This window comes from Mycoplasmopsis alligatoris A21JP2, from assembly GCF_000178375.1.
In the GTDB taxonomy this organism is placed as follows: domain Bacteria; phylum Bacillota_I; class Bacilli_A; order Mycoplasmatales; family Metamycoplasmataceae; genus Mycoplasmopsis; species Mycoplasmopsis alligatoris.
Map to the genome: position 1 here is coordinate 173,015 of NZ_ADNC01000027.1, position 57,671 is coordinate 230,685.

45 protein-coding genes, 1 tRNA gene and 1 pseudogene (1 of these 47 cut by a window edge) are annotated in these 57,671 nt (G+C 26.2%); 29 read left to right on the forward strand and 18 right to left on the reverse strand.

Translation table 4 applies throughout. From position 1 onward, the window contains the following. The 4 genes in view from MALL_RS03350 to MALL_RS03365 are tightly spaced (at most 31 nt apart) and all read left to right on the forward strand, a layout consistent with a single transcriptional unit that may run on beyond the window. A protein-coding gene (locus MALL_RS03350; protein WP_005683922.1) for a glycosyl hydrolase family 65 protein crosses the window boundary here: on the forward strand, nucleotides 1-288 show its 3' end. It extends 2,088 nt beyond the left edge of the window; 288 of the gene's 2,376 nt are visible here — the last part of the coding sequence; the start codon falls outside the window, past its left edge; it ends in the stop codon at nucleotides 286-288. After that, nucleotides 281-949: a beta-phosphoglucomutase gene (gene pgmB, locus MALL_RS03355; protein ID WP_005683840.1), complete on the forward strand. Its 669-nt coding sequence runs from the start codon at nucleotides 281-283 to the stop codon at nucleotides 947-949. The genes MALL_RS03350 and pgmB overlap by 8 nt, the downstream gene beginning before the upstream one ends. Before the next feature lie 31 nt (nucleotides 950-980). Further along, a complete protein-coding gene (locus MALL_RS04300; RefSeq protein ID WP_005683746.1) occupies nucleotides 981-1,493 on the forward strand; it encodes an NfeD family protein in 513 nt (170 codons plus the stop codon). Further along, nucleotides 1,493-2,398: an SPFH domain-containing protein gene (locus MALL_RS03365; protein ID WP_005683951.1), complete on the forward strand. Its 906-nt coding sequence runs from the start codon at nucleotides 1,493-1,495 to the stop codon at nucleotides 2,396-2,398. The genes MALL_RS04300 and MALL_RS03365 overlap by 1 nt, the downstream gene beginning before the upstream one ends. 184 nt (nucleotides 2,399-2,582) lie before the next feature. Here the strand turns inward: MALL_RS03365 and MALL_RS03370 are convergent, their stop codons facing one another. From MALL_RS03370 to MALL_RS03385, 4 genes are all read right to left on the reverse strand, one after another. Then, the gene (locus MALL_RS03370; RefSeq protein ID WP_005683996.1) at nucleotides 2,583-4,202 is read right to left on the reverse strand and encodes an ABC-F family ATP-binding cassette domain-containing protein; all 1,620 of its coding nucleotides are present in this window, start codon (nucleotides 4,200-4,202) and stop codon (nucleotides 2,583-2,585) included. A 130-nt stretch (nucleotides 4,203-4,332) separates the two neighbouring features. Then, the gene (locus MALL_RS03375) at nucleotides 4,333-7,473 is read right to left on the reverse strand and encodes a family 20 glycosylhydrolase (protein WP_005683774.1); all 3,141 of its coding nucleotides are present in this window, start codon (nucleotides 7,471-7,473) and stop codon (nucleotides 4,333-4,335) included. A 257-nt stretch (nucleotides 7,474-7,730) separates the two neighbouring features. Beyond that, nucleotides 7,731-8,471, reverse strand: a complete 741-nt coding sequence (locus MALL_RS03380; protein ID WP_005683813.1) for a hypothetical protein — start codon at nucleotides 8,469-8,471, stop codon at nucleotides 7,731-7,733. A gap of 234 nt (nucleotides 8,472-8,705) precedes the next feature. Beyond that, nucleotides 8,706-9,068, reverse strand: a complete 363-nt coding sequence (locus MALL_RS03385) for a hypothetical protein (protein WP_005683873.1) — start codon at nucleotides 9,066-9,068, stop codon at nucleotides 8,706-8,708. Nucleotides 9,069-9,192: 124 nt separating this feature from the next. On the opposite strand from MALL_RS03385, the gene pip reads away from it, so the two are divergent. Continuing rightward, nucleotides 9,193-10,131, forward strand: a complete 939-nt coding sequence (gene pip, locus MALL_RS03390) for a prolyl aminopeptidase (protein ID WP_005684008.1) — start codon at nucleotides 9,193-9,195, stop codon at nucleotides 10,129-10,131. A 121-nt stretch (nucleotides 10,132-10,252) separates the two neighbouring features. Here pip and MALL_RS03395 read toward each other — a convergent pair whose 3' ends face one another. The 3 genes from MALL_RS03395 to MALL_RS03405 are packed head-to-tail and all read right to left on the reverse strand — an operon-like array spanning nucleotide 10,253 to nucleotide 11,321. Further along, nucleotides 10,253-10,756: a hypothetical protein gene (locus MALL_RS03395; RefSeq protein ID WP_005683869.1), complete on the reverse strand. Its 504-nt coding sequence runs from the start codon at nucleotides 10,754-10,756 to the stop codon at nucleotides 10,253-10,255. Continuing rightward, the gene (locus MALL_RS03400) at nucleotides 10,746-11,051 is read right to left on the reverse strand and encodes a hypothetical protein (protein WP_005683843.1); all 306 of its coding nucleotides are present in this window, start codon (nucleotides 11,049-11,051) and stop codon (nucleotides 10,746-10,748) included. The genes MALL_RS03395 and MALL_RS03400 overlap by 11 nt, the downstream gene beginning before the upstream one ends. Nucleotides 11,052-11,072: 21 nt before the next feature. Continuing rightward, nucleotides 11,073-11,321 (reverse strand): hypothetical protein, encoded by a 249-nt coding sequence (locus tag MALL_RS03405; RefSeq protein WP_040545621.1) that lies wholly within the window; start codon nucleotides 11,319-11,321, stop codon nucleotides 11,073-11,075. 207 nt (nucleotides 11,322-11,528) lie between these two features. On the opposite strand from MALL_RS03405, the gene MALL_RS03410 reads away from it, so the two are divergent. The 16 genes from MALL_RS03410 (at nucleotide 11,529) to MALL_RS03485 (ending at nucleotide 33,739) form a co-directional block, all read left to right on the forward strand. Then, a complete protein-coding gene (locus tag MALL_RS03410; RefSeq protein ID WP_040545622.1) occupies nucleotides 11,529-12,551 on the forward strand; it encodes a hypothetical protein in 1,023 nt (340 codons plus the stop codon). Further along, nucleotides 12,529-13,338 carry a hypothetical protein gene (locus MALL_RS03415; protein ID WP_005683743.1) on the forward strand — a complete coding sequence of 270 codons (810 nt, stop codon included), beginning with the start codon at nucleotides 12,529-12,531 and terminating at the stop codon, nucleotides 13,336-13,338. The genes MALL_RS03410 and MALL_RS03415 overlap by 23 nt, the downstream gene beginning before the upstream one ends. Before the next feature lie 11 nt (nucleotides 13,339-13,349). Then, a complete protein-coding gene (locus tag MALL_RS03420; protein WP_005683805.1) occupies nucleotides 13,350-14,132 on the forward strand; it encodes a hypothetical protein in 783 nt (260 codons plus the stop codon). Continuing rightward, entirely contained in the window at nucleotides 14,122-14,472 is a 351-nt protein-coding gene (locus MALL_RS04525; RefSeq protein WP_040545623.1) for a hypothetical protein, read from the forward strand. The genes MALL_RS03420 and MALL_RS04525 overlap by 11 nt, the downstream gene beginning before the upstream one ends. 140 nt (nucleotides 14,473-14,612) lie before the next feature. Beyond that, a complete protein-coding gene (locus MALL_RS03430; protein WP_005683861.1) occupies nucleotides 14,613-16,787 on the forward strand; it encodes a P68 family surface lipoprotein in 2,175 nt (724 codons plus the stop codon). Further along, on the forward strand, nucleotides 16,780-17,661 hold the full coding sequence (locus tag MALL_RS03435; protein WP_005683944.1) for a thermonuclease family protein: 882 nt from the start codon (nucleotides 16,780-16,782) through the stop codon (nucleotides 17,659-17,661). The genes MALL_RS03430 and MALL_RS03435 overlap by 8 nt, the downstream gene beginning before the upstream one ends. A gap of 12 nt (nucleotides 17,662-17,673) precedes the next feature. Beyond that, nucleotides 17,674-19,767, forward strand: a complete 2,094-nt coding sequence (locus MALL_RS03440; protein ID WP_005683850.1) for an ATP-binding cassette domain-containing protein — start codon at nucleotides 17,674-17,676, stop codon at nucleotides 19,765-19,767. Next, nucleotides 19,760-20,806 carry a carbohydrate ABC transporter permease gene (locus MALL_RS03445; protein ID WP_005683753.1) on the forward strand — a complete coding sequence of 349 codons (1,047 nt, stop codon included), beginning with the start codon at nucleotides 19,760-19,762 and terminating at the stop codon, nucleotides 20,804-20,806. The genes MALL_RS03440 and MALL_RS03445 overlap by 8 nt, the downstream gene beginning before the upstream one ends. Continuing rightward, nucleotides 20,766-21,731, forward strand: a complete 966-nt coding sequence (locus MALL_RS03450) for a carbohydrate ABC transporter permease (RefSeq protein ID WP_005683890.1) — start codon at nucleotides 20,766-20,768, stop codon at nucleotides 21,729-21,731. The genes MALL_RS03445 and MALL_RS03450 overlap by 41 nt, the downstream gene beginning before the upstream one ends. 231 nt (nucleotides 21,732-21,962) lie before the next feature. Continuing rightward, entirely contained in the window at nucleotides 21,963-22,901 is a 939-nt protein-coding gene (locus tag MALL_RS03455) for an RluA family pseudouridine synthase (protein ID WP_005683825.1), read from the forward strand. Nucleotides 22,902-22,926: 25 nt separating this feature from the next. Continuing rightward, the gene (locus tag MALL_RS03460; protein ID WP_005683990.1) at nucleotides 22,927-23,889 is read left to right on the forward strand and encodes a hypothetical protein; all 963 of its coding nucleotides are present in this window, start codon (nucleotides 22,927-22,929) and stop codon (nucleotides 23,887-23,889) included. A gap of 265 nt (nucleotides 23,890-24,154) precedes the next feature. Then, nucleotides 24,155-24,571: a 30S ribosomal protein S12 gene (rpsL, locus tag MALL_RS03465; protein WP_005683870.1), complete on the forward strand. Its 417-nt coding sequence runs from the start codon at nucleotides 24,155-24,157 to the stop codon at nucleotides 24,569-24,571. Nucleotides 24,572-24,608: 37 nt separating this feature from the next. Further along, nucleotides 24,609-25,079 carry a 30S ribosomal protein S7 gene (rpsG, locus tag MALL_RS03470; protein ID WP_005683792.1) on the forward strand — a complete coding sequence of 157 codons (471 nt, stop codon included), beginning with the start codon at nucleotides 24,609-24,611 and terminating at the stop codon, nucleotides 25,077-25,079. A gap of 11 nt (nucleotides 25,080-25,090) precedes the next feature. Then, complete coding sequence (fusA, locus tag MALL_RS03475) at nucleotides 25,091-27,181, forward strand: elongation factor G (RefSeq protein ID WP_005683724.1); 2,091 nt, start codon at nucleotides 25,091-25,093, stop codon at nucleotides 27,179-27,181. A 365-nt stretch (nucleotides 27,182-27,546) separates the two neighbouring features. Further along, nucleotides 27,547-33,105 (forward strand): beta-N-acetylglucosaminidase domain-containing protein, encoded by a 5,559-nt coding sequence (locus MALL_RS04305; RefSeq protein WP_005683819.1) that lies wholly within the window; start codon nucleotides 27,547-27,549, stop codon nucleotides 33,103-33,105. 34 nt (nucleotides 33,106-33,139) lie between these two features. Next, on the forward strand, nucleotides 33,140-33,739 hold the full coding sequence (locus tag MALL_RS03485; protein WP_005683887.1) for a ribonuclease HII: 600 nt from the start codon (nucleotides 33,140-33,142) through the stop codon (nucleotides 33,737-33,739). 107 nt (nucleotides 33,740-33,846) lie between these two features. Here MALL_RS03485 and MALL_RS03490 read toward each other — a convergent pair whose 3' ends face one another. Together MALL_RS03490 and MALL_RS03495 are read right to left on the reverse strand one after the other, a co-directional pair. Further along, the gene (locus MALL_RS03490; protein WP_005683977.1) at nucleotides 33,847-34,374 is read right to left on the reverse strand and encodes a hypothetical protein; all 528 of its coding nucleotides are present in this window, start codon (nucleotides 34,372-34,374) and stop codon (nucleotides 33,847-33,849) included. A gap of 6 nt (nucleotides 34,375-34,380) precedes the next feature. Further along, nucleotides 34,381-35,277, reverse strand: coding sequence for an alpha/beta fold hydrolase (locus tag MALL_RS03495; RefSeq protein ID WP_005683899.1), 897 nt, complete (start codon nucleotides 35,275-35,277; stop codon nucleotides 34,381-34,383). A gap of 107 nt (nucleotides 35,278-35,384) precedes the next feature. Here MALL_RS03495 and MALL_RS03500 point away from each other — a divergent pair, with 107 nt between their 5' ends. Genes MALL_RS03500 through MALL_RS03510 form a run of 3 tightly spaced genes read left to right on the forward strand, consistent with a single transcriptional unit; the run spans nucleotide 35,385 to nucleotide 37,991 of the window. After that, entirely contained in the window at nucleotides 35,385-36,182 is a 798-nt protein-coding gene (locus MALL_RS03500; RefSeq protein WP_005683839.1) for an energy-coupling factor transporter ATPase, read from the forward strand. Continuing rightward, complete coding sequence (locus tag MALL_RS03505) at nucleotides 36,173-37,084, forward strand: energy-coupling factor transporter ATPase (protein ID WP_005683800.1); 912 nt, start codon at nucleotides 36,173-36,175, stop codon at nucleotides 37,082-37,084. The genes MALL_RS03500 and MALL_RS03505 overlap by 10 nt, the downstream gene beginning before the upstream one ends. Nucleotide 37,085: 1 nt before the next feature. Continuing rightward, nucleotides 37,086-37,991: an energy-coupling factor transporter transmembrane component T family protein gene (locus tag MALL_RS03510; protein ID WP_005683924.1), complete on the forward strand. Its 906-nt coding sequence runs from the start codon at nucleotides 37,086-37,088 to the stop codon at nucleotides 37,989-37,991. A gap of 74 nt (nucleotides 37,992-38,065) precedes the next feature. Here the strand turns inward: MALL_RS03510 and tig are convergent, their stop codons facing one another. From tig to mip, 9 genes are all read right to left on the reverse strand, one after another. Then, complete coding sequence (gene tig / locus MALL_RS03515; RefSeq protein ID WP_005683827.1) at nucleotides 38,066-39,523, reverse strand: trigger factor; 1,458 nt, start codon at nucleotides 39,521-39,523, stop codon at nucleotides 38,066-38,068. A gap of 60 nt (nucleotides 39,524-39,583) precedes the next feature. After that, nucleotides 39,584-40,582: an NAD(P)H-dependent glycerol-3-phosphate dehydrogenase gene (locus MALL_RS03520; RefSeq protein ID WP_005683966.1), complete on the reverse strand. Its 999-nt coding sequence runs from the start codon at nucleotides 40,580-40,582 to the stop codon at nucleotides 39,584-39,586. A gap of 70 nt (nucleotides 40,583-40,652) precedes the next feature. Then, nucleotides 40,653-40,727: transfer RNA gene (locus MALL_RS03525), tRNA-Trp, on the reverse strand. Nucleotides 40,728-40,738: 11 nt separating this feature from the next. After that, the gene (locus MALL_RS03530; RefSeq protein ID WP_005683772.1) at nucleotides 40,739-40,966 is read right to left on the reverse strand and encodes a phosphopantetheine-binding protein; all 228 of its coding nucleotides are present in this window, start codon (nucleotides 40,964-40,966) and stop codon (nucleotides 40,739-40,741) included. Between the two features lie 8 nt (nucleotides 40,967-40,974). After that, on the reverse strand, nucleotides 40,975-41,391 hold the full coding sequence (locus MALL_RS03535) for an MHO_1590 family protein (RefSeq protein WP_005683914.1): 417 nt from the start codon (nucleotides 41,389-41,391) through the stop codon (nucleotides 40,975-40,977). Nucleotides 41,392-41,395: 4 nt separating this feature from the next. Continuing rightward, nucleotides 41,396-42,526 (reverse strand): hypothetical protein, encoded by a 1,131-nt coding sequence (locus MALL_RS03540; RefSeq protein WP_005683747.1) that lies wholly within the window; start codon nucleotides 42,524-42,526, stop codon nucleotides 41,396-41,398. Continuing rightward, on the reverse strand, nucleotides 42,498-42,899 hold the full coding sequence (locus MALL_RS03545; RefSeq protein ID WP_005683866.1) for an MG284/MPN403 family protein: 402 nt from the start codon (nucleotides 42,897-42,899) through the stop codon (nucleotides 42,498-42,500). The genes MALL_RS03540 and MALL_RS03545 overlap by 29 nt, the downstream gene beginning before the upstream one ends. Nucleotides 42,900-43,180: 281 nt before the next feature. Beyond that, nucleotides 43,181-45,484: an MIP family Ig-specific serine endopeptidase gene (locus tag MALL_RS03550; protein ID WP_005683952.1), complete on the reverse strand. Its 2,304-nt coding sequence runs from the start codon at nucleotides 45,482-45,484 to the stop codon at nucleotides 43,181-43,183. Between the two features lie 8 nt (nucleotides 45,485-45,492). Beyond that, nucleotides 45,493-47,556: an Ig-specific serine endopeptidase MIP gene (gene mip, locus MALL_RS03555; RefSeq protein ID WP_005683875.1), complete on the reverse strand. Its 2,064-nt coding sequence runs from the start codon at nucleotides 47,554-47,556 to the stop codon at nucleotides 45,493-45,495. A gap of 169 nt (nucleotides 47,557-47,725) precedes the next feature. Here mip and MALL_RS04615 point away from each other — a divergent pair, with 169 nt between their 5' ends. The 5 genes and pseudogenes from MALL_RS04615 to MALL_RS03580 all read left to right on the forward strand — a co-directional run bounded on the left by MALL_RS04615 (nucleotide 47,726) and on the right by MALL_RS03580 (nucleotide 57,310). Continuing rightward, entirely contained in the window at nucleotides 47,726-48,313 is a 588-nt protein-coding gene (locus MALL_RS04615) for a DUF31 family putative serine protease (RefSeq protein ID WP_005683931.1), read from the forward strand. Nucleotides 48,314-48,380: 67 nt separating this feature from the next. After that, a pseudogene (locus tag MALL_RS04610) lies at nucleotides 48,381-49,607 on the forward strand (MIP family Ig-specific serine endopeptidase); the annotation flags it as partial. A 107-nt stretch (nucleotides 49,608-49,714) separates the two neighbouring features. Continuing rightward, entirely contained in the window at nucleotides 49,715-51,550 is a 1,836-nt protein-coding gene (locus MALL_RS03570) for a hypothetical protein (protein WP_005684001.1), read from the forward strand. A 227-nt stretch (nucleotides 51,551-51,777) separates the two neighbouring features. After that, nucleotides 51,778-53,448 (forward strand): MGA_1079 family surface serine endopeptidase, encoded by a 1,671-nt coding sequence (locus tag MALL_RS03575; RefSeq protein WP_156785640.1) that lies wholly within the window; start codon nucleotides 51,778-51,780, stop codon nucleotides 53,446-53,448. Nucleotides 53,449-53,590: 142 nt separating this feature from the next. Then, nucleotides 53,591-57,310, forward strand: coding sequence for an MGA_1079 family surface serine endopeptidase (locus MALL_RS03580; protein WP_005683812.1), 3,720 nt, complete (start codon nucleotides 53,591-53,593; stop codon nucleotides 57,308-57,310). Nucleotides 57,311-57,671 lie beyond the last annotated feature (361 nt).

Genomic DNA, 57,671 nt, shown 5'->3' on the forward strand with positions numbered 1-57,671 from the left:
ATTCATGCAGGTTCTTTAGCGGCCATTTGACAAGTAATAATTTTTGGTTATGGTGGACTACAATGATTTAATGATAAGGTTAATATTGATCCTATACTTCCAAATTACTGAAGTTTATTAACCTATAAATTTATTTACCAAGGAGTTGAACTAGAAGTGATTGTTCAAAAAAATGAATTTAGTATTAAAACATTGCAAAAAGATCAATCAATTAAAATTAACGTTTTAGACCAAGAAGTTTTAATTGAGAATAATGAAAGAAAATTTAAAGTGAGAAAAAATGATTAAAGGGTTTGTATTTGACTTAGATGGTGTGATAACTGATACAGCTATATTACACTTTCGTGCTTGAAAAAGTATTGTAAAAACTATCGGAATTGACTATGACATAGTCACAAACGATAAACTTAGAGGATTACCTAGAGTTGAAACACTAAGAGCTATTTTAAAAATTTTTAATAAACAGATGTTATTAAGTGAAAAAGAAATAATTGATTTATCAAATAAAAAAAATGAACTTTATATTCAATATTTGGATTCAGAATTAGACAAATCATATACTTTACCAAATATTGAAAAATTTTTAAAAGAGTCTAAAGAAAATAATATAAAACTTTCTATTGCTTCTAGTTCATACAATGCAATAAAAATTTTAGATAAGTTGCAATTACTTAAATATTTTGATTTTATTGTTAATCCTGCGGATGTTAAAAATGGTAAACCTGCTCCTGATATTTTTATTCAAGCAGCTCAAGGAATAGGGCTTACACCCTGTCAATGCATAGGTTTTGAAGATGCTCTAGCAGGCCTTGAAGGTATTGTTCAAGCAAAAATGTATTCAGTAGTAATTAGTCACAATTCAAAGGAAGATTTTTCAAAAGCAGATTATATTGTAAATTCAACAAATGATTTAAATTTGGAAATTATTAGAAAAAAATTTAATTTCTAATAATTAATATGCTTTTTAATAAAATTAAAGTATGGAAAATACAGTTTTAAATATGCCTTTATCACAATTTATAATGATTGTGATTTGATCATCAATTATTTTAGTAACTATTGTTGTTGAAATTGTTGTATCAGGTTTTTATAGTTTGATTATAGGACTTTCAGCAATTCCTTCTTTAATAATTGCTTCATTAACCCGTAATTCAGGCTTACAAATAACTTTAGAAGTTTTAATTTTTGCCTTAATTGCAGCCTTATTAAACTTCTTATTTTTCTACTATGGTAAAAAATATGCAATTCGAAAAAAAGAATATCCAATTATAAGCTTAGTTGGAATGCAAGGAATACTTAATCAAAAATTTGATAAACCTGCTAATAATCAAGTTATAGGTATGTTAAGTGTTGAAGGTAAGTTATACCGTGCTAAATCAATTCAAGAAGATTTAGACTTTCACGAAGGTCAAAAAGTTTTAATTGTTGATATTGAAGGAAATATTTTAATCATAGATAAACTTAAAAATATAAATCATAAGGAGATTGAATAATGTGAGGATATATTATAGGTGGTACTGTTGGAGGTTTAGTTTTAATAACCATTATTATAATTTTAGCCTTTTCAATTAGAATTGTTCCACCAACAAATTTTTATATAGTTGAAAGACTAGGTTCTTATAAGAAAACTTGACAAAATGGTATTCATGTTAAATTACCTTTTGTTGATAAAATCAGTAATGTAAATAATTATATGGAGAAGGTTTTAGACTTTGAACCACAAGAAGTTATAACAAGAGATAATGTTTCAATTAAAGTTGATACAATAATCTTTTTCCAAATTACCGATGCTAAAAAATTCACCTATGGAGCAGAACAACCAATTTTTGCTCTTGAAAAATTAGCATCAACCACCCTTAGAAATTTACTTGGTGAATTAGAATTAGACGAAACTTTAACATCAAGAGAAACAGTTAATGCTAAATTAACAATAGCTTTAGATGATGCATCTGATTCATGAGGAATTAAAGTTCACCGTGTTGAATTAAAAAATATTACTCCCCCAGCAGCCGTACAAATTGCTATGGAAAAACAAATGCAAGCAGAACGTGAAAAAAGAGCTGCTATTTTAGAAGCTGAAGGACAAAGAGAAGCTGCAATTAAAGTTTCAGAAGGATTAAAAGCTTCATCTATTTTAGAAGCTGAAGGTAAAAAAGAATCTGTAATTCTAGCAGCAGAAGCACACAAAAGAAGCATCGACTTATTAAATGAAACAATTATTACAAATCAAGTTTTAACTTATAAAGCAATTGAAGGACTTGAAAAATTAGCAAACGGAAATGCTACAAAAATTATTATTCCACCAAATCTACAAGATATTGCTGGTATTATGGGAACAGCTTCTGAATTATTCAAAGCTGATCCAGTTAAAAAGTCAAGTACTAAAAAAACTGAATAAAATACAATGTATGCCACAAAAGGCATACATTTTTTTAATTATCTATGAATAAGGCAAATAAGTAAAATTATGTTCTTTAAACTATAGATTTCATTTTTTTACTAAAATCTTTATAAACACGAATTATTTGTAAATTCAACATAGAGTATAAAAAAATACTTCTGTTTTAGCAAAAGTATTTTTTTTATTGATTTTCTATTGCTTCATCGTACTCTTCAAGAGTTCCTCTGAATAAATAGCTTGAATTATCTTCTTTTAATTCTAAAATAACATTAGCACATTGGTTAACAAAAGCACGGTTGTATGTTGTAAAGATTGCTCCACCTTTAAAACCATTCACTCCTTCAATAACTGAATCAATACTTTCTGTATCTAAGTGATCAAGAGGTTGATCAAGAATAATGAAGTTACTTTCTAAAAGCATCATTCTTGAAAACATCAATCTTGCTTTTTCTCCTCCACTTGTAACAGCAACTTTTTTAAACACTGAATCGTTTGAAAATAGCATTCTTCCTAAAAAACCACGCATTCTTGAATCGCTATTATCCTTAGTTTCTTCAGTTGTATTGTGTGAAGGTCATTTAGAAATTCACTCAATAATTGTTTCTTTCCCTTTAAAAAACGCTGAATTATCATTAGGAAAATAACTTGTTTTAATTGTTTGACCTCAAGTTACTTTTCCAGATGTAGGTTGTAAATTACCAGATAGAATATCCAACAATTTTGTTTTAGCAATATCATCTTCACCAATTATTACCATTTTTTCACCTGGGCTTAAAGTGAAAGATACGTTTTGAAATAAAGTGTGCCCTAGTTCATTAACATATGTTAAGTTTTCAACATTTAATATTTGTTTTCCATGATCTCTATTCATTTCTCAACGAATAAATGGATATTTACGATTTGAAGGTTTAATTTCATCAAGAGTAATTTTTTCTAACGATTTTTTACGTGAAGTAGCTTGTTTAGATTTAGAAGCATTGGCACTAAAACGAGCAATAAAATCTCTAAGTTTTTCCATTTGAGCTTCTTTTTTCAAGTTACTTTGTTTCATCATTTCTCTTGCTAATTCTGATGATTGTTTTCAAAATGAATAATTACCTGTGTACATTCTAGCTTCAGAAAAATCTATATCAACAGTATGTGTACAAATTGAGTCTAAAAAGTCTGAGTCGTGGCTAACAACAATAACAACATTTTGATAATCTATTAAAAAGTTTTCCAATCATTTAATGCTTTTAAGATCTAAGTGGTTAGTTGGCTCATCCATTATTAGAATATCTGGATTACCAAATAATGCCTTAGCTAAAAGAACTTTAATTTTTTGGTTAGCTGTTAAATCAGACATTTTTGATTCTCATTTGCTTTTAGGAATTGATAGATTACCTAATAATTCCTGAGCATCATTTTCTGCGGTTCATCCACCTAATTGTCCATACTTATCTTCTAGTTCACCAGCTAAAGTGTAATCATCCATAGTTGCATCAGGGTTCGCATAAATAGCATCTTTTTTTTCTTTTATTGCATATAAATCTGTATTTCCCATTATTACAACTTCGGTAACAGTAAAGTCATCATAGGCGTTATGATCCTGTGATAAAACAGAAATTCTTTTATTTTTTTCTACAATCACATTACCGTTTGTTGATTCCATTTGACCTGAAAGTATTTTTAGAAAAGTAGATTTTCCAGCTCCATTAGCACCTATTATTCCATATGTGTTTCCATCTAAAAATTTTAAATTTACATTTTCAAAAAGTTTTTTATCACTAAAGACTTTTGAAAGATTTTGTACTTCAATCATGACAACCTCCATTTTTACTTAAAATTATAAGACATTTATTAAAAAACAAAAATGAATATTTAATAAATATTTTCTAGATTTTATAATTAAAAAGATGGCTATTAACCATCTTTTTTGCCTTATTTATAGGCTATTTTGTTTTTTCTACATACTCTAATAACGAGATATAACCTTTAAATGCATTAGTTTTATTACCTATCATTTCTAAAGGCATAAATAAAGTACTTGAATTACTAAATGTGTGAAGTGAACCATCTAGTTTTTTTGAACCGTTTACACCAACTGGTTTCGAATCTTTTAGTTCTCCATTGACAAATAATTTTGTGACACCTACTAATTTATTTGTATCTAGTTCACTAACTAATTCGATAGTAACTCATTGATTTTCAGGTAATACATAATCAAATGTGTAGTCTTTTAATTCTCTACTAAACCCAAATTTTTCGCTATTCTTTTGTTTAGCTTTAATAGCAAAATCACCATACTCACTTTTTGCACTAAATAGAATTTCTTCAGGTTGATTAGTTTTTGTTCTTTTAACTTTAAATTTAATTTTGTTGTTAAATCCTAGAACACCAATTGGAAGTTTTGCACTAGAATTTCCGCCCTTTAGTTCTAAAGCTCCATTGTTATCAATGGTTTTTAATTCTGCATTATTTAGATTGGTAATTGATTTGTTTGAATTTACTTTATCATCTAATTTTGAGTTATTTTCACCGCTAAAATCATATTTAAATAATTGTTTTTTACCTTCTGGTAAACTAACTGTTTTGAAAATATTGTTACTTGGTGCAATTCCTAATTTATCAACTATTGCCTTGAATTTATCAAAATCTAAATCAAGACCATCGTTACCATCTCCTCAAACTCTTACTCCAAAGAATGGTAAAGCATGTTTAAATCTTTGTCAAAGATCTACTTCATTTACTCCAGTGTCTCGCACATCTAATAATCTATCTCCTCAAATTGCATACATTGCTCCTAACATTCTATCTGATCCTTCAGGTAATTTTGTTCCTCTAATATTGTTAGCTTCATAACTTTTATAAATATTATTAATGTCTAAAAAGTCTTTATAAACTCCTGTTTTTCCTTCTCCATCAGGTACCATGTATCCTGGTTGATCAATTGTGTTTATTAATTTAAATCCCATATCAAACATGTCTTTTGGTTTTGCTCAATCCGTACTTCAAATATTCATTTCTACGAATTTTACTAGGTCTTTAGGCAGTTTAACTTTAGCGCTTTTAATTCATGAAAAGCTTCCTCAAATTCTTACTTGAATACCTTTATCTTTAAAGTGTTGGAACATCACTTTTGAAAATTCTCAGAAAGCATCTGGATTATCTAAGAATTCATCAGCTCCAATGTGCACAGTAATTCCTTTGTCTGCACTAAATATTTTATTTTTACCAATATAATCTTCAAGAAAATCTTTTACAAATTGGACTGTTTCAGGCTTAGAAATGTCTAAGTGATCTGTTAGAGGTCTTTTGCCCATACCTGGTCTTGGGTCATATTTCATTAAAGCATATTGTCTAAATACTTTTGTTACAGCTAAAGCATGAGCAGGGAATCCTAATTCAGGAACTATTTCTACCCCAAAATCTTTAGCAAAATTCATTAATTCTGTAAATTGTTCATGAGTGTAATGAAAATCTTCAGATGTTACGGTTTTACCGTCTTTATTTTTCATATTCGAAGTTAATCTTCATCCTGAATATGCTTCAAAAGATTTTTCTAAACCTTCTTGAGATCCAGCGGTTGCAACATGATCTTCTAATCAAATAAAGTTGTCTGTTAAGTGAAGTTCTAGTTGATTCATTTTGTATCATGACATTTCACGAATTACATTTTTAATTGTTTCGATAGAAACTGCTTTTCTTCCTACATCAAAGTGAAATCCTCTAATTTTAAATTTTGGATAATCTTTCATCAAACCTTTTACAAGTTTTGCATCACTATCAGTTTTAAGCATTTGGAAAAGTGTTCTAGTTGCTCAAAATGCACCAATTGTATCAGTTGCTTTTATTTCAACTTTTTTGTCAATAGCCATAGTGTAAGTTTCTTTATCAAAACCTTTTAAATCTTTATTCGTTAAATCTATTACAACATTTCCGTCTGTAACATCTTCAGTTACAAATGTCAATTTTTTATTAAATAATTGTTGGTAGTCACTAATTAATTCTGCTTTTAATTTTTCTAAACGTGGATCTGTACCTTTAATTTGTACTTTTAATTCATTATTTAGTGCTAATTTATCATTTGAAGTTGAATATCATTCTTGAATTTCTGTTCCTACTACTGGCTTTTTATTTCCTGTACTTGTTTTGTTTATTCCATCAATTTTTATAGTATCGGCTTTTGTTTTTACTAAATATTCATTTCCATCAGGATCTAGAATATTTACACTATATTTAATATTTTTATCAACTAATGGTTTAACAATGTTTCCACTTTTATCTACAACTTGTTCATAATCTGCATCAAAATTTGCAACATAACCTTTTGGCATATCAGGCATTTTTATTTTGTCATTTAAAATAACAGGTTCTCATGCTGTAAATAATTCTTTTAATTTTTCAATTGGAGTAATTTCTACTTCAGTTTCATACGCACTAAATTCTATCAAACCAGTGTTTTCTCATTTTAAACTACCACCATCTCAATCTAAAATTTCTAATTTAACAAACGAAACATTTTTAACTGGGTTTTTAAAATTTTGAATAAATTCAGATTTTGCTGCTTGATTATTTACCCCTACTTTATATTCATATATTGCATCACCAAAGTTATTTTTGTCATTTGAAGCATAAACTTTAATGTGTTTAATGTTGTCTCTTTCAAACAAAATTCTTAATGAAGCAATAGTTGATCTTTTTTCTAAATCGACAATTAATCAATGACTTCCCTTATCTGGTAAAGCTTTATTTGTAGCTCATCTAGTTGTCAAATCTCCATCTACTGCGTTTTCTCCAGTAAAAGTAGTTTTATCTTCAAAAGAATCAACTTCTACTTTTTTATTAAGTAATAAATTTAGTGATTTATCGGTTTTTTTGACCATTTCTTTATTAGGTAGATCAAGAACAGGATTAACCTCTTTAGGATCAGCAAGTTTTACTTTATTTATATCTTTTTCGTTTGATTTCTCATCATTTTTTGGCTCTTCATTTGCATCAACGTTTTTTACATTGGTATTGCAAGCAACTGCTAATAAGCTAGTTGTTGATAATAAAATACCTACACCTATTAATAATTTATTTTTTTTCATACATTCTCCCTATATAGAATATCTATATAACTTAATTTTAAATATTTTATGTGAATGATTTTTTCAACATAAAATAATGAATAAATTATTAGGCATACTTTTTTTGTATTTTTCTATAATATAGCCTAAAAAGTAAATTTTGGTTATAAATTTTGAATAGACAATTCACTTAATTTTTCAAAAGAGTAAAAATATTTCAATTATTCTTTATTTTTTGCACAAAAAAAGCAAGAAGTTACCTTGCTTTTAAGTATCTTTTATTTAAAATTATCAAGAATTTTAGTTGATTGCACTAAGTAATTTGTTAAGTATGCTTTATAAGATTTGTTTTGAGCTTTTGAAATTGCCTTTTCTTTAGCTATTTTTTCAGAAGGCACCATTTTTATAAATGTATCTAAGTCTTTTTTCACACGCTCAATATCTTGAAAAATAGAGTTAAATGTAATTTTTACATTTTCATTTATTTTTGATTGTTTTTCTTTGAAGTCTGAAATTAGTTTGTCAAATTCTTTCGCTAAGTCTTCGTATGAAACAAAATTGTTTAAAATTATTTTTGTTTCAATTATATACTTAGTTAGAAAGTTTAAATAAGTATCTTTTTGAGCTCTTCATATTGCTTGTTCTTTAAGTTCTTTTTCTGAATCACCTAATTTTAAAAAGTCTTGTAATTCTTTTTTATGCGCTTCTAGTTTTATTAATATTTCTTTTATAGTTAACTTAATTTTTTCATTTTGTTTAGATTGAAGTTTTTCAAATTTATCTAATAAGTTTTCTAATTCAGCTGCAAAATGTTCATAAATTTTAATAGATGATTTTTCGAATTTAGGAATTTCCATTTCTTCTGTTTTTGAATTGTTGGCATCTTCATTCTTTTTAGCATCATTAGCCATGCTTGAGTTAGAAGTTGACTTGCTAGTTGCACAGGAAACTAATGAAAGAGTCAAGATAGGACTAAATATTGATAAAAATAATATTAAAGATAGTTTTTTATTTTTCATGATTCTCCTTTTTTAAAATTATCTACAAAAGTTAGAAAATGATTAAAAAAAATGCAAAAAATCAAGTTTTTTGAAAATTATGCATTTTTATAGAAATTATATTCAACAATAAATTAGTGATTTTTTAATATTAAGTTAAATTTAATATTTTTAAAAAAAATTAATTTAATTGCCTATGAAATAGCTCTTTTAGTAAAAAACAAAATAAAACCAGGATATTCCTGATTTTTAGAGCTATTTTGCTAATGTTTCAGCTAGAGATTTTTCAGTTATTTTTAAAAATTCCTCAACTCCTTGAGCAAGTGTTTTTCCTGTAGCGGCTTTTGAAGCGTCTTCAGCCTGTTTTCTTTGTTCAGGCGTTAATTTTCTTAATTGTTTAACTGCTTCTAATTGAGCAGTAACTCCTAATTTAACCACACCTAAGGCAAATCCTTTAACTGGATCTTTTTTAGTTGCATCATCAATTTTTTTATTCATTTCAGTTAATTTAGTTTCTAGTTTAGCATACGGATCGCTTTCACACGAAACTATTGCTATTGCACTTAATGGTGCTAATGTGGCCAATGCTAAGCCTAATATTAATTTTTTTGTTTTCATATTACTCCTTAATAATTTAATTATATAATATTAAAATTAACGATTTTATTTGTATTTTAAAATAGAATTTATAATATAAATTCAAAATATTTTTTAAAATTTATAAAAACTAAGGAGCTAAAAAATGGAACATATAGTGTATGAAGAAGGATATTTAAAAGTAGATAATAATCATGAAATTTATTATGAATTATCAGGTAATAAAAACGGAATACCGGTTTTTTATTTCCATGGAGGACCAGGAGGTTCTACAAACGTTGAATCTAAAAAGTTTTTTGATCCAAAATTTTATAACATAGTTGTTTTTGATCAAAGAGGTGCTGGAAAATCTAAACCATCTGCTTCGATAATTAATAATAATACATGAGCATTAATTTCTGATATAGAAGCGTTGCGTAAAAAAATAAAAGCAAAAAAAATTTTAGTTTTTGGAGGATCATGAGGTTCTACTTTAGCTCTTGCTTATGCTATAAAGCATTCAGAAAATGTTTTAGGTTTAATTTTAAGAGGTATATTCTTAGGAACTAAGGAAGAGTATAAGTGGCTATACCAAAGTGGAATAGATCAATTTTATCCTGATATTTTTGAAATTTATAAAAATTATGTACCTAAAGAAAAACAAAATAATTTATTAAGTTCTTATTATGAGCTTTTACAAAATAAAAATTTAGAAAAAGCTTACGAAGCAGCAAATTATTTTTCTTATTTAGAGTCTAATGCAGTTAGTGTCTCAAGAAATAATTATCACTTAAAAACCAGTCCTAAAGAAGCTTTAGAAATTTCATTACTTGAAACACATTATTTTGTTAATAATTGTTTTTTTGAAAGCGATAATTGAATTTTAGAAAACACAGACAAAATTAAAGATATAAAAACATATATTGTACATGGTCGTTATGATATGGTAACATTGGTTAAAAATGCCTATAAATTAGATAGAAAATTAAATAATTCAACATTATTTATTGTTGAAGAAAGTGGACATTCAACCTCAGAAAAAGCAATAAAAGAAAGATTATTGTGATGCGTTGAAGATTTTAAAAAACACGCAAAAAAATTATAAAAAATCAATTTTAAAAATTGATTTTTTAATTTTAATAATTATGTTTTGAAGAATATCATAATTATTTTTAAAATAAATTTAGTGTTGTTTTAAAAGAATAAAACTTGGGTTAATACTCAATTTATGAACTTATTTCAAAAAGCAATATTCCTAAAATATTTTGTTTAGTTTTATCTTTGGTGTAAAGCATTTTATTTCTATTAAATAGGACAACATGTTTAAATTTATTATTAAAAGGTATTTCAAGCGTTTGTTTTTTATCTAAATCTTTATCAAGCATTTGGTTGTTAACATTTAAAATAGGTTCTATATTTTTTTCACTTAATTTTAATCCATAAAACAGATCATAAAATTCATTATTTTTTATAAATTCCTTGCTCTTATCTGTTAGATTTGCTAAATAGTTAATTATAATTTTATTTTCATTTGAAACTATTTTATATTCAAATGCTTTTTGAATACTAGAAATAATTTGTTTATTTTTTTCACTTTGTATATCTAAATTATTATTTTCAACTAAATTATCGTATTTTTTTGCTATTTGGTAATTGTATATGCTAGTGGTTAAAACAGCAGTAATTCCAATACCTAAAAAAAATGGCAACATTCAAAATTTATTTTTCATTATAACCTCCATAAATAAGTACTGAACTATAATTTTTATCCAATTTACTTATTAAATAAGGTTGAGTATTTAAATAAATTTCTATATATTCTGCACCTTCATTATTTAATGTACTATCTACTTCGTACTCAAATAAGTATTCGTATTGTTTTTCATTTAAAAATAAATCAACAAAATTTGTTTTATCTACAAAATGATTGGGAACTTCTTTTCGATAAATATTTCCTAACAAAAGAGGGTTTGGATTTTTTAGATTGTAAAATAAAACCAAATTTTTAAATGGTTTGTTAATCAATGCATCGAATGCTTCTTGATTTTAAAATTTATTTTTAAACTCTTTTATTTTTATCATTTTATTCAATAAAATACTCACTGGGTTTGTACTTGTTTTATTATGCACAACTTCTTTATACAAGTGAAATGAGTTTAAATTGTCTTTTTTAAAATTTTCATAATCATTTTTTTGATTTTTTATAGCTAAATTATTAGCAATAAAAGAAGAACCAATCATAACTCCTGCAAAAGAAAAAAATAAACAAGAGCTTAATAAATATATTTTTTTCATAAATAACCACCATAATTAATATCAACACTAAAATTATAATTTAAATAATGAAAATTTTTTGAAAATAATATGTCAGTAACAATAATAAATTTTCTACTAACGATAAATATTAGTATATTATGAAAAAAATTACAAATTTATCGATTTTTTTTTATAAAAAAACATTTCCATTGATTTTTTTTTTTTTTTAAATGTTATAATAAATATATGATATTAAAGAGTTTTGAAAAAATATTAAGTACTATTACAGAATCAGGTACTTCAAACATTGTTATTCAAGGAAGTTTTTCAATGTTTTTTCAAAAAAAAACTGAAAGAATTCCAAATGATATAGATATTTTGTATAAAAATTCAAATTTAACAAATGATCAAAAAATTATTTTATGATATAAATTAATTAAAAATTTTAAAATAAAAGAAAAAATAATTGATACTTTTGTACAAAAAAAATATTTAATTGAAGTTAATAATTCAATTTTTTGTCTTGAAACATTAATACCAAAGAAAATTAACGATATTTTCATTCATAAAAGTAAAAAATATAACGGTTTATTTTTTACAAATGAAATTTATTATGTGACTTCAAAAATTACACAATTGTTAAGTATTTTTAAAAAAGATTTGACTGATAAAGAAAATTTAATTAAATTTAATGACTTAAAAAATGATTTACTTTATTTATTTAAAAACAATAATGATTTAAAAAATATAGATTACTCAAATAATGTGTTAACTAATTTAAATGATAGTTTATATTTTGATTTTTGTTCTTCAATAATTTATTACCCTATAAGTTATTTAGAATATAAAAAATATTTATCAATTTTATGTAACGATAAAAAAGACAAAGATTTTATAAAAATTATTTTTCTCATATTTAAAAATTTTTTTAAAAACAAACACTTTACTGATGCTGTTTTTGAACGGCATAAATTTCATAGCATAATTAATGAATGAATCATCACATTAAATGCGATTATTTTTGACAATATATATTTTGTTAAAAATAAGGGATTAACTATTATGTTTAAAAATAAAAAAGACTATTTATTATCGATAAAAGAATTATTTTTTAAATTAAACAGACAATATAATTTAAAAAAAGACAATTTAAATTTACATAATATTGTTTATTTTGATGAAAGCAATTCAACATTTAACATTGATTTATTTATGTTATACAAACAAATAAATAAGGAAAAACATTATGAAAAATTTCGAATTAATTAATCACATTACAGGTGTGGTAGCGGCTATTTCGCCAACAAATAAAACTGAAACAGTTAATACTGATTTTATAAAATTGATAGACAAAATGTCTGAACAAGAAAAAATTAATCACTTACGTTACATGGATATATTAAGTAAATTAAATTTCAAAGATTTTAATTTATACAAGGGCACTAAGATGACTCAGCAAAAACAAGTTTCAGAATATATGATTAAATATAAAAAATTTTATTTTTATGATTATATTAAATCTAGTCTTAAAACTAGAACATACTTTTATACAGCAAAAAATTTTACTAATGAAGAATTATTAAAACTGAAAGATTTACAAATTTTTATTCAATCTATAGCAAGTTTATATAAAAATAAAATTAATTCAAACGGTACGATTGGTGTATCAGCAATTGCAGGTGCATTTGCTGGACTAACATTAATTCCTGGCGTAAACATTATATTTGCTTTTCCAGCTTTATTATTTTCTGGAGTCGCAGCAGGAATTGAAGTTACAAATAATTTAAATAAAAAAATAATGGAAAAATACAATTATTTTAACAAAGAACTACAAGATTTGCTTTTAGATTTATTAAAACTTTACAACAAAACTGATTCTAGTTCACTTTCTAAAAAATCAAAATTAACTAAAGAATTACTATCGCTAGTTATAAAGATATTTAATAATTTTAATGATGACAAAATTAATTATAATGAAAATTTTAAATCACATATTATTAACATAGTTCATGATGTAACTTTTGATTCAGGAATTTTTAAAACTATTTCTTATTAGAGATTATAAATATGAAATTAAACATATTAACTAATTTGATTGAAACAATTGTTTCTACTATACCAATTAATTCCACAACAGAGCTTATTGATGATAAAAACAAAATTGACTTGTTGCAAGAAGAAGAAAAAATATTTATGTTGCTACAAATAGATTTGCTAGAAAAAATGAATTATAAAGATTTTAACAAAATAAAAAGAACTACTATGATTGAACAAAAACAAGTCAAAGAGTATATGGAAAAATACAAAAAATTTTACAATTATGATTACATTAAAAAAAGCTTGAAAACAAGAAAATATTATTACTCCAACAGATATATAGATAATGATGAATTAAACAAAATAGAAGATTTTAAATTTTTTCTTTTAGGTGTTATATCTTTTTATTCAAGAAAAGATTTAGAATCAATCACATCTTTAACTTCAAATTTATCTCTTATAACATCATTTTTTTCAAACTTTAATTATGTTTCATTTGGTCTTCAAATAACAAATTTAATATTACAAGGAGTATCTTACAATAAAACATTAAAACAAAGTAAATATCAAAATTATTATAATTCTTTATGAGACTCATTATTTTTCATTTTATTAAATAATGAAAAAAACAACATTGAACAAGAGAAAAAACAAAAATTTTATTTAGATAAATTGAATCTATTAATAAAAGAAATTTACGCTAGTTTATCTGAAGATGGGTTTAAGATAAATAAAGAGACGATGATAAGTCTATTGACACTGTCTGATAATAATTTTACTAGTTTGGATATGAGAGGTACGTATGTCTATTAAAAACAAAGAAAAATCACTATTTTTATTTTGAAAAATATATGTTGTTCTATTTCCTATTGCTTTGACAACGGCTTTTAGTATTGTGTATTGTGTTGTTATCATAGAAAAAAGTATGGATGTTTTAATGGCAACAGTATATTTTGCTATTGCGGTTTCTATCATTACTTTTATTCACTTTATTATCTTTTTTGTAATTAGACCAAAAATTAAAAATATAGTAATAAAAACATATCTTGAAAAAAGAAACTTCATAACATCTTTTTGATTATTTACTCTTTTTTCTTATTTTACTGATCAAGCTATATCAAAGTACAAAAAAGAATTTTCACATAACGAATAAATAAAAAAACTAAGTCTTGAATAAAACAAGATTTAGTTTTTTATTTTTTGTCTTTTCAATTCTAATTTCCATATTTCCAGTTAATACGCTTTTTTACATAAATCTTTATAATTATAAGGCGATTTAATATTAGGAGGAATATGAAACTCAAATCTAAAAAATTAATAATCAGTGCTGGAAGCACTTTAGCTTTAGCAACAACCGGATTAACCGCAATTTCATGTGGTTCAACTGTTAAACGTTTTGATGCTAATCAAGACAATAAAATTGTTGTTGGTATTGGATGAGCTAAAGACGGTATTCAAGCACAAGCTCTTAATGAATTGTTTAGAGTTTATAATGAAACTGAAAAAGATAATGCAGACTTTGTACCAGTTGAAATTATTAGTCTAGGAAACAGTTACAATGACGCTACTTCTAAAGTTGTTACATACTTAAGTAGTAAAGATCCGGTTCAATTACCAAACATGCTTATTGCTTATCCAACTGCATTAGCTTCAGTTGCTGGTTACAATATGCAATTGCATTTAGATGATAATAAGGATCTATCTAGTTCTGAATCATTAAATGATGAATATGCAATTAATCGTTCATTATTTGAAGAAGACTTTATGGCATTTAATGATAGAATAGCAGGAATTAAAAAAGGCAAAATTTATGCTATTCCATTTGGTAAATCTTCAATTATTAGTGCAATGAACACTTCACTAATGAGCTACGTTTTTGAATCTATGATTTCAAGCGGTGCTACAGTAGAGCCTGCTTCTAAAGAATTTTTCGATGGAATTATTACTAAAGGAAAAGGCGATAGAGAAGCAGTAAAAAAACTATGAGGAGAAGTTGATAAAGAGGGTGCAGCAGAAATTAAAGGATTCGTACTAAAAAGATCAATTTTTGATAATTCTAGTGAATTAATTGATTTTGCTAAAAAAGCACAACAATTATTTACAAATTCAAGAAATAAACCAAAAGGTAATTTACATATTTTTGGAATTGACGATATAGCTGGATTCTTATCAATAAATGTTTTTGCAATGACAGCTCAAGAAAAAAATGATTTTAGAGAATACTATGTAAAAATTAAAGAAAATGGATTTATTGATTATACAGCATACAGAAAAACTGATTCTAAAGCTTATAAAGCATTTGATGAAATTGCTAAAAAACTTTATGATGCAGCTAAAACAGGTGCAATTTTTATGGGTGGTGGAGGACAATACTCATCAACATACCAAACACAACACCAAATTGGTTTTTCAATGGGTTCAACAGCAGGTTACTCATTTAACTTTAAACCTGATAAAAGCTTAGTTAACTATGTAGTAAACAAAGAAGGTGGTGATTTTGAAGTAAACCAATCATTAAAAAATGAATTAGAAGCTTCAACTGATCCTAATTTAGCAGGAACACTAAACAAAAAATTTAAAAATAAAATTTATAAATCAACAGCAACAGCAACATTAACTAAATACGACATTAAATTAGCTGATGCAGCAACTGATGCTAAATTTGCTGAACTTATGAAAAGTGTTACAGCTGGTTCAAATTTATTAGTGAACAATCCTACATTTGATAAAGAATATGAAGCTAAAAAAGCTGACTTTGAAAAAGATGGAATTACTTTAGTGGGTACAGATTCTAAAGGTGGAAAAATTTATTTTGTTAAAGACTTATCTAAACTTAATGCAACAACCGCAATTAAAAAAGTAGAATTAGGTACACAAAATACATTACAAGAAAACGAATTAGAAGTTTTAAATGCTCCAAGAAAATGAGAAGAATCAAATAAATTAAAAACAGTTTATGTTCAAGGTCCTTCACTAATTACAATACATGCAAACGAAAAAGAAGATAAAGGAACAAGAAAATTTGTTAAATGATTAACATCAAACAATAAATTTAAATTTAAATCTGGTGTAACAAGAGATAAAAAAGATGAATACTTTACAGCAACAGGAAAAACATCGAATGAAGCTGAAGCTCTTGCTTTAACACCATTTGAATTTATTTTCAAAAAAGCTTCTTATGTAGTTCCTTACAAAGGTGCATTTGACAATCCTACAAAAGCAAATCCTAAAAACTTATTCTTAGATAAAGCTATTGAAGAATTTGGAAAAGCTATTAAAACTGAAGGTTGATCACTTGATGAAGAACCAGCAGATGGATTATCAGATAACTTTAGAAACATTTTAGTTACAGCTTGAAAATCACCATTAACAAAAATTCAAAATGGTGTTACAGGTGATGTGTCTTACGCAAAAGATATTGTTAAATCACTAAGAGATCAATCAGGTACGTTTGGGGACAATGAATAAAAAATCCTTAATAAAATTATTGTCTTTTCCGCTATCACTCGGCGTAATTAGTTTAGTAGCTATATCATGTTCTAAAACATATTCTCATGAAGAAAAACTTCAAAAAGGTAAAGAAGAATTAAACAATGTTAAATTTATTATTGCTAATGCATATGATTATTCAAAAGTAGATTGAACAAAAGTTAATTACATTGAAGCTCAAATAGAAAAATGAGCTGATGGAGATACTCCATTTGTGAAAAATTTAAAACCTGGAGATAATGAAATTTCTAAAAATTATTTTAATGATAACAAACCGTTTTTGGTCGATGGAATTAAAATAAGAGTTTTAGGAATTGACACACCTGAAAAAAATGTTAATGGTACAGATGCTGGACCTCTTGAATATACTTGAGCTAGCGTTGCTACTAAATTTGGTGAAACCGCAATACCTGCAAATCAAAAAGTTAGAATTATGATTGAAGGTAAAGACGTTTATAATAGATTTGTTGGATCTATCTATTTTGGAAATAATTTTGAATTAGAATATTCAACAGAAATAGTAAGAGCTGGATATACTTTACCAAACGGTTCAACAAGTTCAGATGCCTTAGTGGATCGTGGTCCTTTATCAAGATACTACAACTATTATGGAATCACATTAGCCTATGCAGAAGCCAAAAAAAACAAAAATGGTTTCTGAAAATACTTTAAAGATGAAAATGATGTAACACATACTATTGATGGTATATATGTTATGCGTAGCAATAATGGATGAAAAATATTTAGCGACAAAAATATTGAATATTTTACAACTATAAAAAATTTAGTTGATAAATATATTAAACAAGACGGTAAAAAATTAGAAGAACTTGTTTTTGTACCGCAAAGATAAAATTGGAGAGATATGAAAAACACATGTTTATCATCTCTATTAGGCAAGCAAAAAGCTAAGACAATTTTTTCAAATTTAGAAAATGAAAAATCTGTTCAAGACAGAATTGATCATTTTAAAAATGAAAGATTACTTAGAAAACAAAAAGAATTACCTGCCATTGAATTAAAAAATTTATTCATTGACTTTGGAGAAACTCTAGCGGTTGATGATGTAAGTTTTCAAATTAAAAAAGGTACACTAGTAACTTTACTAGGTCCTTCTGGTTCTGGTAAAACTACAACACTTAATGCTATTGCTGGTTTATTAACACCAACTTCTGGAAAAATTCTTTTTCAAGGTAATGATGTTACAAAATACTCACCACAAAAAAGAAAACTAGGATTTGTGTTTCAAAACTACGCACTTTATCCACATTTAAGTGTTTATTCAAATATTGCGTTTCCATTGAAAAACGATGCTCAATGAAAAAATAATATTATTATGAAAAAAGAACTTGCAAAAATTAAAGTTGCAAGTTTATACCTAAAACACTTAGGTGCAAGCCAAAAAGAGATAGAAGAATTAAATAGTACATTAAGCGATTTTTACTATTTAAAACAAGATACATTTTATAATTACGAAAGATTACTTGCTGATTCAAAAGAAAACTATGAAAATGCTAAAACCAAATTAAAAATGGTTAAAGTACATAGGGATGCACAATTATCATCATTAGCAAAAACTATATTAAAAAATATAGATAAGCTAAAAGAAGACACTAAGCAAAAAATCAGTCAAGAAACTCTAAATTACAACGAAAAAAGTGCTTTAGGAGTTGCTCAAGAAGTAAATCCTTTATCCTTATCATTGCATTCTCTAGCGGAATTTAATTCAACTAGATCACTTGAACAAGCGCAAAAAAATGTTGATGAAATTCAAACATATTTACTAAATATTAATACAGCTAAAAATGAAAATATTTCACTTTTAGACAAAACAAATTTATTAAAACACGAACAAAAAGTATTGGTTGCATTATTTAAAAATAAATACTTTATTAATAAAAATAAAGTAGCGCAAGAATATGAAAAAGAAAAAGAAGTTGCAAACAAAGAATATATTGAAGCTAAAAATTCTTACAAAGCCAATACAAATGCGCAGAACGATGTTTCAAAAGCATTTGAAGAATACAACGTTTTACCAAATGTTTTATTAAATAAATTTTATGCAATAAGAAAATCACTTGTAGAAAAATATAACTATGAACAAGTAATAAAAGAAAACAAAACATCACATAAAATAGTTTTTGATGAACAAGAAAAAGCTCTTTTAGATGAATATTCAAAAGATTTAATTACTATTAAACAAGCAATTCACCGTGATGTAATGGAAGTTGCCAAAAAAGTAGAAATTATTTCTATTCTTCAGAAAAAACCAACTAAATTAAGTGGTGGACAACAGCAACGTGTTTCGATAGCTAGAGCTATTGTTAAAAAACCAAAAATTTTATTAATGGATGAACCACTTTCAAACTTAGATGCTAAATTACGTATTTCAACTCGTCAATGAATTAGAGAAATTCAACAATCATTAGGAATAACAACTGTTTTTGTTACTCACGATCAAGAAGAAGCCATGTCAATTTCTGATGTTGTTATCTGTATGTCAACATCTAAAGTACAACAAATTGGATCTCCACTTGATTTATATAATAAACCAACAAATCAATTTGTTGCCAGATTCTTAGGTATGCCTGAAATGGCACTTTATCCTGCACAAATTAAGGATGGAAAAGTATATATTCAAGAAAAATTATTAAAAGGTATTCAAATTGCTAACAAAGACCAAGGCTCAGTAAATATTGGAGTAAGAGGAGAAGATTACATTATTAAACCTAAACCAACAACTACTTCTTTAACTGCCGAAATTTTAGCTGTTGAAAACTTTGGTAAAGAATCTAAATTATTAGGTCATGTTGAAAAAATAGGTAGAGTAAATATCTTACTTGGAAATGAATATAACTATGTCATAGGTGATAAAATTCATTTTGAATTACCAAAAGACAAACTACATGTTTTTGATGCACTAACAGAAAATCGTTTGGAATATAAAAACCATGAATAGATTTTTTAATAAAATAGCAACAACATTTCCGTTTCTTTTTAGATGAGCAACAAAAAAAGTAGCTAGTCACAAACCAAATGTTTCAGCTTCAGTTTTAGACAAAAAAACACCATTCTGAAAACCTTTTTTAATGATAACACCTGGCTTAATAATAATAATTTTATTTACTATTATTCCATTTTTTATCACAATTAAACAAGCTTTTAATCCTTTAGCAGAAGCTGCCGATCCATCTTCAGGAGGATTCTCAATAGTAGGTTTTGTACGTTTAGTTAAAAACCCTATTTACTCAGTAGCAATTCGAAATTCAATTTTATATGGACTTTTATCGTTACCGATTATTATTGCTATATCTTTAATAATTTCTTCAGCTATTACTCTTTTATATAAAAAATGAACTAAAGGATTTTGACAAACAATTTTCTTTTTACCATATGTAACTAGTGGAGTAGCGATTTCGTTAACATTCGTAAACATTTTTGACACAAAATTTGGGATTGTAAATTCAATTTTTGGTGTTAATACATTATGACTTAACTCAGGTTCAAGTTCAGGATGAAATGCCTTTGTCGCTATGTTTGTATTAGGTATATGACAAAATTTAGCTTTCAACATTTTAATTTTTACAACAGCTATGTTATCTGTTGATAAAAACTTGTACAAATCAGCATCTATTGATGGTGGTGGTACAATTAAACAATTTTTCAAAATCACACTTCCATCAATTAATAAAACAACAACGTTTTTAATTACTATTGGTGTGATAGGAGGGATTAAAGTCTTTCCATTAGCTTTATTTGAAAATGATCCAAGTAAAGCAATAATTAACGGTGGAGCAACCTTAATGTTATTTGTTTATGACAAAGTTAAAGGTAATAACTTTAGTGATGCTGGGGTTGCATCTATCTTCTTATTCTTAATCGGAGTTGCCTTTTCAACGGTCTTGAGAGGTGGATTTGATTTAGTTATAAAAACCGCTAATCAGTTAGGAGAAAGAAATGTTCAAACAAAAATTAATTCTACAAAACTGATTAGGTAAAAAACGCCTTGCACGAAATGGTCAAAAAGTTTCTCAACAAGTTCACGAAACTTCACTATTTTCACTTGGAATTTCCCTTTTTAGTAAACTTTTAATATTATGTTTTTTTGGGTTAATAATTCTATTTCCATTCTTTTACATGATTTCAACTTCTTTGATGACTGATCAACAAATAGAAGATATGGGAGCTGGTAAAGGAATTCAATTACTTCCTGAAGCTGCTAGCTGAGCTAACTATAGCGCTGCTTTTGTTGAAGGTTATTGAAGTGCACTAGGAGTTACTTTTGCAAACGTCCTTGTTTCAGTTATTTTAAAAATAATTATTACAATGTCAATGGGATATGCTTTTTCACTTAAAAAATGAAGTGGTAAAAAATTTGCTTGAAGAGTTTTATTATCACTCTTAGTTTTACCCGAAGTAGCATTACTTGCTGGACAATACCAAGTTGTTGTTATGTTAAACTTGCAAAGAGATGTTTATAAAACAATATTTGCTATTGCACTTCCTTTCGTAGCTTCAATCTTTAATGCTATGATGTTTAGAAATGCTTTTGAAGCAATTCCTGGAAGAATAAAAGAAGTTGCTTTGGTTGATGATGCTACTGGGTTTAGATACTTTTTAAAAATAGCTGCACCTATGGTTACACCTACAACTTTAACAATCATTATTCTAACAGCACTAGCTTCATGAAATAGTTATTTATGACCTGCTTTAGTAACAGGAAATAATATTAACGTTATGTCAACTTGATTATTCCAAGTTGGTATTAGACGTGATGACTCTGGAGACAATTTAGGATTTTTCCAAAACATAAGAATGGCTGGAGCAATTATTGTTATAGTTCCTATGTTTATTGTCTACTTTGTATTCCGTACTAAAATCATGAATGCTATTTCAAGACAAGGTTCAACCATTAAAGGTTAAAACAACACTAAGATGCTTAGGCATCTTTTTGTTTTCACTTTTTTCTAAAATACCTATACTCTAGGCTAATAAATAAATTTATCATTATAATTTTTTTGTTTTAATTCATATAAAAGAATAAACATTAAAAACATTTTTGTTTAATTAATCTTAAAAATTATTAGTAAAAAAACCTTATTTTGTTTTTCACTTTATACCTAACTTTTTTAATCTTTTTTGTATAATTCATTCATGATTAAATTAGAAGTAACTTATAAAGAAAGAATTGATAAATATATTTCAAACAATTCTGAAATTTCTCGTAATGATATAAAATCACTTATTGAACAAAAAGCAGTTTTAGTAAACGACATTGTTGTTAACAAACCTAAATTTAGTGTAAATGAAGGACAAGTAATAACAATTTTAAAACTAATTGATAAAGAAATTAAAATTGAAGCGCAAAATATCGACCTTGATATAGCTTACGAAGATGAATATTTACTAGTTTTAAAAAAACCTAGCGGAATGGTAGTCCATCCTGCTCCAGGACATCACGAAAATACCTTAGTTAATGCACTTTTATATCACTTTAAAAATAACTTATCTAATGAAAATGGTTTATTAAGACCAGGAATAGTACATAGAATTGATAAAGACACTAGTGGACTTTTACTTATTGCAAAAAACAATGAAGTTCACAAAATTCTTGCAGAAGGATTTGCTACAAAAACTATTAATCGTAAATATGTTGCAATTTGTGATGGTATTTTAAAAAGTCCAAAACTCAAATTAGACTTGCCTATAGGAAGAGATATCAAAAATAGACAATTAATGGCTATTACAAATGCTAATTCAAAAAGTGCAGTCACACACTTGGAATTACTAAAAAGTTTTTATTACGAAAACCAACCTAAATCACTTGTAAAAGCAACTCTAGAAACAGGTCGTACACATCAGATCCGTGTGCATTGTGCTTATATAAAAAATCCAGTTTTTGGAGATCCAGTATACGGAAGAAAAGTTGATGATTTTAATCAAAGATTACATGCTTATAAGCTAGAATTTAATCACCCAATAACTAATAAAAAAATAGTTATTTATTCAGCTCCACCTGCTGAATTTGGTATTTGTGATTATGATTTTCAAGACTTTATAAATAAAGAAAAAGAATTAGATAATACATTATAATTATTTAAATATTTAAGGAGAAAAAATGTTAAAAAAACAAGATTATTTAAGTTTTAAAACAAAAGAAGAACTATTTAATAAACATGAAAAAGACACATTCAGAATTTGACTTTTTGGTTTTTTAATCTCAACCATTGTTTTATTAGCTTTAGCAATTGCTTCACTAATTGTTGTTATACTTTCTAAAGACGAAATTATTGAATCATTTTTAGTAAATGTAAAAAACCAATTTCCAAAAGAACCTTTTGAAAGACAAAATCAAATAGCCATGAGTGCTTATGCTAGCGGACCTTTATTATTGTCAATACTACCTGCTGTTGGTATTATTATAGCTATTGTTTTATTATCATGAGGTTTAAAACAATCATACGAAAAAAAATCGTTTCACTTATTGTCACCTTGACCAACTACAATTGTTTGTGCAATAGTTATAATTAATGTAATCTTTTTAGTGACATTAATATCAAGACCAGAACAAAGAATTGATTTAAGCTCAGCTTCAACTATTCTAAATCTTGTTTATTCTGTTTTATCTATATTAGTATGAGTAATTTTTGGAAGAGAAGCTAGTTATATAAGAAGAGTATTTATTACTTATGTAAGAAAAGAACAACAAGCCAAATTTTTTGAAAGTTTTACAAAAATGCAAAAAGATGCAGCTTCAGGAAATAATGATTTTTTAAACATTTTTGGTTCATTTAAACAAAATGAAAATTCAAATAATTCACAAACAAGCACATCTACTGAAGAAAACGCTACTGTAGTTGAAGAAAAAGAAAAATCAGAAAAAACTCAAAGTGCAACAAACCCTAAATTAGCAAAACATAATTTCACAAAAAACGAAGAAGAACAATTTAAAAAATTATTATCTTTACCAAATGAATCATTATTTAATATTGCAAACCGTTTAAATATATATGGTTATGAAGACATGGAAAAAGATGATTTAATAATTCAAATAATAAAAGTAACAAGAACAACTAAATAGCAAATAGGAAAAGACACAATTATTGTGTCTTTTTTCATATTTTTCTTCTAAATTATAATTCAACAAAAGAACAAAATTTTTAAAAATTAATTTATGTATTTTAACAAAATAATTTTTTTGTTTATTTTTTAACCTATTATATAGGTAAATAAGTAAATTAAAATATTAATTATTTATGATACACACGGATATGTTGTTATATAATTGTTAAGCTATTTAGATCAAATAGTCCATAATAGAAAAAATAATATGAAAGGATGTAGAAATGCCTACAACAAACCAATTAGTAACAAATGGTCGTAGTTCAAAAACTAAAAAACAAAATGCTCCTGCACTTAGTTTAATCTACAACTCACTACAAAAAAAGGCTAGAAAAATGCCTTCTCCATTCAAACGTGGAGTTTGTACTCGTGTTGCAACAATGACACCTAAAAAACCTAACTCGGCTTTACGTAAATATGCCCGTGTTAAATTATCAAACGGAATGGAAGTTACCGCTTATATTCCTGGTGAAGGACACAACTTACAAGAACACTCTGTTGTATTAATCCGTGGAGGACGTGTAAAAGACTTACCTGGGGTTAGATACCACATCGTTAGAGGAACACAAGATGCTGCTGGAGTAGCAAAACGTAATCAAGGACGTAGCTTATATGGTGCTAAAAAACCTAAAGCTAAATAATTACATAAACAATAATTAATTATCGAAAGGAGACATTATGTCAAGAAAGAAAAGTGCACCTATAAGAGAAGTATTGGCTGATCCAGTTTTTAACTCTGTATTAGTTACAAAACTTATAAACGCAATTATGCTTGATGGTAAAAAGTCTATAGCTCAAGACATTTTATATTCAGCATTTAATTTAATAAAAGAAAAAACACAAAAAGAACCATTGGAAGTATTTTTAGCAGCAGTTGAAAATATTACACCTCAATTAGAAATTAGAACAAGAAGAATTGGTGGAACAAACTACCAAGTTCCTACAGAAGTTTCAGCAAGAAGAAAACAAACTTTATCATTAAGATGATTAGTTCAATACTCAAGATTAAGAAACGAAAAAACAATGGATGTTCGTTTAGCTAACGAAATCATTGATGCATCAAACAAAGCTGGTGGAGCTATTAAAAAACGTGAAGATACTCACAAAATGGCTGAAGCCAACAGAGCATTTGCTCACTTTAGATGATAATATAGGTATTTATGGCAAGAGATTATCTATTATTAGATTACCGTAATATCGGTATTATGGCCCACATTGATGCAGGGAAAACAACAACAACAGAAAGAATTTTATTCCACACCGGAAAAATTCATAAAATTGGTGAAACACACGATGGAGCAAGTCAAATGGACTGAATGGCTCAAGAACAAGAACGTGGAATTACCATTACTTCAGCTGCTACAACAGCTTTTTGAAAGGGAAAAAGAATCAATGTTATTGATACTCCTGGACACGTTGACTTTACAGTTGAGGTTGAACGTTCATTGCGTGTATTAGACGGTGCAGTTGCCGTTTTAGATGCACAAAGTGGTGTTGAACCTCAAACAGAAACAGTTTGAAGACAAGCTACTAACTACAAAGTTCCTAGATTAGTTTATGTAAACAAAATGGATAAAGCTGGTGCAGATTTTGCCGCATCTATTTCATCTGTTAAAACTCGTTTAGGAGGAAATGCTGTAGCTATTCAATGACCTATAGGAGCTGAATCAGACTTTACAGGAATTATTGATTTAGTTACAAAACAAGCATTTACATATAATGGTGAAGCTGATGAAAAAGAATTTCCAACTGAAATTCCAGCTGACTTAGTAGATGTAGTTGAAATTAAAAGACAAGAACTTTTAGAAGCAGTTGCTAACTTTGATGAAGAGTTAATGATGATGGTTCTTGAAGGTGCTGAAGTTAGTGAAGCACAATTAAAAGAAGGAATTCGTAAAGCTACTTTAAGTTCAGAATTCTTCCCAGTTGTTTGTGGAACATCATTTAAAAACAAAGGGGTAAAGAAAATGCTTGACGCTGTTGTTGATTATTTACCTTCACCACTTGACATCCCATCTATTAAAGCTCACTTAGATGAAGAAGAAGTTGAAGTTAAAGCAACAGATGATGGTGATTTTGCAGCTTTAGCATTTAAAGTTATGAACGATCCATACGTTGGAACATTAACATTTTTCCGTGTTTACCGTGGAGTTTTAAACAAAGGAAGTTACGTATATAACTCAACAAAAGGTGAAAAAGAAAGAATTGGACGTATTTTACAAATGCATGCTAACAGTCGTGTTGAAATCGATGAATGTCGTGCTGGAGATATAGCAGCTGCTGTTGGACTTAAATTTACAACAACAGGTGATACTTTAATTTCTGAAAAAGCTCAAAGAATAGTTCTAGAAAAAATGATTTTCCCTGAACCAGTTATTTCTCAAGCTTTAGAACCAGAATCAAAAGCTGCTACTGAAAAATTATCTTTAGGATTACAAAAATTAGCTGCTGAAGATCCTACTTTTAGAACTTATACAGATGAAGAAACAGGACAAACAATTATTGCTGGAATGGGTGAATTACACTTAGACATTATTGTTGACCGTTTAAAAAGAGAATTTGGAGTTCAAGCTAAAGTTGGTGCACCACAAGTTTCATACCGTGAAACAATTACAAAAACTGCTGAAGTTGAAGGAAAACATATCAAACAATCAGGAGGAAAAGGTCAATACGGTCACGTTTGATTGAAATTTGAACCAAACCCTGACAACGGATTTGAATTTGTTGATAAAATTGTTGGTGGAAAAATTCCTAAAGAATACATTAAACCAATTCAAAAAGGTCTTGAAGAAAAAATGGCAATTGGTATTTTAGCTGGTTACCCTATGATTGACGTTAAAGCAACATTATTTGATGGATCATACCATGATGTCGATTCATCTGAAATGGCTTACAAAATTGCTGCTTCTAAAGCTCTTACAAAAGCAAAAGATGCTATTGGTACAGTATTATTAGAACCTATTATGGACGTTGCTGTAGTTGTACCTAGTGATCACATCGGAGATGTAATTGGTGATTTATCACGTCGTAGAGGATTAGTAAACGATCAAGAACAAAGAAATGATGGTGCTACAATAGTTAGAGCCGCAGTTCCTCTTGCTGAAATGTTTGGTTACTCAACTGAATTACGTAGTATGACAAGTGGACGTGGAACATACCAAATGCAATTCCATCACTATGAAAAAACTCCTAGAAACATTTCAGATGAAATTGTTAAAAAGAGAAACATTCAAAACAAAGATGAAGAATAATAATTCTTTGCTAATAATTAATTTATTAACCTTTAGCATAGGTTAATAAGAAAAAACCACAACGAGTTACGTTGTGGTTTTTTTATAATAATATTGAAAAAAATATTGTTTTTTAAACATGAAAAATAAATACTTTTTAGATTGAAAAAATATTTCTTAATTTTGAATTAATAATTCACTTGTTAGTCATTTTTTGACATTTTTTAGGCTTTTTTTGTAAAAAAATATATAAAAAATGATACAAAACTCAATTCAATTAAATTTAATTCATTGAAAAAGTGAATGATTTTTTCCACAATTTGTTCCTTATTTTTATTTATTTAATATATATACATAGTCATATATAAAAATTAAAGGAGTTGATTATGAAAAACAAAAGAAAAAAGTTGCTTATTTTATCTAGTGCATCAGTACTAGGTGTTGTAGCACCTTTAATTGCAATTTCGCAAAATTCTAACGCAAACCAACCTGAAGTAACAATGAAAAAAGATTATGTTATTACACCTAATCCTCACAAAGTTACTTATCAAGAAGGTTCATTTATTTTAAGGGACAAATATAGCTTATCAAAAACAGATATCGATGAAGCTACTGCACTTAAATTAAGTGAAATTACTAAACTTAAAGGAATGACGTTAAGTAATAAAAAGAATGACAAAGTTACAAATATTACTCTTGTTGATATAACAAAAAACGACGCATTAAAAAACCAGGTTTTAACAAAACACAAGGCAGATTTTGATGCTAAGGTATTTGAAAAAATAGATGGTCATGTTTTAATCATTAAAGATGGAAACATAACTGTAATAGGAAAAAATGCCGATGCATTATTTTATGGATTAGTTACATTACTTGATATTTTAAAACAATTAAATGGTTTAGAACTACGTAATTTAGTAGTAGAAGATTACGCAGATACATCTATTAGAGGTTTTATTGAAGGATATTATGGAATTCCTTGATCTAATGAAGATAGAATGTCACTTATGAGATTTGGTGGTAAACTAAAAATGACTTCATACATTTTTGCACCTAAAGATGATCCATATCATGGACAAAAATGATACGAATTATATCCACCAGAAGAGCTAGAAAAAATTAAAGAAATGTCGCATGTTGGTAACATGTCTAAAACTAGATTCGTTTGAACAATTCACCCATTTATGTCTGGACGTAGATTTGGAGCTAACGAAGCAAATTTTGACAAAGATTATGCTTCAATGGTTGCTAAATTTGAACAACTATATAGCGCAGGAATTAGACAATTTGGTGTTTTAGCCGATGATGTTGGTTCAGTTCCACGTACCGTTGTTATTAAAATGATGAAAAAATTAGTTGAATGAGGTAAACAAAAAGGTGATGTTTACGATTGAGTATTTTGTCCTGCTGGATATACATATGCTTGAACTGACATGCAAGAACTAAATGATTATGATCCAGAATTTCCTAAAGAGGTTCAAATTTTTTGAACTGGAGATACAGTAACTGGTCACATTAACAGACAAACGCTTGAACACTTTAGAAGAAGCAAAAAAAGAGCTAATCAAGAAGATAGAAGAGCACCATTATTCTGATTAAACTGACCAGTTAATGACATTAACAAAAAAAGAATGTTGATGGGTAAAGGTGAAGTTTTACATAACGACATTACTCCAGATGATTTAGTAGGTGCTGTAACAAATCCAATGCAAGAAGCAGAACCTTCTAAAGTAGCTATTGCTGCAGTTGCAGACTATACTTGAAATATCGGAGCGTTTAATGCTGATAAATCATGAGCCAATTCATTTAGATATATAGATGAAAATGTTCCTGAATCATTAAATAGATTATCATGACACATGTCTGATCCATCTCCAAATGGTCATAGATTAGTTTTAGGAGAGTCAGAAAATATTGTTAATGATTTAACAGCATTAAGTGCAAATTTAAAAACAAATACTGCTTTAACACAGTCAAATATGGAAAAAATAGTAACTGAAATGAATTTAGTTATTGAAGCTAGCAAAGATGTGCTTGTAAATATGAAAAATAAAAGATTTTTAGAGCAATACACACCTTTTGCAAAAGCTATAAGTGCCAATGCTAAAGCTATTTTGGGATTTATGGAAGCATATAAAGACTTTAATGAAGGAAACAAAAATACTGGTTTTGCTAAATATGTGCAAGCTATAAAGGATTATGAAGAATCTCATTTATACCAACACATTATAATAAGTGGTTTAACTAAAACTGAACCAGGTTCAAAAAGACTTAGACCATTTATGGAAGAGTTAAAAACAAAAACTTCCGAATTATTTAATGATTATGTTTTTGATAGATCTTTTAAAGGAATTCAAAAAACTACTTATTCTACAAATATTAAAACCGCAAGTAAAGATGGATCAATAGAAAATATTTACGACAAAAATCCAGAAACAGGTATTTTATTTAAAGGTGCTCCAAGAAAAGGTGATGAATACAAAGTAGAATATGCCTTACCTAGAACTATTTATGGATTACATATAAAGCAAGCTTATCCAAACCACACAAGTGATTACTTTAAAAAATATAAGGTTGAATATACAAGTGACGGAAAAGACTGAAAAGACATTGAAAATCCTGGAAAAGAATATACAACTGTTGATTTAGACTTATATAAATTAAAACTTGATAACGTTAAAGGAATAAGAATAGTTAATAGTCAAGATCAAAATGGCACATGAACCGGTCTTAAAGAGTTTGAAGTAGACTTTATACAAAAAATTGAAAAACAAAAACCTAATAAAGCTGAAATAGAAGACTTGATTTTACCTAAAGATTGAACATTTTATAACGGAAGAAAAGAAAACATATATGACAATAATCTTTCAAGTTATGGTTGATTAAAATTTCCTAAAGATACATACAAAGTAGGAGATACAGTCGCAATTAAATTAAAAACAGCTGTTTCTGAAGGGGTTGTTAATTTAAAATTAGGACGTCATGATAGAGATAACGACAGAATTAAAAAGTTTGATTTAGAATATACGACTGAAACACAATTAAATAATAACACTGTTTGAACTAAATTAGGTTCTTATGAAAACGATGTAACAGTAAGAGCTAAATTTAAAAGCACATCAAATAAACCTGTTACTTTTATTAGAGTGAAAGTAAATGAAAAAGGAAATTCATGAGTAGCATTTAGAGACTTTTCCGTTGATTTACCTTTAGAATTAGCAGATGATCCGATTATTAGTAATGTTATTTATAGCAAAGAAGAGAAAAAAATTGTAATTGCTGAAAATGATACAAAACTAATTTTTGACAGCAATGATAAAACATCAGCGCACTTTAAAACAAATCAAGTTGATGGAAATCAGCCAAATAATAAAAGGGATCATATTTTAAAAGATAGTTATATCGGAGTAGAGCTAGAAACTCTTTCAAAAATTGGAAAAGTAGAAGTAATTATGGGTAGACATGATACCGATGATGATTATATGAAAGGTGCGGTCCTTGAATATTCAATTGATAATAAAACTTGAACAGAATTAGAGAAATATGAAAATCAAAGACATATTATTTATAAATCTGATTTAAGCTCTGAACCAATTAAAGCAAAATATTTAAGATTAAAATCTACTAAAGAACACAAAAATTGAATCGGAATTAGAGAATTTAAAGTTTATGGTTATGAAAATAATTTTAATACTGTTTTATTGACAAATAAACAACAATCTACAAGTCAAGTATATGCAAATTACACTTTAAATAGTGGTAATTATGTTGTTAATCCAACTAAAAATATAACGCTAAAAAATGGAGAATTCATTAAAGTTGATTTATTGCGTAATTCTCTTCTAAAAACAGTTGAGTTAGATGCTGCTAATAAGGATAAGTTAACTGGTGAGTATTCAATGAATGATTACTTGTATTTACCATTTCCTCAACTTGGGGCAAATCCAACAATTAACGCTAGATATATTAGATTACAAAATAATACTGGAAAAGACTTAACTTTTGATTTACAAAGACTAGACATAAAAACAGTCGAATACGCTGCACCGTCAGTTATATTTACAAATATGGGTGCTGAAAATGGAAACGACAAAACATCAAATCTATTTGACATGGATCCAACAACCTACATGAAACTAAAAAATAGACAAAAAGCTGGCGAATACACAATTATTGATATGGGTCGTGAAATTGATTTAAAAAACTTAAAACTAGTAACAAATGATTCAAATAAAGATTATATTCGTGATGCAGATATTTACATTTCTACAACTAATAAAGATGGTGATGAAGGTTGAGAAAAAGTTATGAGTATTGGTGATGGAAAACCTGATGCAGATAGTGATGATAAAATTTTAGTAAGTTTTCCAAAACATGAAGTTTCATACAATACCGTAAGTAATGAAAAAATTAATAAAAAAGCTAGATACATAAAAATTAAAATGACAGCTGATTACTATGGAAGATGAAGTCAATTAAATGAAGTTGTATGAAACTATGAAAAACCTGAACAAGATTATATAAGAGAATATATTAATGACACAAATAACAGAAACTTTTTAACAAATACTTCAGATCTTTTCAAAAACCGTTTCTACATGTATAAAGATGAAGATTTAAATACAAGTTATATTTCTAAAGAAAAAACTGGTACTATGGATTGATTAGTTTCGGATAAAGAAACAATTGAAGCTAATTACGTAAAAATTGTTGCTAAACCAAACATGAATGCAAAAGTTAGCGCTGTTTTATATGATGAATCTGCTAAAAAAGAAGAAGTTGTTGAGTTAGGAAAATTACCACTTGCTATTAATGATTTTCACTTGCCAGCAGGTAAAAAACTATTTAGACTAAGATTTGATTGAAATACAAATCCTCTTGAAATGATCGATGTAGTTTTATTCAAAAAAGACAAACCAAGTACAAACAAAAAAGCTGAAGTTGAAGCTTTAAAAACTAAACTAAATTCAAAATTAAGTGATACTTCTATTACTCCAAAAGATTTAGAAGAGCTTAAAGAAGCTTTAAAAGTTGTTGATGAAGTTACTAAAAATGATAAATATGGTGAAGAAGTTTATGCGCAATTATTAGAAGTTTTAAATAAATTTGATAAGTTAAGCAAAGATAATTTAAAAGCTGATAAGGAAGCATTAAAGACTTTATTAACAAATAATAAAACAATTTTTGATAGTGAAAAATACTACACAAGAAATTCATACTTACCAGTCAAAAAAGCAAAAGAAGCTTTAGAAGCAGGTTTAAGCAATGATAATTTAACTGTTGCTGAATCTGTAAGTTTAATGGAAAAATTCAATAATGCCCTTAAAGGTTTAGCACATGACAAAACTTGAAAAGATAAAGGTAAACAATTATACGAAGATGTTAAAGAATTAGATAAAGTCTTTTCAGGCAAAAACTTAGAAAAAGCAAAACCGTTATTTAGTAAATTAAAAGAAATGGTTTCAGAACCAGAAAAAAATACACCACAAAATTTTGAAAAAGTCGTAACAGCCTTATTAGCAATACAATCAGGAAAAAATGAAGACACTGTTAATTCAGTTGCAACCTTAAAAGATTCATCTATAAATATTGATAAAATGAAACCTTCTGATATGAAAATGGATGATATTAAAATAGAAGGATTTGATACAACTAAATTTAAAGCGCAAGTAGTTAAAGTTACTCCAAACGATAAAACAGGAACTTTAGAAGTTGAATACAATTTAATTTCTCTAACTGATGAAAATGTAAAATTAAGGGACACAGTAACACTTGATGGATTTAAAAAAGAAGTTAGCGATGGTGTTAGTGGAACGCAAGATGATACAAATACAGTAAAAAAAGGAAGATCTTTAACCGGTAATATAATATTATGAAGTGCAATTGGTGTTATTGTATTAGCAATAATTACCGCAGTTGTCTTAATATTCTTAAAAAAACGTTAATAAAAAAAATTAAACAATAGATATAGGAGGAATTATGGTATTTTATGAATCAGTTTTACTACAAAAATATGAAAAAATTTTAGGTCTTGACGAAGTTGGACGAGATTCATTAGCTGGTCCAATAGTTGTCGCCTGTGTAATGTTTCCTAAAAATTACCATAATCCTCTAATAAAAGACTCTAAAGAATTGACTAAAGATCAACGAGATATAGCTTATAAAGAAATTATTAAAGACGCTATTACATATAAATATATTTTCTTAGATAAAGATTTTGTTGATTTACACAATCCTAAAAAATCATCAATTATTGGGATGGAAAAATTAATTGACTCATATGAACTTGACCAAATTGATTATGTTATAACGGATTATGAAAAAGTTAATACTAAATTTCAAAGTCGAGCAATAAAATTTGGTGATAAGTATTCTATAACTATTGCAGCAGCTTCTATTGTTGCAAAGGTTATAAGAGATGAATATATGGATAAAATGTCTTTAGAGTATCCAATTTATGCTTTTGATAAAAATAAAGGATATGGTACAAAAGTACATTTAGAAGCATTAAAAAAATATGGACCTAGTCCTATTCATAGAATTAGTTACAAACCTGTTAAAGATGCTTCTAAAATTTAAAACAAATAAAAAGTAAATATATTTTATTATCATTAAATATAATGAAGAAAAACCAAAGCAATTACGCCTTGGTTTTTCTTATGCTTTAGAATCTTTATAAACTATTTTTATTTATACTCTTCTTCACCAGTAACTAAAGATGTTAGGTCTAAATCTTTTGGGCATGTTAAAAGTTTTTGATCATCACTAAATGAAACATATGCCATTGTATTATATTTACGATTATAAGGTTCTTTTCCTAGAAATTTTAAATTCATAATAGGTAAATTAACAATATTTCTTTCTTCTTTTACTTTTTCTATAGTGATATATGGATAAATTTCAAGTTCATAATTTAATAAAATATTTTTTCTAAGCAATTCCTTTTCTTCATCATTAAAAAATTGATTAACATATTCAAAAATATCGTTAATATGTGCTTGTTTTTTTTCATCATCTAAATTTGTAAAATTTGGATCATTTTTTAGTGAATTATTAATAAATTCTGTGAACTTATTTTTACTTAAATAATCTTTTTGGTCTTTAATACAGGCATTTAAGAAAATTCTAATAGGTTCTAATTCCTTTATTTTACCAAAATAATATACATATGAATTGTTACATATTGAACAATTTGCTGTTACTCTACTTCCCATTTTTTCCTATCTTGTAATACTATTTACTAAAAGTGCTTCTTCTTCAGCTTCGTCAACTATATGTGATTCAAAATCATGCAATGAAGTCGATACTAGAGGAGACAATATAAAACGTTTTTTACCTAAGATTCTTTTATTTAAAAATATATAAAAATCTCTTGAACTATATCAAATAGGACTATGTCCAGTGCCTAATAAATAAACAGGAATATTAATTTCTTTTCCATATTCAATAAATTTATCAGTGTTGATAACTTTGTCATATTTACCTATAATCATTGTAGATTTGTTATTTAAACCTTTATAAAAATTATCTAATTTTAACAAACCTTCTTGTTCTAAAATGTTTTGCTTAATTAGTGTTGATCAAACACTATTTTCATTTGCAAAAGCTTCAACCCAAGGTTCTCTTTTTTGAACAAAATTTATACCTTTTTTTATTCCTTTGCTAATTGTGCTTTGTAATTTAGTTCTAGGTGATTGCACATTGCTAAATAATTTTATAATCACATTATCAGCCATTTTTGGATGAATTGTTGAAACAAAGAAAATGTGTTTTATTTTATTTGAATAACCAAGCCTTGCTACAACTCCTCCGCCCATTGAATGACCAAGCAAATAATTATTTTTTGTTTTTATTTTATTCAATACATAATTTGCCATGTTGAATCATAAATTCATATCAATTTGCTCTTTTTTAATTTCATTTAATTCGTTAAAATACTTGCTGCCAGGCATATTTATTGCTATTAAATTAAAGTTGTTTTTATATTCAGATAAAGGAACAATAAAATCAGAACTTGAATTAATTCCATGTATTGCAATAAGTGTTGAATCGCTTTTATTATCTTGGAAAAAAAGCGGTATTTTTCAATCTAAATAATTTAGTATTTTAAGTTTCATAGTTATATTATAGACTTTGAAATTAAAAAAACAAAAAGTTATTTTTTTGTATTTATTTTAAATAAATATTAATCATTATTAATTGAATTTAAATTATAATAATAAACATGATTAAAGTAGATAATGTAACCTTCTCATATAATGAAAGAAGTAAACCGGCTCTTGATAATATTTCATTTGAAATTGAAAAAGGACAATATGTAGCAGTTCTTGGGCATAATGGTTCTGGAAAAAGTACTTTGTCTAAAATTTTAGTTGCATTAATTAAACCTCAACAAGGAAGTATTTCAGTTGATGGAATAGTTTATTCTAAAGAAACACTAAAAGATATTAGAAAAAAAATAGGAATTATTTTTCAAAATCCTGATAATCAATTTATTGGAGCAAGTGTTGAAGATGATATTGCTTTTGGCTTAGAAAATAAATGTGTACCTCGAGAACAAATGGAATTAAGAATTAAAGATTTTGCTCTTAAAGTTGGGATGAATGATTACTTAGATAGAGAACCAGAATTTTTAAGTGGTGGACAAAAACAAAGAGTAGCAATTGCTTCAGTTTTAGCTTTAGATCCTGAAATTATGATTTTTGATGAAGTTACATCTATGCTTGATCCTAAAGGAAAAAATCAAATTCTTTCAATAATAAGAGGAATTCAAAAAACTAGAGAAAAAACTTTAATTTCAATAACTCATGATATGGATGAAGCAATCTTAGCTGATTATTGTTTAGTTTTTAGTCAAGGAAAATTAGTTGCTAAAGGTGCACCAATTGATATACTAAAAAATAAAGAAATTATTGAATTAGCAAAAATTGACTCACCTTTTATCTATCGTTTAAGTCAAAAAATTGAAGGTATTAATCCTACTTATAATAAAAATGAACTATTGGAGGAATTATGCAAATAAAAGTAAATAATTTATCGCATATTTTTAATAAAAAAACTCCAATGGTTTTTCAAGCCCTTAATAATGTAAATACTGAAATAAATCAAGGTGAATATATTGGAATTATAGGACAAACAGGTTCTGGAAAAACAACATTTATTGAACACCTAAACGCCTTGTTATTACCTGATGATGGAACAATAGAGTGAATTTTTAAAAACGAAAAATATGATAAAAAAACAAAAACCACTGAATCATTTATTGATAGTGTGGTTGTAAAAAACACTCGACGTAAAAAGGTAAAAAAAGCAAAAGATATTCGGAAAAGAGTTGGTACTGTTTTTCAATTTGCTGAATATCAACTTTTTAAAGCAACAATTGAAGAAGATATTATGTTTGGTCCTATTTCTTTTGGAGTTACTAAAGAAGATGCACAGTTAAGAGCAAAAAAATATATAGAACTTGTAGGACTTGATGAAAGTTACTTAAAAAGAAGTCCATTTGAGCTAAGTGGTGGACAAAAAAGAAGAGTTGCCCTAGCAGGAATTTTAGCTATGGAACTTGATGTCTTAGTTGTCGATGAACCAACTGCTGGACTTGATCCGGTTGGTGTTGTTGAAATTTTAGAAATTTTTGAAAAACTTCACCAAATGGGAAAAACTATAATTAATGTTACTCATGACTTGGACAATATACTAGCTTATTCAAAAAGAGTTTTATTGTTTAAAGATGGAACAATAGTTAAAGATGGCGATACATATTCAGTTTTAAAAGATACTAAATTTTTGGTTGAAAATAATTTACAACCACCTCAATTGTTACACTTTGTAAGCGATTTAGAAGCAAGAGGAATTAGTGTTCCTAAAGTTGTTAATTTAGATGAACTAGCAGAGTTTTTAAACAAATGAAGGGCAGGTAAATAATATGAAAAGTGTTTTTGGAAGATATTTACCTGGAGATTCATTACTTTATAGATTAGATCCTCGTTTAAAAGTTGTAATTACCTTAATTTACATTATTTTTGTTTTCTTTGCTCAATACTTTATAGATATGCTAATAATAATTGTTCCTTTATGAATCGCTTACATTATTACAACAAAAAGAGTTTTACCCTTAATAAAGTTAATTAAGTTTCCACTTTTTATTGCCTTAGTTATTTTGATTGTTAATATTTACTCATTAAAATATGGTGAAGGATTCAATCCAAATAAAGATTTTGGGTATGATACAATTATTACTAAGTATCCTGAATTTAGATTAATTATTTGAGAAAAATATGGTTATGCACTTACTTATGAATCTATAAACAAGGCGATTGCGTTATTTTTTAGAATTTATACAATGGTGTTAATAACAACATTATTAACCAATACAACTAAACCAATTTTGTTAACAAAAGCGCTTGAAGACTTAATGTTCCCGCTTAAATTATTATTTGTGCCTGTACATATAATAGCGATGATAATTTCAATTGCTTTAAGATTTATTCCTACATTACTAGATGAAGCAAACAGAATAATGAAGGCTCAATCATCAAGAGGTGTTGATTTTAAAAATGGAAAGTTTAAAGAAAAAGTTGTTGCATTTACAACATTAATCATTCCTCTTTTTGTTTCTTCATTTTCTAAAGCTGAAGATTTATCTTATGCTATGGAAACTAGAGGATATGACCCTTATTCAAAACGTACAAAATACCGTAAATTAACATTTGGATGAAAAGATGTTTTAGTATCACTGTTTATAATTTTAATGGTCTCATTTTTAATAATTAATATTTATAATGTTAATGATTATTTACCAGAATGATACATTTTTACACAAGTAGTATAAAACACATATGACTATGCACAAGCCAAATGTGTTTTTTAATATAAAAATCAAGAACTATGTCTTGATTATTTATATTATTTAGTTGTTTCTTTTTTTGGCTTAGCTTCTTTTTTAACAGCAGGTTTTTCTTTTTTAGTTTCAGTTTTATTAGCTTCTTTTTTAGGAGCTTTTTGTTCTGCTTCTTTTCTTACTTTTTGTAATTCAGCTTCACGTTCTTTATTAAATTTTTCAACAGATTTTAATCCTTCAGGATCAAATTTTTTCATTAAGTTATTAAAGAATGTGTTGTTTTCTAAGTACAATGTGATTCTATCAACTGGTAAATGTTGTTTTGTATCTTGCAACGATAAACCATTTTCCTTTGCAATTCTTGCGTATTCATCTTCAATTTCTTTTTCAGTTGGTTTAACTGAGAATTTTTCAAATAATGCTGAAGTAACGTGTTGAGTTTTTACTTCTTTTTCAGCATTAGTTTTTAGTTCTTTCATAATATCTTCTTCAGTTGCTTTTGTAACTTCAAGATATTCAGCTCTTTTAATTCCATTGTCTTTTAATGATTTATTAAATTCATCGTTTAATGATTTAACTCTTTGAGCATAAATCATTTCGTGTAATGTAACTTTATTAAGAACAATAATTTCTTCTACTAAATCTTGTAAGAATTTTTCTTTAGCTCTATGAACCATGTCAAATTTAACTTGTAATGTTAAAGCATCTCTTAATTCTTTAACAGTTGTTAAACCTGGCATACCAAAAATTGGTAATAATTCTACTGTTAATTCTGGAGTATCTTTTGATTTAACTTCATGTAATAGAATTTCAAAAACTGCTTCTTTACCTTTGTATTCTTTTACATAGTATGTTTCTGGGAACATAACTTTAATATCACCTTTTCATCCCGCTTGTTTTCCAACTAATTGGTCTTCAAAACCTGGAATAAATTGGTTTGAACCTAGTTTAAGTTCAAATTTTTCAGCTTGTCCACCTTCGAAAGCTTCATCATTAATGAATCCTTTAAAGTCAATAACAACAGTGTCGCCTAATTTAGCTGCACCTTTTTTGGTTTTTAGCATTGCTAATTGCGATAATTTTTCTTCAATTAAAGCATCAACCATTTTTTCACTGAATTTTTCAACATGGTATTTTGTTTTTAAACCATCAAATTTTAAATCTGAAAAGTCTGGTAATAAAACAAAAGCATATTCAAATTCTAATTCTTTATCATCAACTTTTAAAACATTAATGTTTGGTTGGTGATAAATGTTTTTTGCTGTTTTTAAAGCTTCTTGATAAGCTTCAAATCTTTTTTCTTTAACTACATCATTTAGAGCTCTATCAACAACATTGTATTGTGAAATGTGTTTATCTAGAACACTTTGAGGTATTTTTTTACCTACTCTAAATCCTGGAATTTTTATTGTTTTAGCAATTGTAGCTTTACTTTTAGCTAATGCTTTTGTTCAGTTTTCACCTTCAACCTTATAAGAAACGTTTACAGTTTGAGATGCTTTATCTAATTTTGTTTTAAACATATATCTCCTTAAAATATTATTGTTTTAATTTTATCAAAAAAAACAAAAAAAGTATAACAATTAATTATACTCTTCGACAAAATCTAAGACCTTAAATGGGTTCTTTTTGTTAAATAAAACATCTATAATGCTTTTTAAAAAAGGCACATTTAAATCATTTTTTTCTATTATTTTAGAAAGAATTTTAGCTGTGTAATATCCTTCAATTGTTTTTTGCTCTTTTTCTAATATTTTTTTAATACCATGTTCAGCTATTGAATAACCAAAAGAGTAATTTCTACTTTTCGGTGATGAGCAAGTTAAGAAAATATCTCCAATTCCCGCTAATTCATAGCCAATTGTGTCTTTTGATTGTGGATATAAAGCTTTATAAACACTATGAATTTCCTTCACTCCAATTGATAAAATTGCTGCGTGAGTGTTTTTGTTAGGAGAAAAGTAATTAATCATTCCAAGTCCTATTGCTAAAACATTTTTGAGCGCAGCAAATATTTCGCTTGCTTTTTCATCTTCATTAATTACAAGTCTAAAAGTATCATTATTAAATATTCTAGTTACTTTAGCTAAATAATTAATATCACTTCCAACTACATTAATCATTGTTAAAACATCTTCAAAAACTTCTGTAGCGAATGATGGACCAATTAGTGTTGCAAAATTTGAAAGATTTCTTTTGAATTTTTTTTGAATAAGTTCTGAAAACAATAATTCAGTATCTTCATCAATTCCTTTTACAACGTTTATTAAGTCAATTTTTTTAGTTTTTAGTTCTTGTTGAATTTCTTTAATCACTTGTTTTATAGCTGGAGATGGAACTGCTAAAACAACAACATCAGCGTCTTTTAAACACTCTTTTAGATTATTTGAAGCGACGATATTTTCTGGATTGTTAAAATTTTTATTTCCAAAATATTTTGTATTTTTACCTTTATTTATATCGTTTATTTCATCTTTATTTATTCCATACATAGAAACAGAATGTTCGTTTTTTGAAACTACACTTGCTAATGCAGAACCTCACGCTCCAGTCCCTATAAAACATATTTTGCTTTTGTGCATATTTCCTCCTTAATTCTTAATAATTATATTGTTTTACTTAAGAATTATTGAATCAAAAAAATAAAAAAAATGGCAGGAGTAGCAGGATTCGAACCCACAACACACGGGGTTGAAGCCCGTTGTTCTACCGTTGAACTATACTCCTAAGCCAATTAATTATATATTAGATTTTAATTTTTCAACTAATATAACTATATCTTTTACTTTTTTAATTTTAGTTAACTCTTCATCTGGTATTTGAATTTGAAATTCCTTTTCAGCTTCTATTATTAAATCAGCTAGATCTAAAGAATCAACATTTAGTTGTTCTAATGTTGAATCAAGAGTTACTTTTTTCTTTGACATGTATTCTAATTTAGAAATGATTGTTTGTTGAATTTTCATAGTTTATATTATAAAACATCAATAGAAAAATGGTATTTTTTTCTAGCAATATAATCACTAGTAATTTTTAGTTCTAGTCAAATAGTAAATTCTGTTAGTTGTTCATTAAATTTGTATTTATACTTTAGACTTTTTTGGCTTACACGCAGGCGTTTAAGTGTTTGTTGTATAAAAAAAGCAATCACATTTTTATTGAATATATTTTTGTTTTTTTCTATAATGACATACTCGTTTAGCATTTCTGGACTTCATTCAGGAAAAACTTCTTGTGGTGTGTTTTGTTTTTTTATATTTTCTTCTTTAATCAAATTAGAAGTTTTTATTACTTGATTTTTGCTTTTATAATAAAAAAATCCTCCAAGTAATGAACCTAAAAGCAACGCTGAACCTAAAAATGAAAATATAATAGTTTTGTTAATTTTCATTATACTAATCTTCTTTTTTTCTGATAAAAAAACGTTTTTCTAAAAAAGAGTTTTTTATGTTTTCCTCATTTAAAACATCAAGTCAATATTTATTATCAATAATAAAATTCATGTTTTTAAATTCAGTAAAGTTTTCAAAAGTGTTGTTTTGTTCCATTCTAATCTTAAATTTAGCTATAAATTCATCTTGATCACTTTTATTTATTATTTTTTTATATTTTTCCAAAAATAAAAATGAATAATTTCCAAAATGCTCTATTTCAATTGGTAATTCATAAAATATTTTTCCTTCGAAATTAGGATTTATTATAAATCCATTGCTTTCTGTATTTTTTGTTTTTAAGACCTTTTCTGACTCTTTTTCGTATTTAAAATCATCTTCAAAATCTGCTTGCCAATATACTTTAGGGCTTTCTAATCCTTGTTGATTAATTTTTAAATCTTCTTTATAAAACAGTAATGCATCCTTTTGATCTTTGTAATCTTCATAGTTAAGAATGTTCATTTTTTTAGTTTTCATAAATAAATTTCTTGTGAATTTTCTAATGTCTATATATGAACTTTTTTCATAATATCCAACTATTTTAATTAAGTTTTTTTGATTTTTTATATTAGTTGGTTTGTTTAAATTTATACTCATTGAATAATAATTTTTTCTTATTTTTACTTTTGGTTTATCACTGTATAAATTTTGAAAATTAAAAGTATAAATATAAGGTAGATTAAAAATAGAATTTTGATTTTTTAATTCTATTTTCTTTTCATAATTTTTTACAATTCTTTCAATAGTGAAAAAGTTAATCACATTGTCATAGTGTTTAATAATCACTTGAATATTATTTGCCTTATCCCAAGCTATATTATCATCAACTAAAAAGTTTGCTATTGTATTTAACTTTTTGTCATAAATTGGTGTTTTATTTACAACAATTTCTACTGAATAATGATCAATTTTTTTATAGTTATTTATAGAAAAAACAACTTTATTATCTTTAAATCTTCTAATTAAAGATACATCAAAATTATATTTTTGTTTTGTTTCTCGGTGTTTTCTTTCAGCTATAAAAAAATTGTGTTGGTCTGAATAAATTTTGTCTATATTTTGATTATTGTAAACTGTTATATTGTTTATCAAAATATAGTCCCATAAATTCTCTTATTGCTTCTTTTTTCTTCTTGTAATAAGTAGTTTTAGAAAAAAATTCTTCATATCAGTGGCTCATTAAGTTTTCATTTTTATCCATAAATGATTTTTTAATGATTCATGAATTAAATGGATTCATGTTGTCCAATACAAAATCTATAAGGTCAGTTGTTTTTTTATTTTCTTTTTTTATTTCTTTGATAGGTTCTGAATTGTCATATTTATTATTTTTATTTTTCTTTAATAGTTCTTTAAAAACTCTTACTTTTTCCATTTTACTGTTAAGAGTTTTTAACTCACAAATTTGTTTTACAACTTTACATTGTTGTTTATATAATTCATTTTCTTCATCTTGATAGCTCATCTTATCTCCTTTGTTTTTACTCCATTTATATATTAAGCAAACGATTATTACTTTATTAAAAATGAACAATAAGCAATTTTGTTCACATTAGACATGATGTTTATTTATATTAAGCATACATGTATGCTTAAAGACAAAATATTAGAATTTTTTTATTTTTCAATTTAATATAAAAATAAAAAATTTTCATATTATTTCCATATCTTTTTAACTTATTTTAATTTTTAAAATACAAAAAAAAGAACAATTTTAAAACTAAAATTATTCTTTGTTTAATAAAATTATTTACTTATTGTAGAAATCTTTCCAAATAAAGCACTTGTAAAGTCTCCTTGATTTTTATAAATTTCTTTTAGATTTTCTAAATAAGATGTTTTTTGTTTTGAGTATTTTGTTTTATTAAGTCCATTTAATAAATTATATGCAGGTAGAGAATATTCTTTACCGTTTTTATCATCGTTTTCTCTAAATGGTGGAATTTTTACTTTTTTATCCGAATCTTGAATTAATCTTTCAAAAGAACCTGATCCATCACTTAAGCCACCAAAAAATATTCCAGCAGGTAATCCGTATTTATTAATTACTAAACTTCCAGAAGCACCGCCATCTAAACCAGACTTATCTATAATAGATGCTCTTCCAAATACTTGAATTCAATCTCCATTTTGTCTTCTTGATATAAATCCCGCGTCTGTTAAATTAAGTTCATCTTTATAGTTATTTGAAATTAAATAATAACGATCTTTTTTCTCGTTTTTAGTTTCATTGGTTAATCCAAACATGTTGTTTTGAGATCATGTAGGTTGAGAAAGTTGGTATTTTTGACCATTTTCATGATTTTCAAAAGTAGGTCTTAACACTGGATATCCTGCAACATAAAATTTTTTCATATCTTCGTTTTTGTAATTTAGTTTAAACTTGTCTTTTTCATCAGAAACTACACTATCAGGATCTGGGTTCATAAATGGTAATTTTGAATCATTATTGTAGTAGTTAAATGTTGATACTAAAATTAATGATTTATCAACAGATTTTATTGCTTTTAAAATTCATTCTTTTAGTTCAGGGTAATTTTCCAAAGCTTTTTTATTTACTTTAAGATTTAATACAGCAAAATCTTTAAATCCATGAATTTTTTGTTCTCTTAAATCAGGTAATCCACCTTTATTGTTTAACTCTCATAATTTTTTTGTTTTATCTTTAAAATATGGTTCATATTCTGAGTCGACCTCTGGTTTAAAAGTATCAGTACCTAAAAATACAATTTTTGGAGTTTCATAAAGATTTTCTGTTGCAAAATAAGAATTAATTTTTACAGGACCTTGTGTAAAGTATAAAGAGGGTTGTGTGTTTGAATAATAAGTAACACCAGGATTATTAGCAGATTGAATTTTTTGAACTCCGTAAGGCATTATGTTATTTGATTTTCCTAATAAAAATCCACTTGTTTCTATGTTTGCAGTACTTGAATAATCAAATAATCCTTCTTTTTTATTATCAATTTTATTATGTAGACTAACAGCAACGTGAACGTTTGTTGCTATAAATAAGTTATAAAAGTCACTTTTATCATTTTTTTCATAATCTAATAATCAACCAGTACCAGTTGAAGGAACATCGATGCTTATAGGTTTTGATTCTGGTACATTTGGATCAGCAGGATGAATTGAAGGATTTAGTATACCAATTGAAAATGTTCTATCGTGTAATGATTGATATGCATCATAGTCTGTTAATTCTGGGCTTAATGCTTTAGAATTAGCATCTGGTTTAAAGCCAGGTATTTCAACTTCAAATTCTGAACTAAATTGTCCTTTAGTAAATTTGTATTTAGCTTTAACATAGCCTTTTTTGTCACTTTTTGATACACCTAAAAGTTCTACCTTAACATCATTTAGATATAAAAATCGAGCATCTAAATCATAATATTCCTTTAGATTTTCCTTTTTAACTTTTTCAACTTCTATTGAAGAAGTTTTTCTTAAATTTGATTTAGAATCAATTTTAAAGAAATCTGAACGCAAAGCATAATATGACTTATAAGTTTCAATCATTTTCTTGAAAGAAGCATCATCCAGCTTAACTTTTTCTAAATTTTGATATTTAAGTTTTTCAGAATGAATCTCATTAGAGCTATTTAAAATATAATTTACATTAAAATCAAGAGTTCCATTTTCATCGTTTGGTACTAATTTATCAAAATACATGTATTTTACTTTTTGTTCTTTTATTACTAGGTTGTAGTAAAATTCGGAAAATCTTATCAAGTCTTGTGGCAAGATTAGTGAAGGTAAAATATTACCATCACTAAATTTTAATTCCTTATTATTTTCTTTTGCTATTTCTCTTTTTGATTCTACTAATTGAATAATAGCATCTTCGTTTGTTGAGGAAGTAGATGTATTAGGTTTATCAGTTGTATTTGTTACTGGTTTGTTTCCTTCATCTTTTGGTTTGTTGTTGGTATTAGTAGTTGATTTTTCTTTTTCTCTTGTACTTGGACTACAAGCTATTGCAGCTAAACTTAAGACAGAAAAAGAGGTTACAGTTAAAATTCCTAATAATAATTTTCTTTTTAATTTCATTTTTATTCCTATTTAAATTTGTATTCATCTGGTATAGTATCTAGGCCATCTTTGAATAAATTAGTTTTTATTTTTTTATCTTTGTATAATTTTTTAAGCATTTCTCTATAAGAAATTCTTTGATCTTTACCACCACCATAAATTAAATCGTATTGTGGTAAATTATAATCTCCAAAATATCCTTTGTAATCATATCCTTCTGACCTAAAAGCTTGAACAATTCCTTCATTACTAAAGTTATTACCTGCTGAAAATATTCCAACAAGCTCATTTTTCCCATTTCTTACACTGCTTCCACTTGAGCCAGATGCTGGTGAATAGTTTTTAACTAAATATCCTAACCCCATTGAAACAAATAAATTATTTATTTCTTGATCATTTCCAGCTTCAAATTTAAATTTAGTTTTATTATCAGGTAATTCATATGGAAAGTAATATGAACCAAATTTACTTTGACTTAACAATGAATCAAAAACACCAGGTTTATCTATAAATGAACGATGTCCAAGTCCTCTACTGAATCCTCCACCATTTTTGAATTCGGTTCAGTTTTTGTCAAAATTATTAAATAATAATTTATTTTTATTTGTATAAAGCGAACGAGGAACACCTCTTTGGCTTTCTGGTTTTTTGGCTTTTTCTTTTTCATCTGTTTCTAGATCTCATGAAGCATCTGAATTAGTATTTGGGTATCCTAAAATATATAAATCATCAATTGTAGATTTTCCTTTTTCAACTGTAGGATAGTCCTTTAAGAATGAATTTTTCAAGAATGAAATATGTTCATCTTTATTTAATGCATAATTTGATGTAACTTTTTTTGCTAATTCTGAAGTGTCAAAAGTTATTTCTATAACTCCAAAATCAATATACTCTTTTAGAATATTAGACTTTGAATTTTTTGAAACAAAATCTTTAGGGTCTTTATTTAAAAAGTCTATTCCTAAAAACACTGTTCTGGCCTTAAATGGTTTTAATGAGAATTTTTCAAATTGACTTTCTTCATTTGTAGAATATAATTTTTCTTTTTCCAGTACTGAATCTTTTACTTTTGTAAGTCTTAATTCAGTGGTTCTGCTGTTTCACTGGTCTCTATAATTTCCTTCTGTGTCAGCTGCAGTACTAAATCTTTTAAGTTGGTGAACATTAGCACCAAAATATCATGTTTTAGGATATGATCCATCTTCTTCTAATTTAAAGTCAAGAATTCATGCTGTTCCACCTAGTAAAGCAGTATCAATAACATCAAAAGCATAAGTTTGTTTTGCTATTTTTTTATACATTGCATTAGGTAATGTTCTGGCTAAACCGGCTGTGTATGGATAAGTAGTTCAGTGAATACTTTTTCCTCTTTCATTTTCCTGTCAATCTAAAACTTTAATTTTTTCGTCTTCGACTACTGGTGAGGCAAATCCTAACGTTTGTGCATCTTCGTATGAAGGATAATTTATTTCATTTTCAACGTTTGGTATTTCTTTTGGTTTATCTTTAGGCGGTTTTGCAAATTTAGGAGCTTCCATTCCTGGTAAAAGAACAGGTGGTCTTTCATTTTTAATATGACCTAAAAGTGCTGTTTTATATTTAGAAAAGTCTATTTTTCATCTTTCAACTTCATTTGCTTCACTTCATTTAGTAATGTCATCAGGTGCAAATGCTTTATCAGATATCGAAATAGGTGTTTTTTCATAAGGTGGTCTTTTTGAAAAATCTAATTCGTTATCAGAATAACCAACATCAACACTGTTTAATTTTGATTCGGCTTTTTTAAGAGCTTTTTTTTGAACATCTTTATTTAACGTTTTTAAAAAATTTATCAAAATTTCATTATCTTTTTGATTACGTGGAAAGTTACCATCCAAATAAGAAATATATAAGTTTTTTATTTCATCATTTTGATTTGCTGCCATCTCTTCCAAAGGTATTTCAGGAACTTTAGGTTCTTTATTTGTTGTAGCAGGCTGTGTTTCTGTTTTATTTTTTTCATTAGCAGGTGTAGTACATGCTGTTATTGCTAAAACCGGCAACAAAACGCTTGCTGTTGCCATTGTTAATATTTTAATTTTCTTTTTCATTTTTACTCTTTTTCTATGGTTATTGTTATATTATTGTTGCTTAATATGAATATTAAACATGTTTATTATAGCAAAATATACTTTTTGAAAATTTTGCATAATAAATATTAAAGAAAAATGAAAATTTATAAAAATTGCTAAATTAACTATAATAGTAAAAAGAGGTTTTATGAATAAAAAATTTTTTAAATCAACGTTTATAGGTTTAGCTATTTTGAGTAGTTCATTTTTAGTTAGTTGTACTTCAGGACCAAATTTAAATTCCACTCTTAAAGATCAAGAAGTTGATAATAATAATATTACTAAAGAAGAACCAAAAAAACCTATAAATAGTGAAAATAAAGAAAATGTAAATAATGATAAAGGAAAAGATTCAGCTTTAGAAAATAAAAAAAACGATGTAGAAAAAAATCAACCAAACAACAATGAAAATTTCAAAATAGATGAGTCAAAAAAAGAAGATCATATCGAGAATTTAGAACCTATTATTGATTATAAAAATTTTGAAAATAAAAAACTTGATTTTAACACAGACCTTTCAAAAGAAGTAAAAATTAAACCTTTAGATAAAAAAACTATATTAGAAAATATTTATAAAAGAACTTTTTCAATTAAATTTACAATTAACGATCCAAATGCTACTAATCATTTAATTTCACCTCGAGATGGAACAGGAACTGGATGACTATTTGATTATTATAAGTATGAAAATTCAAATAAATATAAATTATTTTTAGCTACAAATGTCCATGTTTAGCTCAATTAGTCAATTCATATCCTAAAGACAAAAGTGATAAGTTTGACTATCAGCAAATAACTCTAATACAACTCCAGGGATTTCTCTTGGAAGAGTTAAAACACCTAATATCTCTGAATATACTACAAAATCATCTCAACATGAAGGACAAGCAGGAAATTATTATCAGAACTTAAATAGAAGTGACGTTAATGAAGAACTAAAAAAAGTAGTTGGTGTTTATAATCCAGCGTTAATTTCTGGACCTAAAATTGTTTTTGCAGGTATAGACTTTATGAATAAAAAAGCAATTGAACCTTTTGAAGAAAGTATGAAAAAACCTTACGAAGATGAATTAGCAAGATTACAAAAAAGCAATAGTAATTATTTAAGAGAAGACCCTAAATTAATGGTAGATTTTGGAATTTTTGAATTTGATGTGAACTTAGATCTTGATAATTCAAATAATAAAGAGTTTAGTTCTTGAATTAAGTCGGCTATAGAATCGTTTGATCAAACAAACAATTTTTTAAAATCTAATATAGTGCCAAATCATGATGGTAAAAATATACCTTATATTACATATGATTATGGCTCAATAACTAACGAATTTAAAGATACTAAAACAAAGTACCCTAATTTAGAATTTTCAAAAACTAAACCTCATTTTGTTCATTTAGCAGGTTATCCATATAATTCAATAAATAAATCATTTTATTGAACTACTAACAATATTTCAGAAAGATATGAAAAAAACACTGGGAAAAAGTCACCAGATACTGAATTTGATACTCCTGGCGGAGGAAAACAAACCTGACCGGGTACAATTTATCCAAATGAGGATATGTCTTCGTTTGGAAAAAACAATCCAAGATCGCATTTAAATAATTTTACTTATAGTTCTTTAAATATATGAAATAGAATTTTTCTTGAAGGATATGGATACACATCTTCAAGCATTTTATCAGGACTAGGATCTGGTGCATCGGGTTCACTTGCAATGAATGAATATGGCTTACCAATAGGCATTTATACCGGAAGTTCAACTAGTGATTATTCGCATTTATATCCAGATTCATCAGAAAGAATTGATGGAGGAAATTTTAGTTATTGAGTTCAAAACTTCACTTCTGTTGCAAAAAGAAATGGAAAAGAAGTGGTAATGCCAGCCTATAATTTAATTGACGATACAAACAGAGCTAGATATGGACTACAAAAAACTTCTTATAGAAGTAATTTAAGGATTTTATACCCAAATGGTTTTGAAAATAATATTAAATCAAAAAAAACAGCTATATTTTTAAAGGGATATTAATCCTTTTTTTATTAAATTGACTGTAAGATGAAAATTTAATTGTTTAAACAAATAATTTAAAAATTTTAGAAATTTAATATTTATATTAATAGTAGTATTATATAAATATGAAAAAAAATAAAATAAAATTGATATTAACATTAAGCGTTTTAAATTTAAGCACTTTAACAAGTGCTATTGCAATTTCTTGTAATAAAACTAGTTTAAATAATTCTGAAACTCACCCGAATAAAGAAGATGATACAACTATAAATAACAAAGGTAATGAGCCTAAAAAAGAAATAGAAAAACCAGAAGATAATGAGTTAATTACGTTTGAAAACTATAAGGCAAAAAATTTTAATGTTTATAAAACAGATGAAAATTTAAGAAAAGAATTAAACGAATTCAAGAGCGATGTAGATAAAGCAAAAATAGAATATAAACCTGAAGCTATAAGAGCAATTGAACATTTTTATTTAAAGCCTTATTCTGCATCATTTGATGAGCATAATTATTTGTCATATTTAAAAATATCTAACTTAGATAAGTATGATGTTAAATTAAATAAAATTACAGTTAGTGAAAATGATTTAAACACAACATTATTCGACATTGATATTATTGAACCTATTAAAAAAATTAAAATAAATAAAAAAATGGAATTAAAATCATCAAATGATATAACTAAATTAATCGATGAATTTACCTCATCAAAAGATTTTGATGATTATTTTGATTATGACAAAAAATTCAAATATAGATTTAGTGCAAATGAAATTTTTACTAAAGAAAATTTCAATAAAATATTTTTAGGAAAAAAAATAAGATATTTCGATTACAAATTTATTAAATTTAATGAAATTTCTAACGATAACAACGTTAGCTTAAAAATAGGATTATATCTACAAAATAAACTTCTAAAAGAACTAGATGTTAATTCACAAAGTTGAACTGGAAGTTCTTATTTTAGCTTGTCTATAAATCAAAAAGTAAAAAAAGACTTGGACTGATATGTAGAAAATGGAAATGAATCGCTTGAGTTAATTGACTCAGTAAAAAAAGCACCATCTATGTTTTTACCATCAAAAATAAAACTAAATGAGGTTTTTAAAATTAAACAATTTGATGGATACAAAATCGAACTAATTAAAGATATGGATGCAAATGGAAAAGAAATTTATGATGATAAAAAGGGAACTTTGGCTTATAAATTTAAAATAACAAAATTGAGTGACAATACCGTTTTTTATTCTAAATCTCATAATATGGAACTGTTAAAATTAGAAGGAGATCCTGAAGATTTTGATAATTTTAATGATAAATACTTCACATCCACTCTTAATAATTTTGAAAGTAATTCATCGTTTAAAGGATTAAAACAACAAGTTGATCAAATAAATGGAACTAATTTTACTCCACGTAGATCAGTTTTTCATACTTATATAGAACCAAGTAAAATGACCAATGCTAATTTAAAATTTTTCTTAGCGTTTAGAAATCCTAACACAGGATTAAAAACAGATAGAGATGTTCCTGAAAATAAAAATATTTCTTCTGATAAAGAAAATAAAGTAAATATTAACGCTTTAAGAAAAGATTGATATTTTGGATTTTATGATGTAAAAGGTACTAATCCAAATGATCAAGGATATATGCAAGATTTAACTTTTAAGATAGGTTTTATTAATAAAAATAATCCTGAAATTCGTTATCATTCAAATCTTATTAAATTAAGTGGATTAACCAATACAATTGCAGATAAATTCTATCCTATGGAGGATTTAAGCAATATTACTTTAGAAAATCTTGAAGTAAATACTGAAATTTCAAAGATAAGCGCTAATGAATTTAGAAATGCTTTTAAAAATAAGAAAACAGAGTGGGAATCATATAAAAACTATATAAAAGTTTTATATTCTGAACATTTCTTTAGTTATAAAAAATATAAATTAGACACATAAATGATAAAAAATACATTAGTGATTTTTCTATTGTAGACATTAAAGAAGCCAACGATAAAGAAGGTAGTTTATATATTAAATTAAAAGGTTTAAATAATGAACAATCTTTAACATGAATTAAAATTAAGGGATTTAAAACCGATTCTAATAGTAACTTTAAACCATTAGATGAATTTGATTTGGTAAAAAGACTTTATGATTGAGCATCATTTCAAAATATAAAATTAATGACTATACAAGAAAACAAAGATGAATTTTTAAGATTTAGAAAATTAGAATTTAAAGTTTCTAACGGTAAATGATTAGCAAATAAAGATAGTAGTAAAATAGAATTTTTAATGCCTAAAAATTATTATGAACCAATTTTTGAAAACAAAAATTCTGATTTAAAAAATCCAAAAATTATTCTTCATTTACCTATAGTTTATAATAATAACATTTCAAATGTTTGAAGTACATTTGCAGCTAATGCCTATTATACTTGACCTACTATTGAGCTAGATTATCAAGAATTGAAAGATAAAAAAGAATTAATTATTAAATCCACAATGAAGGGTGCTTGAAGAAATGGAGGACATACTACAAAAGACTTTAACGTGGTTGTAAAACTAAATGAAAAAGGTATTTCTTTTGAAGTAGTTCCAGAAAATAAAGAATTTAGATTTACTCAAAAATATTATGAAGGATTTAAAGATTATTACGCAAATAAAGGTATAAAAGACGGGCAAGAAGTTAAAGATGAAGATGTGCCTTTAGACAAAGCGATTTATTTTGATACTCATGGTACAAATACCTTTTTAGAGTACAAAAATAATATAAAAAATGAAGTATTTAGTGACAATAAAACTAACATATTTGACTATGACAACGTTAGTTTTAATCAATTTGATAATCCGATTTTAATTAAAACAAATTATAAAGATGGTAAAGCATTTGCTTATAATTTCAACCAAAATGTTCCACAAAAATGAAGCAACGGTTACAAAACAGACTATGAAGTTTTAAGTTTTGAATCGCAAACTGAAGCGGCAAAAGAAATTAGATCTAGAACATTTGCTGGCGGTGGAGGAAGTTATACAATTTTAAGAAAAGTGAATGATGACCCTAATGATTATCGTTATTATGGATTAACAAATCAACATGTTGTAGCTACTACATTTGATATGTGGAATAAACCAACATTAAATGCTGAAAAACAAAAAACCACATATCTAGTTAGAGCTTTTGAAAGACAAGGAACTGAATTATATAATTCGAAAGGATTATTTCATGGACCTGAAAATATGGGAAATATTCCTTATGATGTTTTTTGAAGTGCAATTAGTCCTGTTGATCGCGATTTAACAAAAACTAGGCAAAAAATAGATGCAGCTATAACTATTTTCGATATAAAAGAAACAATTTTAAGAGCCAGAAGAGAATCAAGATTTGAAACTGCAGAATGATTGGAAAATTGAAAAAACCTTAAACCTTTAGATTTTTCTTATGATTATCAATATGAATCATTTTTCTATGACAATTTAGGTTTAGATTATACAATGGGATCTTTTCCTTGAGGAAAACCAACACATTATTTAATTAATAGAACTCCTTACAATGATGATAAAAGAATTTCAATTAACAATACTAATATAACTAGGCTTTTCTTTGGTGGAGGAGCAAGTGGTAGCGGTATTTTAAATAGCAGAGGTGAATTTGTTTCACCTATTAACAGCGGAAACTATAATTCTCTATTTTCGTTTGTTATGAAAAATAGAAATTATGATATGGTAGGTGCAAACAATGATGGGAATCCATTTTTAAAGGATGAAGCCTTCAGTATTATAGCTCATATGTATAGAGCTAATTTATTTGATCCTAGAACTTTTAATTTTAATAAGCAAATGGAAGTTAAATAAGTTTAAAATATTTATCTAACATTATTCAATTAAGATGTAGCAATACATCTTTTTTTCATATTTTCCATATTAACCTATGTCATTGTGTTATATGTAAATTTTAAATAAATATATTATTGAATAATAGTAGTAATATATAAATATGAAATCTAAGAATACAAGAAAAATTCAAATTTTATCATTAGTTTCTTTAATTACTATTTCAAGTTCGATGTTTGTTTCATGTGCACTTAAAAATGTAGAAATTAAAAGAGTGACTAGTGTTTTTCCTAAAAAAATAGAAGACACTAGTTCGACAGAAGAAAAAGAAAATTCTGAAAATTCATTCTTTATTAAAGAAGATCCAGCTGAAAAATTAAAAAGAGAATCAGAAGCTTTAGAAAAATTAAAAGTTGATATTGAAAACTTTAAAACATCTGTAAATGAATCTGAAATTTCTTTTAAACCTGAAGCATTGAAAGCAATAGATAATTTTTACTTAAAACCTTATTCTGCTTCATTTGATAAAAACAATTTTAAATCATATTTTAAATTTGATAAATTAGAAAACTTTGATTTAGAAGTGAATAATATTTCTATTAGCAAAGAAGATATTAATACAACTGTCTTTGATTTAGATGTTATAAATCATGAATTAAAGTTAAAAATAAATAAACAATTTAAATATAAATTTGATAATGACATTAAGTTAATAGCTGATGAAGTTTCTAAATCAGATGATTTTGATTATTATTTTACATATTCTCAGGATGCTAAAAGCAGATTTCTTGCTAAAGAAGTTTTTGCCAATGAAAACTTTTCAAAAGTTTTTACACCTAAAAAAATTAGATATTTTGATGTTAAATTTAAAGAAATAAATCAAAGTAAAAACGATTCTGATGTTTCATTAAAATTAGAATTGTATTTACATGATAAATTCATTAAAGAAATAATAGTTAATTCAAATTCATGAAAAGGAAAAGCATTTTTTAACTTATCACAAGACAAAAAAGCTTTAGAAGAACTTAAATGATACATTGAACAAGGTGTAGAATCATTAGAATTACATGATGTTAAAACAAAAGCACCTACTATGTTTTTACCATCAAAAATTGATTTAAACTCTGTGTTTAAATTATCAAAATTTGATGGATATGAATTAAGCTTAGAAAAAGCCAAAAATAATAAACATGAAGAGATAATAAACGAAATCGAAGGTAAATTAGAATTTAGATTTAAGGTAAAAAATTTAAAAAATAACGAAATTTTTTACTCTAAAAATCACAAGATGGAATTTTTAAAGCAAGAAGGTGATCCAGAAAATGTTGAGGATTTTAATGATGATTATTTTACAAGTAAAAACTCTAACATATCAACAGATAATACATTTATAGATTTAAAAAATAAAGTAGATAAAATCAATGGTTCAAGTTTTTCTCCAAGAAGAGTAGTTAATCAAACCTATATTGAACCTGACAAAATGACTAGTAAGAATTTAAAGTATTTTTTAGCGTTTAGAATACCAAATAAAGGTGTAAATAAAGATACAAATAGACCTGAAAACATTAATATTAGCGATCAAGAAGATACAAAAATTGATATCAATAATATTCGTAAAAATTATTATTTTGCTTTTTATAATGTGCATTCAACTGAGCCAAATGATCAAAATTTTAATCAAACATTAAATTTTAAAATAGGTTTTATAAATAAAAAAAATCCTTTAATTCGTTATCATTCAAAATTAATAAGCCTTAAAGGACTAAAAAATACTTTATCCGACAAGTACTATGCTATAGAGGATTTAAGCAATATAACTTTAGAAAACTTGCATTTAGAAAATGATTTATTAAGTATCAAACCCAGTGAATTTTTAAACTCATTTAATAAAAAAGATTCAAACTGAAGTATTTATAGAAATTATATAAAAGTTAAATATGATGAAAAATTATTTAATTATAAAAAATACTCTTTAGAAACTGTTTCATATAAAAAGTATATTTCAGATTTTGACATTATTGATGTTAAAGAAGCTGATGATAGAGACGGAAGTGTTTATGTAAAACTAGGTTATTTAAACAAAGAAAAAGCAATAACATGAATTAGGATAAAACATTTTTTGAATAGCAACTTAAAAGATTCTAAAAAAATTGATGACTTTGAATTGATAAAAAAATTACATAACGATCCTTACTTTCAATGAATCAATTTAATGACTGTTCAAAGATCAAGAGATGAATTTTTAAGATATAGAAAATTAGAGTTCAAAACTTCAAATGGAAAATGATTAGCTAACAAAGATAATACAAGAATAGAATTTACTATTCCTAAAAATTATTATGAACCTGTTTTTGAAAATAAAAATGCAATTGTTAAGGATCAAAAATTTTTACTTCATCTTCCTATTATGTATAACAATAATATTGCTAAATTATGAGGTACATTTGCAGGAATTTCTTGATGAACCTGACCTAAAATAATTATTGATTACAATAAATTAAAAAATGAAAGAGAAATGATTATTGAAGATCAAATGAGGGGAGCTTATCAAAATGGTTGACCAACAACTAAACCGTTTTATTTAAAGTTAAGACTGACTGATAAAGGTATAGAAATTGAAGTATACCCTAAAGATACAACATTAAAATTCACACAAAAATATTATTCTGATTTTGGGAGTTATTATAAACTTAAAAATATTCCAGAAGGAGCACTTGTAAAAGATAAAGATGTTCCAAAAGATAAAGCTATTTATTTTGATACTAGAGGAGCAAACATTCTTTTAATGTATACAAATAATATAGCTAATGAAGTTTTTGATGATGTAAAAAGTAACGAATTTGACTATGACAATGTAACATTTAATAAATTTGATAATACTATTTTTGTAAAAACTAAGTATAAAAACATCAGCGCTTTTGAATATAATTTTAACCAAAATGTTCCACAAAAATGATCTAGCGGATATAAAACTGATTATGAAGTTCTACCCTTTGAATCTTTAACTCGTGAAGCTGAAGATATAAAAGCTAGAACTTTTGCTTCTGGCGGAGGTAGTTATACAATGCTACGTAAATTGAATAACGATCCAAATGATTATCGTTATTTAGCTGTTACTAATCAGCATATTATTGGTACAACTTTTGAAATGTGAGAAAGACCTTTAATGAACCCTTCTAAGACTAGAACAACATATTTTAGAATTCCTTTTTCTAGACCAAGAACTGATTTATATAACTCATTTGCAGATTTTAAATCTCCTGAAACCGTTATGGATATTCCAATGGATATTTTTTGAAGTGCGACAAGTCCTATTGGAAAAGATTTAAAAAATACAAGACAAAAAATAGATGTTGGTATTTCTGTTTTTGACATCAGAAAAATAATAAAAAAAGCTAGAAAAGAATCAAAATTTGAAGTTGTTTCATGATTGGAAAATTGAAAAAATTTAAAACCATTGACTTTTTCTTATGATTATCAAGATGAATCAGTGTTTTTTGAAAACCTTGCTGTAGATTATACGATTGGAGTTTTTCCTGATGGTAAACCTGCACATTATTTAGTTAATAGAATTAATTATGGTGGAGGCTCAAAAGTTAGAGCAAAAAATAACAATATTACTAGAATATTTACTTATTTTGGAGTTAGTGGTGGTGGTGTTATAAATAGTCGAGGAGAATATGTTGCTGCTATTAATAGTATAAGTTCAGATTCATTGTATGGAGATTTAATTACAACAATGCACTATGATTATATTGGTGGAAATAATGACAAAAACCCTTTTAGTAAACATGAGGGATTCAGTGTTTTAGCACACATGTATCGCGCCAACTTATATGATCCAAGAACTTTTGAATTTAATAAGCAAATGGAAGTTAAGTAAGAAAAATCAAAAAAACAGAATATAAATAAAATATTTGGTTTTTTTGTATTTTTTTTAAAAAATATTAAATTTATTTATTGATATGGAATTTTTTATTAGTTGAGCAATATATTTTGCTTTGCTAAATTTTTTAAGAGCTATTAATAAAAAAAGTTCTTATATATTTAATATATATATATATATATATGAGATAAAAAATTTTACTTTTTAATCTATTATTTAGACGTTTATGGAATTTTTAATATTAATGTTTTAATTACTAAATAAATTTTTTATAGAAATTAAATTACAAAATCACTAATATTTAATGATAAGTTAAATCCTAATTATTTACTTTGAGTGCTAAAAGTGAATAATTTAT